Origin of the sequence: Streptomyces sp. NPDC053474 (assembly GCF_044544845.1) — a bacterium.
Lineage (GTDB): Bacteria > Actinomycetota > Actinomycetes > Streptomycetales > Streptomycetaceae > Streptomyces.
This window is the reverse complement of the sequence record NZ_JBITXV010000003.1, coordinates 115,225-172,478: the sequence shown is the minus strand read 5'-3', so window position 1 is coordinate 172,478 and position 57,254 is coordinate 115,225. Positions and strand designations below refer to the sequence as shown.

Genomic DNA, 57,254 nt, shown 5'->3' with positions numbered 1-57,254 from the left:
TAGCTGCGCATTCGACAGACGTTATGACATCGCGTGACATCCCGTCACGGGGACGTGCCCGCGCCGCTCACCGCACTCCGAACCGCGCCGCCAGCTCCTCGCGTTGGGCCCGTACGAAGGCCGCGTCGACGACCGCCCCGTGCCCGGGCACGTACCGCGCGTCCGGGCCGCCGAGGTCGAGCAGCCGGTCGAGCGCGGCGGGCCACCGCCCCGGGACCGCGTCGGGACCGGCCTGGGGCTCGCCCGACTCCTCCACGAGGTCGCCGCAGAAGACGACCTCGGGCTCTGTGGGCGCGCCGCCGGGCACCAGGACGGCCAGGTCGTGGCCGGTGTGGCCGGGGCCGACGTTCGCGAGGAGCACCTGGACGCCGCCCAGGTCGAGGGTCCACTCGCCGCTCACCAGGTGGCGCGGAAGGACCAGGAGGTCGGTGGCCTCGGCGGCGGCGCGGGCGTCCAGGCCGTGGGTGACGGCGTCCGTGCGCAGGCCCTCGCGGTCGGCGTCGAGCACCGCGTCGACGCCGACCGCGCCGAACACCTCGACCCCGGCGAACGCCGCGGCGCCGAGCACGTGGTCGAAGTGCGGGTGCGTCAGCGCGAGATGGGTCACACGGCGGCCGCCGCCGAGCAGCCGCTGGGCCTCGGCGCGCAGCAGCGCGCCCTCCCGCAGGCTGGATCCCGCCTCGATCAGCAGGGCGGCCTCGTCGCCCACGACCAGGCCGACCGTGCAGTCCCAGACGGGCAGCCGACGCCGCCCCACCCGGGAGGTGAGCCGCTCCCAGCCCGCGCCCCGCCAGTCGGGGGCCGGTGTCACGCTTACGTCCATACGGTGACGCTAACGCCGCCGCCCGCCGCGGGCAGCGGCGGGTGACCCCGGCGTACGGGCGCGAGCGGGCCGGTGGCACGGGCCACACGTGGGCATGACTAAAGGAGTCGGCCCTTGCCGGGGCTGTACCCGACGGCCGTACACTGACTCGATGAAGGTTGGCACTCGCGCGTGGTGAGTGCCAGGGTGGGGCCGCCGCGGGGGCTCAGGACCAGGGACGACAGGTGGAGGTGTGCGCGATGCTCAGTGAACGCAGGCTTGAGGTACTACGCGCCATCGTCCACGACTATGTGGGCACCCAGGAGCCGGTCGGCTCCAAGGCGCTCACCGAGCGTCATCACCTGGGCGTGTCTCCGGCCACGGTCCGTAACGACATGGCGGCGCTGGAGGAGGAGGGGTTCATCGCCCAGCCGCACACCAGTGCCGGGCGCATCCCCACCGACAAGGGCTACCGGCTGTTCGTGGACAAGCTGGCGGGCGTCAAGCCGCTGAGCTCCCCCGAGCGCCGCGCGATCCAGCACTTCCTGGACGGCGCCGTCGACCTGGACGACGTCGTGGGCCGTACGGTGCGGCTGCTCGCGCAGCTGACCCGGCAGGTCGCCGTGGTGCAGTACCCGTCCCTGACGCGGTCGACGGTGCGCCACGTGGAGCTGCTCTCGCTCGCCCCGGCCCGGCTCATGCTCGTGCTGATCACGGACACGGGGCGGGTCGAGCAGCGCCTGATCGACTGCCCGGCGCCGTTCGGTGAAACGTCACTCGCGGACCTGCGGGCGCGGCTCAACAGCCGGGTCGCGGGCCGCCGGTTCTCCGACGTGCCGCAGCTCGTCCAGGACCTGTCCGAGTCCTTCGACAAGGAGGACCAGGCCACGGTGGCGACGGTCCTGTCCACCCTCCTCGAAACCCTGGTCGAGGAGAACGAGGAGCGGATGATGATCGGCGGCACCGCCAATCTGACCCGCTTCGGACATGACTTCCCTCTCACGATCCGGCCGGTCCTCGAGGCCCTGGAGGAACAGGTCGTCCTCCTCAAGTTGCTTGGTGAGGCTACGGATTCGGGCATGACCGTGAAGATCGGTCACGAGAACGCCCACGAGGGACTCAGCTCCACGTCCGTGGTCTCCGTCGGCTACGGTTCGGGAGGCGAGGCAGTGGCCAAGCTAGGCGTGGTCGGACCGACCCGCATGGACTATCCGGGAACGATGGGAGCAGTACGCGCAGTGGCACGTTACGTCGGACAGATCCTGGCGGAGTCGTAAGTGGCCACGGACTACTACGCCGTGCTCGGCGTGCGCCGCGACGCGTCCCAGGACGAGATCAAGAAGGCCTTCCGGCGGCTCGCGCGCGAGCTGCACCCGGACGTCAATCCCGATCCCAAGACGCAAGAGCGCTTCAAAGAGATCAACGCCGCCTACGAGGTCCTCTCGGACCCGCAGAAGAAGCAGGTCTACGACCTCGGCGGCGACCCGCTGTCCCAGTCGGGCGGCGGCGGCGCGGGCGGTTTCGGAGCCGGTGGCTTCGGCAACTTCTCGGACATCATGGACGCGTTCTTCGGTACGGCGTCGCAGCGCGGGCCGCGCTCGCGCACCCGCCGCGGCCAGGACGCCATGATCCGCCTGGAGATCGACCTCGACGAGGCGGCCTTCGGCACGACCAAGGACATCCAGGTCGACACGGCCGTCGTCTGTACGACGTGCTCCGGCGAGGGCGCCGCGCCCGGCACCTCCGCGCAGACCTGTGACATGTGCCGCGGCCGCGGCGAGGTGTCCCAGGTCACGCGGTCCTTCCTCGGCCAGGTCATGACCTCGCGGCCCTGCCCCCAGTGCCAGGGCTTCGGCACCGTGGTGCCCACGCCGTGCCCCGAGTGCGCGGGCGACGGCCGGGTCCGCTCGCGGCGCACCCTCACGGTCAAGATCCCCGCGGGTGTCGACAACGGCACGCGGATCCAGCTCGCGGGCGAGGGCGAGGTCGGCCCCGGCGGTGGCCCGGCGGGCGACCTCTATGTGGAGATCCACGAGCTGCCCCACGCCGTCTTCCAGCGGCGCGGCGACGATCTGCACTGCACCGTCACCATTCCGATGACGGCGGCGGCGCTCGGTACGAAGGTGCCGCTGGAGACGCTCGACGGCGTCGAGGAGGTCGACATCCGCCCCGGCACGCAGTCCGGGCAGTCGATCCCGCTGCACGGGCGCGGTGTCACGCATCTGCGGGGCGGCGGCCGCGGCGACCTGATCGTGCACGTGGAGGTGCTGACCCCCACGAAGCTCGACGCCGAGCAGGAGCGGCTGCTGCGGGAGCTCGCGAAGCTGCGGGGCGAGGAGCGGCCCACGGGGCAGTTCCAGCCGGGGCAGCAGGGCCTCTTCTCCCGCCTGAAGGACGCGTTCAACGGGCGTTAGCGCTTGGACGGTGGGCCCCAGCCCCCGGTTGCTCGGCACCGGGGGCTGTGCCCACCCTTCCCCAAGCTCTCGGCTTCGCTCGAGCAGGGGATGCCCCACTCGCCCTGCGGGACGATTGCCCACAGCGGGAAGCACCCCGCACGAGGCGCCCCCGCCAGACGTGGCACGATGCCGGTATGGTCTCCCCTCTCCACGCTCTCTGTCGTCATCCGATCGTGCAGGCCCCGATGGCGGGCGGGGGCTCGACCCCGCAGCTCGCGGCGGCCGTGTCCGAGGCCGGGGGGCTCGGCTCGCTCGCGGCCGGGTACAAGACCGCCGACGGCATGTACCAGGAGATAAAGCAGGTCAGAGGCCTGACGGCGCGCCCGTTCGGGGTGAACCTCTTTATGCCGCAGCCCGCCTGCGCGGACCCCGCGGCCGTCGAGGTGTACCGCAACCAGCTGGCCGGAGAGGCCACCTGGTACGAGACGGAGCTCGGCGACACCGACGTCAAGCTCGACGACGGCTACGAGGCGAAGCTGGCGATCCTGCGCGACGACCCCGTGCCGCTGGTGTCGTTCACGTTCGGCTGCCCCTCCCGCAAGGACCTCCAGGCCCTGGAGCGGGTCGGCACCACCACCGTCGTCACCGTCACCACGCCCGAGGAGGCCCTGGCCGCGCAGGCCGCGGGCGCCGACGCCGTGTGCGTCCAGGGCGTGGAGGCGGGCGGCCACCAGGGCACGCACCGCGACAACCCGGAGACGGACGGCGCCGGGATCGGCCTGCTGAGCCTCATCACGCAGGTCAGGGAGGCCGTACAGCTGCCCGTCATCGCCGCGGGCGGGCTGATGCGCGGCGCGCAGATCGCCGCGGTGCTCGCGGCGGGCGCCGACCTCGCGCAGCTCGGCACCGCGTTCCTCGTCACCCCGGAGTCCGGTGCGCAGCCGCTGCACAAGCAGGCCATGACCGACCCGCGGTTCGTGCGGACCGAGCTGACCCGCGCGTTCTCGGGCCGCCCCGCGCGCGGGCTCGTCAACCGCTTCATGCGCGAGCACGGCCCGTACGCGCCCGCCGCCTATCCGCAGATCCACTATCTGACGTCCGAGCTGCGCAAGGCCGCGGCCAGGACCGGCGACCCGCAGGCCATGGCCCTGTGGGCGGGCCAGGGCCACCGGCTCGCCCGCCAGCTGCCCGCCGGGGAACTCGTGGAGGTGCTCGTGGCCGAACTCGACGAGGCGCGGGCCGTGTCCGCGGGCCGGGACGCGGGCGGTGCCGCGTGACCGCGCCGGTGTTCGTCGTCGACGACTTCGCGGGGGCCGCGCCCGGACGGACGTACGTACTCGAAGGCCCCGAGGGGCGGCACGCCGTGTCCGTGAAGCGGCTGCGCGCCGGTGAGGACGTGGTGCTCACCGACGGCGCGGGGCGCTGGGCGCACGGCACCGTGGCCGCCGCCGAGGGCAAGGACCGGCTCCTGGTCGCCCTCGACGACGACGGCGTACGCGAGGAGGAGGCGGAGAGCCCCCTGATCACCGTCGTACAGGCGCTGCCCAAGGGCGACCGCGGTGAACTCGCCGTGGAGACCATGACGGAGACCGGGGTGGACGCCGTCGTGCCCTGGGCCGCCTCCCGCTGCATCACGCAGTGGAAGGGCGAGCGCGGCCTGAAGGCGCTCGGCAAGTGGCGGGCGACGGCGCGCGAGGCGGGCAAGCAGTCCCGCCGCGTCCGCTTCCCCGAGGTCGCGGAGGCCGCCACGACCAAGCAGGTCGCGCGGCTCCTCGCGGACGCCGACTTCGCGGGCGTCCTGCACGAGGAGGGCAGCGAGCCGCTGGCCACCGCCCCGCTCCCGGCGTCCGGCCGGATCGTGCTCGTCGTCGGGCCCGAGGGCGGCGTCTCGCCGGAGGAGCTCGCGGCGTTCGCCGAGGCGGGCGCGAAGCCGTACCGGCTCGGGCGCAGCGTGCTGCGCACGTCGACCGCGGGCACCGCGGCGACGGCACTGCTCCTCGGCCGCACGGGCCGCTGGTCCTGACCGGACGGGCGACTGGACAGATGGCCGCAACCGGTCTACCGCCCGGGCCCGCGCGGTGGCACGCTGCCATCCATGGGGGCTGTGAGGCGACTACCGCGACCTGTCCGGCGTAGGCGGATCCCGGGCCCGGGCACGGCGAGAGGGCGGCGGATCCTCGTGGCCCTCGTGGCCGCGGGGGCCACCGGGTTCGCCCTGGCCGCCTGCGACCCCGTCGAGGGCGACATGAGCACCTCCGCCATCGCGCTGACCACCGACAAGATGGGCACCGCCGAGCTGGAGCGCCAGCACCTGGACGTGGCCTGGTTCAACTGCACGGCCTCGTTCGTGAAGAAGGACCGCGACGGCAAGCGGAAGGCCACCGACGAGCCGCGCGAGGCCGAGGTCGACTGCCAGGGCAAGTCCGAGGACGACAAGGACATCGTCCTCAAGGGCCGCGTCACCGACGTGCGCAACGGCAAGTGCGTCCGCGGCAATCTGACCGCGCGGGTCGAGGGCAAGGAGTGGTTCCGCGTCGACGTGCTCGGCAACTGCGAGGGCGGCAAGGGGAATGACGACGACGGCGACAACGACGACGGCGACAACGGCGGAGGCCGCCACACCCCGCCCGTGAACCACGACCCCGGCCGGGACGAGCCGGGGCCCACCGCCACCGTCACGGTGACCGAGCGGCCGGACCCCACCTGCGACTGCTATCCGGGCAAGTGATCCAAAACGGTGCCCCGCGCGGCGTCACCTGCTTAGGGTGACGGTGTGACACAGCCTGCCTACCTCCGGTTTCCGCATCCGCACGGCGAGTTGACCGCCTTCACCGCCGAGGACGACGTATGGATCGCGCCTCTCGACGGCGGCCGCGCCTGGCGGGTCAGCGCCGACAACACGCCCGTCAGCCACCCGCGGATCTCCCCGGACGGCACCACCGTCGCGTGGACGTCGACGCGTGACGGAGCGCCCGAGGTGCACGTCGCGCCCGTCGACGGCGGCCCGTCCAAGCGCCTCACGTACTGGGGGAACGCGAAGACGTGCGTGCGCGGCTGGACGCCCGACGGGCGGGTCCTCGCGGTCGGCGCGCACGGCCAGGCCTCCTTCCGCCGCACCTGGGCGCACGCCGTGCCGCTCGACGGCGGGCCCGCTGAGAAGCTGCCGTACGGACTCGTCGGCGACGCGGCGCACGGCCCCGACGGCGAAGTCCTGCTCCTGTCCGCGCCGATGGGCCGCGAGGCCGCCTGGTGGAAGCGGTACCGGGGCGGCACGGCGGGGAAGCTGTGGATCAGGACGCGGCGGCCCGAGACCTCCGCCGACACCTCCTCCGACGCCGCCGAAGCCCCCTCGGGCCCCGGCTTCGTGCGCGTTCACGAGGGCCTCGACGGCAACATCGAGTACCCCCTGTGGGTGGGCGGCCGCATCGCCTTCCTCTGTGACCACGAGGGCGTCGGCGCCCTGTACTCGTCCCTGCCCGACGGCACCGACCTGCGCCGCCACACGCCCGTCGACGGCTTCTACGCCCGGCACGCCGCCACCGACGGCACCCGCGTCGCCTACGCGAGCGCCGGTGAACTCTGGCTCCTGGACGACCTGTCGGACGCCGCGCCGCGCCGTCTGGACGTCCGGCTCGGCGGGCAGCGCGTCGACCTCCAGCCGCATCCGGTCAGCGCGGCCCGCTGGTTCGGGGCCGCCGCGCCCGACCACGGCGGGCGCGGCAGCGCCGTCTCGGTGCGCGGCGCCGTGCACTGGGTCACGCACCGCGAGGGCCCCGCCCGCGCGCTCGCCGCCACCCCCGGCGTCCGGGCCCGCCTCCCGCGCACCTTCCGCGTGGACGGCGAGGAGCACGTGGTGTGGGTGACGGACGCGGAGGGCGACGACGCCCTGGAGTTCGCGCCCGCCACCGGCCCGGCCCCCGGCGCGACCCCGCGCCGCCTGGCCGCCGGGCAGCTCGGCCGGGTGCTCGCGCTCGCCGTGGCGCCCGACGGCAGCCGCGCCGCCGTCGCCTCGCACGACGGCCGCATCCTGCTCGTGGAACGCGAGAGCGGCGAGGTGCGCGAGGTCGACCGCGCCGAACACGGCGAGGCCACCGGCCTCGTCTTCTCGCCGGACTGCGCCTGGCTCGCCTGGTCCCACCCCGGGCCGCGCCCGCTGCGCCAGCTCAAGCTCGCCAACACCGCGGACCTGTCGGTCTCGGAGGCCACCCAGCTGCGCTTCCGCGACTACAGCCCGGCGTTCACGCTCGACGGCAAGCACCTGGCGTTCCTCTCCGCGCGCGCCTTCGACCCGGTCTACGACGACCACGTCTTCGACCTCGCCTTCGTCGGCGGCTCCCGGCCGCACCTGCTCACCCTCGCGGCCACCACCCCCTCGCCGTTCGGGCCGCAGCGGCACGGCCGGGCCTTCGACTCCGCCGAGGGGCCGCACGCCGAGACCCCCGACAGCGAGGGCTCGCCGGTGACCCGGATAGACCTCGACGGCCTCGTCGACCGCGTGGTGCCCTTCCCCGTCGAGGCCGCCCGCTACAGCACGCTGCGCGCCGCCAAGGACGGGCTGCTGTGGCTGCGCCACCCGGTGCGCGGCGTGCTCGGCGCGTCCCGCGCCACCCCGTCCGACCCCGAGCCCTGCTCCGCCCTGGAGCGCTACGACTTCGCCCAGCGCCGCGTCGAGGAACTGGCGGGCGACGCCGACCACTTCGCCGTCACCGGCGACGGCAAGCGGATCCTGCTGTGGGCCGACGGCAAGCTCAAGGTGGTGCCGAGCGACCGGCGCGCCTCCGGCGACGAGGACAGCGACAGCAACATCACCGTCGACCTCGGCCGGGTCCGTCAGGAGGTCGACCCGGCCGCGGAGTGGCGGCAGATGTACGCCGAGGCGGGCCGCCTCATGCGCGACAACTTCTGGCGGGCCGACATGGGCGGCGTCGACTGGGACGGCGTCCTGGAGCGCTACCGCCCCGTCCTGGACCGCGTCGCCACGCACGACGACCTCGTCGACCTGCTGTGGGAGGTCCAGGGCGAACTGGGCACCTCCCACGCCTACGTGGTGCCCCGCGGCGGCTACGGCAGCCGCCAGGGCCTCCTCGGCGCGGACCTCTCGCGCGGCGAGGACGGCCTGTGGCGCGTCGACCGGGTCCTGCCGTCGGAGACCTCCGACCCGGCCGGGCTCTCCCCGCTGGCCGCGCCCGGCGTCGCCGTGCGCGCGGGCGACGCGATCCTCGCCGTCGGCGGGCGGCCCGTCGACCCCGTCACCGGCCCCGGGCCGCTGCTCGTCGGCACCGCGGGCAAGCCCGTCGAGCTGACCGTGTCCCCGGCCGGGGGCGGCGACCCGCGGCACGCCGTCGTGATCCCCGTGGACGACGAGGAGCCGCTGCGCTACCACGCGTGGGTCGCCGACCGCCGGGCCTACGTCCACGAGCTGTCCGGCGGCCGCCTCGGCTACCTCCACGTCCCCGACATGCAGGCCCCCGGCTGGGCGCAGATCCACCGCGACCTGCGCGTCGAGGTGGCCCGCGAGGGCCTGGTCGTGGACGTCCGCGAGAACCGCGGCGGGCACACCTCCCAGCTCGTCGTGGAGAAGCTGGCCCGGCGCATCGTCGGCTGGGACCTGCCGCGCGGCTCCGGGCCGCTCAGCTACCCCGGGGACGCCCCGCGCGGGCCCGTCGTCGCCGTGGCCAACGAGTTCTCCGGCTCCGACGGCGACATCGTGAACGCGGCGATCAAGGCCCTCGGCATCGGCCCCGTCGTGGGCACGCGCACCTGGGGCGGCGTCGTCGGCATCGACAGCCGCTACCACCTCGTCGACGGCACGCTCGTCACCCAGCCCAAGTACGCCTTCTGGATGGAGGGCCACGGCTGGGGCGTGGAGAACCACGGCGTCGACCCCGACGTCGAGGTCGTGGTGACCCCCGACGACCACGCGGCCGGACGCGACCCGCAGCTCGACGAGGCCGTCCGCATCGCCCTGGCCGCGCTGGCCGAGAACCCGGCCAAGACGCCGCCGCCGCTGCCCTGACCGGGGCCGCGGTCCGCCCGTGCGCTGCCCTGACCGGTCCCCGGCGGGCCCGCGCACACGGGCGGATAGCATGCCGACGTACGCAAACATGATCAGGAGGCTGGACCATGGCGGGCGAACCACAGGACGACTGCTTGTTCTGCAAGATCGTGGCGAAGGAGGTGCCCGCGACGGTCGTGCGCGAGACGGAGACCACCCTCGCCTTCCGCGACATCAACCCCCAGGCGCCGACGCACGTCCTGGTGATCCCCAAGGTGCACTACCCGGACGCCGCGTCCCTCGCCGCCGCCGAGCCCTCGGCCGCCGCCGACGTGCTGCGCGAGGCGGGCGAGGTGGCCGCCCAGGAGCAGGCGGACAGCTACCGCATCGTCTTCAACACCGGCTCCGGCGCCGGGCAGACCGTCTTCCACGCGCACGCCCACGTCCTTGGCGGCCGCGGCCTCCAGTGGCCCCCCGGATAGCACCTCGTGTCCGTACGCGAACTGGTGGTGCTCGGCACCGCGAGCCAGGTCCCGACCCGGCACCGCAACCACAACGGGTACGTGCTGCTGTGGGACGGCGAGGGCATCCTGTTCGACCCCGGCGAGGGCACGCAGCGGCAGATGCTGCGTGCCTCCGTGGCCGCGCACGACCTCAACCGCATCTGCGTCACGCACTTCCACGGGGACCACTCCCTGGGCCTCGCGGGCGTCATCCAGCGCATCAACCTGGACCGCGTGCCGCACCCCGTCACCGCCCACTACCCGGCCTCCGGGGAGCACTTCTTCGACCGCCTGCGGTACGCGACCGCCTACCGCGAGACGGTCCGCATCGCCCAGGAGCCCGTCGCCGCCGACGGCCTCCTCGCCAGCGCGCCGTCGTACCGCCTGGAGGCGGCGAAGCTCTCCCACCCCGTCGAGTCGTACGGCTACCGCGTCGTCGAGCCCGACGGGCGGCGCATGCTGCCGGGGCTCCTCGCCGAGCGCGGCATCACCGGGCCCGACGTCGGCGTCCTCCAGCGCGAGGGCAGCCTGCGCGGGATCAGCGTCGACGAGGTGAGCGAGGTCCGCCGCGGGCAGCGGTTCGCCTTCGTGATGGACACCCGCCTGTGCGACGGCGTGTACGCGCTCGCCGACGGCTGCGACATGCTCGTCATCGAGTCCACCTTCCTCGACGAGGACCATCAACTGGCCTCCGACCACGGCCATCTGACGGCAGGTCAGGCCGGAGCGGTGGCCCGGGACGCGGGGGTCAGGCACCTCGTCCTCACCCACTTCAGCCAGCGCTACCCGGACCCGTCCGTCTTCGAGCGGCAGGCGCGGGCCGCCGGTTTCGAGGGGGAGCTGACGGTGGCGCGGGACCTGCTGCGCGTCCCCCTGCCCAAGCGCAGCCCCTGAACCACCCCTCTGAACGATCTGAGAGAACAGCGCCACCATGCCCCTCCCCAAGGCCGAACTCCACCTGCACATCGAAGGCACCCTGGAGCCCGAGCTCGCCTTCGCCCTCGCCGAGCGCAACGGCGTCACCCTGCCGTACGCCGACACCGAGGCCCTCCGCGAGGCCTACCTCTTCCAGGACCTCCAGTCCTTCCTCGACCTCTACTACGGCCTCATGGCCGTGCTGCGCACGGAGGCCGACTTCGAGGAGCTCGCCGACGCCTACCTCGCCCGGGCCGCCGCCCAGGGCGTGCGCCACGCCGAGATCTTCTTCGACCCCCAGGCCCACACCGCGCGCGGCGTGGAGATCGGCACGGTCGTCGAGGGCCTGGGCCGCGCGCTCGACCGCAGCCGCGAGCGCCACGGCATCACCACCCGCCTCATCATGTGCTTCCTGCGCGACGAGTCCGCCGAGTCGGCCATGGAGACCCTGGAGGCCGCGAAGCCCCACCTCCACCGCATCACCGGGGTCGGCCTGGACTCGGCCGAGGTGGGCCACCCGCCGCGCAAGTTCGCCGCCGTGTACGAGGCGGCGGCCGCGCTCGGCCTGCGCCGGGTCGCCCACGCGGGCGAGGAGGGCCCCGCCGCCTACGTGACCGAGGCCCTGGACGTCCTCGGCGTCGAGCGCGTCGACCACGGCCTGCGCTGCGTCGAGGACCCGGAGCTGGTCCGCCGCCTGGTCCGCGACCGCGTCCCGCTGACCCTCTGCCCCCTCTCCAACGTCCGCCTGCGCGCCGTCGACGTCCTGGAGGACCACCCCCTGCCGCAGATGATGGCCGCGGGCCTGCTGTGCACGGTCAACTCCGACGACCCCGCGTACTTCGGCGGCTACGTCGGCGACACCTTCCACGCGGTCCACGAGGCCCTCGGCCTCGACGAGAACCAGCTCCGCGAACTGGCCCGCAACTCCTTCGAGGCGGCCTTCCTCGACGGCTCCCCGGAGGAGGAGGCGCTGCGCGCGGCGTACTTGGCGGAGGTCGAGGCGTACCAGTTCGACTAGAGGCCTCCTTTCGAGTGGTCAACCCGGCGCTGCCGCGCCGGAGTTGATCTCGTGCTCGATACGCTCGCCCCTCCTTGATGCCGACCGGGCCGGGAGGGGCGTCGGACGTGGGCGAGTACACGAAGGTCGACGATCTGCGCCTGATCCACGAGATGGGCGTGGGCCTCGGCCGCATCAAGCACGCCTTCGACGGACTCGACGAGCTGAGGGGCCAGTACGAGGACGACTTCGGCGACGGCGGTCTCGCCGATCGCTTCGGTGAGTTCGCGGGCGACTGGGAGAGCCACCGCGAGGAACTCGCCGACGAGGTCGCCCGCCTCTCCGCCCTCGCGAAGGCCGCCGCGAGGGCGTACGACGGCGTGGACGGCGAGCTGGCCCGCGCCCTGCGCGCCTCCGACAAGCCGAAGAGGCCCTGATGGGCGCCGCCCGGCCCCGGGACTGGCAGCCCCTCGCGGATCGCGACCCCGTCCCCGGCGACCCGGACCGGATCGAGGAGCTCGGCCGCAAGCTCCGGCGCACGGCCGACGAACTGGAACGGCAGCTCCGCCACCTCAAGGCCGCCGCCGATGTGACCTCCTGGGACAGCGCGGCCGGGAGCGAGTTCCGGGCCCGGGCCAAGCGGTGCCGGGGCCGTCTGGAAGCCGCCCGCCGGCGCTACGAGGCCGCCGCCGACGCCATCGGCGACCGGATCGTCGACCACGGCGGCGACTACGCCGCGAACGCCGCCGCGCCCGCCGGTACGTACGTCACCGAACTCCACCGGGCCCAGAAGATCGCCGACATCGCCCGGCGCGAGGCGCTGGCCGCGCGGCACGGCCACGACGGCGAGGTGGGCGAGCGCCGGAAGGTGGAGCTGGAGCGGCAGCAGTCGGACGCCGGGGTCGCCCTCGACGCGGCCCGCGCGAAGCTCCGCGAGGCGCTGCGGATCCGCGACGCCGCCGCGCGGCGGGCCCACGACGCCCTCGCCGACGCCGTCCCCGCCGACTCCCTCAAGGACGGCTTCCGGGACCGCTTCGCCGCCTTCGTGGAACGCGTCGCGTCCGTCACCGAGACCATCGCCAAGTGGGCAGGCATCGCCGCCCTCGCGGTCGGCTGGATCCCCGCCATCGGCCAGGGCCTGGCCACCCTCCTGGGCGCGGTCTCCATGACCGCCACCCTGACCGGCATCGCCTGCACAGCCACGCAGGTCGCCATGGGCGACACCCAGTGGACAGAACTCGCCTGGTCAGCGGTGGGCCTCCTGGCGATGGGAGCGGGAAAGGCCTTTTCGAAGGTGGCTGGGCGGTATGTGGCGGGGACGGTGCGGAGGATGCGGTTGGCCAAGGGTGGCCGGGATACACCGCGTCAGATGAAGCGGAACCGCAAGGCTCTGAATCGGCAATTGCAGGGTGGACGCCTGGAAGAAGGCGATATCTCCGCGTCCCTTCGGGAACCCATCACGGAAGTCTTCAGGGCTTCCACTTGGAAGAGTGGTTTCCACGGTGGATACCGCCAAGCTTGGCGTGAGCTCAAGGACCGTGGGGGCGGGAATGGTCTCAAAGGCGCGCTGAAGTCGGTCTCGCTGGCTGATGCCTCAGTGGCGTCCGGCCTGAAGGAAATCAAGCACCTGGGCAAGTCCCTGGGGCAGTACGACGCGGTGAACAAACTGTCCCGAACAGCTACGGCTATGACGTTGGCGGGATCAGGGATCACCGCTGGAGGCTTGTTCATGGACGAGGTTCACTGAGGAGAGGGTGGGCGAGTCATGGGGCCTGATGAGGACTACGTCATCGATTTCGACTTCGGCGACGACTGGCTGGGGCTGACGCTGTACGAGGGGTCGTGGGCGGAAGCGGAGCGGATCGCGGCCGAGCTCGTCGAACAGTTCAATCCGCTGGAACTGATGGTGGGGAAAGCTGCCTTGCAGCGCGAGCTCACGCAGTTGGCGCTCAACCTGAACGCCGAGGGCCCTGTACTGGCCTGCGCCATGTATACGGTGGGCGGCCAGCGCCTGGCGGAGCTGGTGGCCAGCAGTTATGGCGAGGACGGGGTGCCCAGGCCGACTCCCGACGAATGGCGCTCCCGACTGCTGGACTGGGGCGACGCCAAACCGAAGAGCACTCCCGTAATGTCTGATCTAGGGCTGCCAATTGGCCCTGCGCTGCGCATCCAAGCGGTACTGGAGGAAAAGCGCCGCTTCGGCTTTGGCCGTCGACTGTCGGAGACTCTGCGGTACGCGGTCTGGCCGACAGGACAGGAAGAGATCTTCGTCCTCAATGTGGACTGGCTCTCGCTCGACCGGTCCGACGAAGTCACACACCTCGCCGACAAACTCATGTCCACCATCCGCCTCGTGCCCGTTCCCTCGGACTTCGATGAGCGGAATGCCACGGCTCGGGGTGAGGCCTGACATGTCCTCGCAAGCCCATCGGGCCGCCCCGCCTGTCGAGTACGGCATTCTCGTGCCTGAGGGGTGGTTCCAGCTCCCCCTCAACCCTCCAAAAGCGCGCGACCGCGCCCTCGTCGCGCTCGTGGGGCGGCAGTTCGGCGGGGTCGATCATGTGCCGTTGGTCAAGGAGCGGCTGGTGCGGGAGTTGCGGGAGGAAGTCAAGAGGGCCGGGCGGGTGGGTGGGGTGGAGCTCTATCTGTCGCTGCTGGGGCTGGGCGGCGTGCCCCTGGCCTCCTCCCTCCTGGTGAGCCTCGCCCCCGAGGCCTGGCCCGGCTGCCGCACGGCGTACGACCTGGCCCGGCGGCTCCCGGGCGACGCCGAGGTCGTGGAGCTGGCGGGCGCGGGTGAGGCCGTGCGGGAGGGGCGTGCCGAGGCGGCGGACCCGGGGCGGCTGATGGGTAGCACCCTCGCCACCACCACCGTGGTCTACAACGTGCCGGTCCCGGCGAGCCAGACCTGGCTCACCCTCACCTTCTCCACGCCCATGGAGGCCCTCGCGCCGAAGATGGTCGAGCTGTTCGACACCGTGGCCGGGACCTTGCACTGGCATTGACGCCAGGGGAGCCCCTCCCTAGGGTGCGTTCTCATACATGGACAGCGTTCACCCCGCCGGAGGCGCCATGCTCACCGTCACCGATGTGCGGCTCACCCCCGTGCTCGTCGCCGACCCCCCGCTCCTGAACACCCAGGGCCTGCACCAGCCGTACACGCCACGCCTGATCATCGAGGTGGAGACGGAGGACGGCACGGTCGGCGCGGGGGAGACGTACGGCGACGGGAAGTATCTGGAGCTGGCCGGGCCGCTGGCCGCGGAGCTGGTGGGGCGGGGGGTGGGGGACCTCAACGGGCTGTTCACACTGGCGGACGGCATCGCCGTGGATGGGCGGCGGGTCGACGCCGCCCTGGACGTCGGCGGCCTGCGCGGCACGCAGACCGCGGACAAGCTGCGCCTCTCCGTGGTGTCGGGGTTCGAGGTGGCGTGCCTGGACGCCCTCGGCAAGGCGCTCGGCCTGCCCGTGCACGCGCTGCTCGGCGGCAAGGTGCGGGACTCCGTGGAGTACAGCGGCTATCTGTTCTACAAGTACGCCGCGCATCCAAAGGGCGTGGCCGCCGAAGCGGACGACTGGGGCCCCGCGCTCGACCCGGAGGGCATCGTCGCGCAGGCGCGGGCGTTCGCCGAGCGGTACGGGTTCCGGTCGTTCAAGCTCAAGGGCGGTGTGTTCCCGCCGGAGGAGGAGGCCGCCGCCATCAGGGCGCTCGCTGAGGCCTTCCCGGGCGCGCCGCTCAGGCTCGACCCCAACGGGGCGTGGTCCGTGGAGACTTCCCTCAAGGTCGCCGAGGAGCTCGCGGACGTCCTGGAGTACCTGGAGGACCCGGCCCTCGGCACCGCCGCCATGGCCGAGGTCGCCGCGCGGACCCCCGTGCCGCTCGCCACCAACATGTGCGTGACGACCTTCGAGGAGATACCCGAGGCCTTCGCGCGGCGGGCCGTGCGCGTGGTGCTCAGCGACCACCACTACTGGGGCGGGCTGCGGCGGACGCGGGAACTGGCCGCCGTGTGCCGGACGTTCGGCGTGGACGTCTCCATGCACTCCAACACGCACCTGGGGATCAGCCTCGCCGCCATGACGCACGTCGCGGCCACCGTGCCCGGCCTGCGGCACGCCTGCGACACGCACTACCCGTGGCAGAGCGAGGACGTGCTCACCGAGCGGCCGCGGTTCGAGCGGGGGCACGTCACCGTCAGCGACGCCCCGGGGCTCGGCGTGGAGATCGACCGCGACCGGCTCGACGCGCTGCACCGGCGGTGGCTTGACGAGGACTTCGCCGAGCTGCGGGACCGGGACGACGCGGCGGCCCTGCGGCGGGCAGAACCGGAGTGGGTGACTCCGTCCGTGCCGCGCTGGTAGCGGACCCTGCCTGTCGGACGCGTCGGTTACGTTGCCTCCATGGCCGTACCACCTGCCGTACCACCTGCCGTACCCACCGGAACGCCCGCGGCGCCGGACCGCCCGCGCGCCGCGCCCGACTCCACCGCCGTGGATCCGCTCAAGTCGGCCCGGCGCGCGGGCGATCCGCCCTGCGACGTGTATCTGACCGGCACCGTGTTCCTGGACATCATCTTCACGGGCCTCGACTCCGCGCCCGTGCGCGGCACGGAGTCCTGGGCCCGGGGCATGGGGTCGAGCCCCGGCGGCGTCGCCAACATGGCGACCGCGCTCGCCCGGCTCGGCCTGCGCACCTCGCTCGCCGCCGCCTTCGGCGACGACCACTACGGCGAGTACTGCTGGGACGCCCTGGAGCAGGGCGAGGGCATCGACCTGACCTCCTCACGGACCGTGCCGGACTGGCACTCGCCGGTGACGGTCTCCATGGCGTACGAGGGTGAGCGGACCATGGTCAGCCACGGCCACGAGCCGCCGCCCGACGCCCACGCGCCGGACGGCGGCGCCCCCGCCTGCCCGCCCCGCGCGCGAGCCGCCATCGCCTCCCTCACCCCGGGCACGCGCGCTCCCTGGATCGAGTCCGCCGCGCGGCGCGGGACGACGATCTTCGCCGACGTCGGCTGGGACGACACCGGCCGTTGGGACCTGGGACAACTGCCCGACCTGCGGCACTGCGAGGCCTTCCTGCCGAACGCGGAGGAGGCGATGCGGTACACCCGCACCACCTGCCCGCGCGCCGCCGCCCACGCCCTGACCGAGCACGTGCCGGTCGCCGTGGTCACCCTCGGCGCCGAGGGCGCGTACGCGGTGGACGGGCGCACCGGCGAGACCGCGTCCGTGCCCGCCATCGAGGTGGAGGCGCTCGACCCCACCGGCGCGGGCGACGTGTTCGTCGCGGGCTTCGTGACCGGCACCCTCGCCGACTGGCCGCTCGCCGACCGGCTCGCCTTCGCCGGACTGACGGCCGCGCTGTCCGTGCAGGAGTTCGGGGGCTCCCTGTCGGCGCCCGGCTGGGAGGAGATCGGCGCCTGGTGGCGGCGCGTGCGCGAGCTCGACCAGCAGGACCCCGTGGCCCTGGAGCGCTACGGCTTCCTGGAGGCGCTGCTCCCGGACGCCGCGCGCCCCTGGCCGCTGCGGCGCGCCGTGCCCACCATCGGCTTCCGGCGCTCCGCCTGAGGCGCCGGGGACCCAAGGGCCGTGGAAAAGCCCTACGGCGTTGTCCGTGGTGAGTCGTACTCTTGGCAGTACGAAGGACGCCGAGCGGGGGACGCCCCGCGACGAGGAGGACGTGCAGGCCTTAAGCGCCGGCCCATGACTCAGACACCGACAGCTCAGACCCCTGCGCAGGCACAGGCGCGAGCCCACTTCACGGTCCCGGCCAAGCACCCCATGGTGACCGTCCTTGGCTCCGGAGACGCACTGCTACGCGTGATCGAGCAGGCCTTCCCGGCGGCCGACATCCACGTCCGGGGCAATGAGATCAGCGCCGTGGGGGACGCCCGTGAAGTCGCCCTCGTGCAGCGCCTGTTCGACGAGATGATGCTGGTGCTCCGCACCGGACAGCCGATGACGGAGGACGCAGTGGAACGCTCGATCGCCATGCTCAGAGCGGGCGAGACCGGCGAAGGACCGGACGAGACCCCGGCCGAGGTGCTCACCCAGAACATCCTCTCCTCGCGCGGGCGCACCATCCGCCCCAAGACGCTCAACCAGAAGCGGTACGTCGACGCGATCGACAAGCACACGATCGTCTTCGGCATCGGCCCCGCGGGCACCGGCAAGACCTATCTGGCCATGGCCAAGGCCGTCCAGGCCCTCCAGTCCAAGCAGGTCAACCGCATCATCCTGACCCGCCCCGCCGTCGAGGCGGGCGAGCGCCTCGGCTTCCTGCCCGGCACGCTGTACGAGAAGATCGACCCCTACCTCCGCCCGCTGTACGACGCGCTGCACGACATGCTGGACCCGGACTCGATCCCGCGCCTGATGGCGGCCGGGACCATCGAGGTCGCCCCGCTGGCGTACATGCGCGGCCGGACGCTGAACGACGCGTTCATCATCCTGGACGAGGCGCAGAACACGAGCCCCGAGCAGATGAAGATGTTCCTCACCCGGCTCGGCTTCGAATCCAAGATCGTGATCACGGGCGACGTCACCCAGGTCGACCTGCCGAACGGCACGAAGTCCGGCCTGCGCCAGGTCCAGGACATCCTGGAGGGCGTCGACGACGTGCACTTCTCGCGGCTCACCTCGCACGATGTCGTCCGGCACAAGCTGGTCGGCCGTATCGTCGACGCGTACGAGAAGTACGACAGCGAGAACGGCACGGAGAACGGCTCCCACAAGGGCCGGTCCAGAGGAAAGTAGAAGACACAGCGCCATGTCGATCGACGTCAACAACGAATCCGGCACCGAGGTCGACGAGCAGGCGATCCTCGACATCGCCCGCTACGCGCTGGCGCGGATGCGGATCCACCCGCTCTCCGAACTCTCGGTGATCGTCGTGGACGCCGACGCCATGGAGCAGCTGCACATCCAGTGGATGGACCTGCCCGGCCCCACGGACGTGATGTCCTTCCCGATGGACGAGCTGCGCCCGCCGATGAAGGACGACGAGGAGCCCCCGCAGGGGCTCCTCGGCGACATCGTGCTGTGCCCCGAGGTCGCCCTCAAGCAGGGCGAGGAGGCCCCCACGGCCCACTCCATGGACGAGGAGCTCCAGCTCCTGACCGTCCACGGCGTCCTGCACCTGCTCGGGTACGACCACGAGGAGCCGGACGAGAAGGCCGAGATGTTCGGCCTCCAGGCCGCCATCGTCGACGGCTGGCGGGCCGAGCAGGGCCTCACCGGGCCCTCCCCGGCGCCGACCGTCTCGTAAGCGCATGTCCCTCCAGCTCATCGCGGGCGCCGTCGCCCTGGTCGTGGTGGCCTGGCTCGCCGCCTGCGCCGAGGCGGGCATCGCCCGCGTCTCCAGCTTCCGCGCCGAGGAGGCCGTCCGCTCCGGGCGGCGGGGCAGCGCGAAGCTCGCCCAGGTCGCCGCCGACCCGACCCGCTATCTGAACGTGGCGCTGCTCGTCCGCGTCGGCTGCGAGATGGCGGCGGCGGCCCTCGTGACGTACGCCTGCCTCCAGGAGTTCGACGCGACCTGGCAGGCCCTCGCCGTCGCCATCGGCGTCATGGTCCTCGTCTCGTACGTGGCCGTCGGCGTGTCCCCGCGCACCATCGGCCGCCAGCACCCGCTGAACACGGCCACGGCCGCCGCGTACGTGCTGCTCCCGCTGGCCCGCGTCATGGGGCCCGTGCCGCCCCTGCTCATCCTCATCGGCAACGCGCTCACGCCCGGCAAGGGCTTCAGGCGCGGCCCCTTCGCCTCCGAGGCCGAGCTGCGGGCCATGGTCGACCTGGCCGAGAAGGAGTCCCTGATCGAGGACGAGGAGCGCCGCATGGTGCACTCCGTCTTCGAGCTGGGTGACACGCTCGTGCGCGAAGTCATGGTCCCGCGCACCGACTTGATCTCCATCGAGCGCTACAAGACCGTCCGGCAGGCGCTGACGCTCGCGCTGCGCTCCGGCTTCTCGCGCATCCCGGTCACCGGCGAGAGCGAGGACGACGTGGTCGGCATCGTCTATCTGAAGGACCTGGCCCGCAAGACGCACATCAACCGCGACGCCGAGAACGACCTGGTGTCCACCGCCATGCGCCCCGCCACCTTCGTGCCCGACACCAAGAACGCGGGCGACCTGCTGCGCGAGATGCAGCAGGAGCGCAACCACGTCGCCGTCGTCATCGACGAGTACGGCGGCACCGCCGGGATCGTCACCATCGAGGACATCCTGGAGGAGATCGTCGGCGAGATCACCGACGAGTACGACCGGGAGCTGCCGCCCGTCGAGGACCTGGGCGGCGGCGCCTACCGCGTCACCGCCCGCCTCGACATCGGCGACCTCGGCGAGCTGTACGGCCTGGAGGCGTACGACGACGAGGACGTGGAGACCGTCGGCGGGCTGCTCGCCAAGCAGCTCGGGCGGGTGCCGATCGCCGGTGCCAAGGCCGTGGTGACGCTGCCGGACGAGCGGGCGCTGCGGCTGACCGCCGAGGCCGCGGCGGGGCGGCGCAACAAGATCGTGACGGTGCTTGTGGAGCCGGTGGGGACCGGCTCCGGGGAGGAGACCGGACGGTGACCCCACAGGAGCTGCGGACGTTCTGCCTGGCGTTCAACGACGCGGTCGAGGACTTTCCCTTCGGCCCCGAGACGTCGGTGTTCAAGGTGGCGGGCAAGCTGTTCGCCCTGAGCGCCCTGGACCGGGAGCCACTGACGGTCAACCTGAAGTGCGACCCCGAGATCGCCCCGCAACTGCGGGCCCAGTACCCCGACATCGTGCCCGGCTGGCACATGAACAAGCGGCACTGGAACACGGTCACGGCCGACGCCGACCTGCCCGACCAGCTGGTCCGCGAGCTGATCGAGGACTCCTACGACCTGGTGGTGGCGGGCCTGCCGCGCGCCGAGCGACTGCGGCTCGACCGCCCCTGACGCCGGAGCAGGGCCCTGGCCAGCACGGCCGCCGTGACGAGGACGATCGCGGCGTCGATGGCCAGGACCGTCCGCGTGCCCGACAGGAGGTCGTCGCCCGTCGTCGCGAGGACGCCGAGCAGCGGGATGCCCACGGTGAGGCCCACCTGCTGGGTGGAGGTGACCAGGCCGGTGGCGAGGCCCTGCTCCTCGTCGGGGACGCCCGAGGTGACCGTGACGCCGTAGCTGACGATCGCGCCGAGGTGGAACAGGCTGGCCACCGACACGGCCACGGTCGCGAGCCACACCGACCAGGCGCCCTCGCCGACCGCGAGGAGCGCCGCGACGAACACGCCCTGGCCGACCAGCGAGCCCACCAGCGTGCGGCGCGGCCCGAAGCGGCCGATGACCTTCGGCGCGCGCAGGCCCGCGAAGACCGACACGACGCCCTGGACACCGAAGACCAGGCCGGTCTCGAAGGCGGAGAGGTCAAGGACGTCCTGGAAGTAGAGGGTCAGGACGAAGACGACCGTCGACATCATCGAGAAGGTGACGAGACCGCCGACGTTGCCCCACGCCACCGTGCGGCGGCGCAGCATCGGCAGGGACACCAGCGGCGCCGCCGCGCGCGTCTCGACGTACCCGAAGGCGGCCAGCAGGGCGACGCCCGCGACCAGGCCGACCAGCACGTCGGCGCCGCCGAAGCCGCGCTCGGCGGCCGTGGACAGGGCGTAGATCAGGGCGAGCAGACCGCCGGTGACCGTCACCGCGCCGGGGACGTCCAGGCGCGGGCGCTCCGGCGTGCGGGACTCGGGCAGCAGACCGGGCGCCAGCGGCAGCACGATCAGCGCGAAGACGGTGAGCAGCCCCATCGTGGAGCGCCAGCCGAGGGTGTCGGTGAGGACGCCGCCGAGCACCATGCCGACGGTGAAGCCGAGGGACAGGAGCGTGCCGGAGATGCCGAGCGCCCGGTCGCGCTGCGGGCCCTCCGGGAACGTCGTGGTGAGCAGCGACATGCCGGTCGGCACGATCGCGGCGGCGCCCACGCCTTGCAGCGCCCGCCCGGCGAGGAACGACGCCGGGTCCCAGGCGAAGGTGGCGAGCAGCGAGGCCGCGCCGAACAGCGCGAGCCCGCCGAGGAACAGCCTGCGCCGCCCGAACAGGTCGCCGACGCGGCCGAAGAGCAGCAGGAAGCCGCCGGACGGCAGCGCGAAGGCGGTGACGGCCCACTGGAGCGCGGTGTGGCTCATGCCGAGGTCCGCGCCGAGCACGGGCAGCGCCACGTTCAGGACGGAGAAGTCCAGCGCCACCATGAACTGCGCGGCGCACAGCACGAACAGGATGAGCTTGTCGCGGCGGGAGAGCCTGGGGGGCGCCGCGTCCGCGACGGGCGCGGGCACGGCGGGGGAGGGAACGGAGGTGTCTGTCGCCATGGTCACGAGCCTGTGGCCGCCGGAATAGCCGTGGGGAGCCGGAACTTATGCTGGTGGTACGACCACCAGGCAGATCGGCGGGCGGATGACGGGGGGAACGGTGGCCAGGGGGACCGGGGAGCGGACCGACGGGGCGAAGGCCCGTCGCCGAGTGGAGCTGCGCGACTTCCTGATGAGCAGGCGCGCCCGGGTGAGCCCGGCCGAGGCCGGACTCCCCGAGGGCGGGCGGCGGCGCACGCCGGGACTCAGGCGCGAGGAGGTCGCCGTGCTCGCGGGCGTCGGCGCGTCCTGGTACCAGTGGCTGGAGCAGGGCCGCGACATCTCCGTGTCGCCGCAGGTCCTGGACTCCGTGGCGCGCGTCCTGAAGCTGTCCGGCACCGAGCGCCGCCATCTGTACGTGCTCGCGGGCCTCAATCCGCCCGCGCCGCGGGCCGAGCGGGACGCCGAGCACATGAGCGAGGGCCTGCGGCGGCTCATCGACACCTGGATGCCGTACCCGGCGCACATCATGGACCGCTACTACAACTGCGTCGTCTACAACGAGGCGGCCGCCATGGTCCTCGGCATGCGCCCCGAGACCACGCAGAACTGCATCCTCGACTTCTTCACGGACCCCATGTACCGCTCGCGCAGCGTCAGCTGGGAGGAGAACGCGGCGACGCTCGTCGCGCAGTTCCGCGCCGCCTGCTCCGAGAACCCGGGCGACGAGGGCTTCCAGGAACTCCTCGACCGGCTGCACGCCGTCAGCGAGGAGTTCACGACGCTGTGGGAGCGGCAGGACATCCGCCCCGCGGGCCTCGTCCACAAGGAGATCGACCACCCCCTCGCGGGCCTCCTGCACGTGGAGTCGACCGCCCTGAAGGTGCCCGCGCGGCCCGACCTGACGATCGTCATGCACACGCCGCTGCCGCTCGCGGACACGGCGGCGAAGCTGGAGTGGCTGGCCACGCCCCAGGCGCGGCGCGGGGCCATGTACCGGGTGGCCGGCTGAGCCGGGGGATCGCCTCCTTATGCTCGTGCCATGACTGAGCGCACCGACCTCGGCCCCGAGGACCAGAAGATCGTCACCCTCGCGCGTTCGGCGCGGGCCCGCAACGGCGTGCCGGAGGGGGCGGCCGTGCGGGACGAGACCGGGCGCACGTACGTCGCCGGGACGGTCGCTCTGGCGTCCCTGGAGCTGTCCGCGCTGCGTACGGCTGTGGCGATGGCCGTGGCGTCCGGGGCGGAGGCCCTGGAGGCGGCGGCCGTCGTCTCCGGCGCGGAGGGCCTCGCGGACGCCGACCTGGCCGCCGTGCGGGACCTGGGCGGGCCCGGTACGCCGGTGTTCCTGGCGGGGGTGGACGGGGTGCTGCGCCTGACCACGAAGGCCTGACCCTCGCGGTGCGCCCCAGACCCGCCCCTTCCCGATCCCGGGGGCTGCGCCCCCGCGCCCCCGCCTTTTCGGCGCTCCGCGCCTCGTCCTCAAACGCCGGACGGGCTGAAACTCTCCGGTGCGGACCGTGGGTATTCAGCCCGTCCGGCGTTTGAGGACGAGCGCGCAGCGCGATGGAAGGGCGGGTGGGTGGGGGACCGCGCCGCCCGAGGCGACCCGGGCGGAAAAGATCAGGGAGAATGGGCGGCATGAGCGTGCGAACCCAGACACCCCAGCCGACCCAGCGGAGCGACCACCGTGCGGGTTTCGCCTGCTTCGTCGGCCGCCCGAACGCGGGCAAGTCGACCCTGACGAACGCTCTGGTCGGCAAGAAGGTGGCCATCACCTCGAACCGGCCGCAGACCACCCGGCACACCGTGCGCGGCATCGTGCACCGCCCCGACGCGCAGCTGATCCTCGTCGACACCCCCGGCCTGCACAAGCCGCGCACGCTCCTCGGCGAGCGGCTCAACGACGTGGTCCGCACCACCTGGGCCGAGGTCGACGTGATCGGCTTCTGCCTGCCCGCGGACCAGAAGATCGGGCCCGGCGACCGGTTCATCGCCAAGGAGCTGGCGTCGATCAAGAAGGCGCCGAAGGTCGCCATCGTCACCAAGACCGACCTGGTCGACAGCAAGGCGCTCGCCGAGCAGCTCATCGCGATCGACCAGCTCGCCAAGGAGCTCGGCTTCCAGTGGCAGGAGATCGTGCCGGTCTCCGCCGTCGGCGAGAAGCAGGTGGACCTGCTCGCCGACCTCCTGGTGCCGCTGCTGCCGGAGGGCCCCGCGCTCTACCCCGAGGGCGACCTCACGGACGAGCCCGAGCAGGTCATGGTGGCCGAGCTGATCCGCGAGGCGGCCCTGGAGGGCGTGCGGGACGAGCTGCCGCACTCCATCGCCGTGGTGGTCGAGGAGATGCTCCCCCGCGAGGGGCGCCCCGCCGACAAGCCCCTGCTGGACATCCACGCCAACGTGTTCATCGAGCGGTCGAGCCAGAAGGGCATCATCATCGGCCCCAAGGGCAAGCGGCTCAAGGACGTGGGCATCAAGTCCCGCAAGCAGATCGAGGCGCTGCTCGGCACGCCGGTCTTCCTCGACCTGCACGTGAAGGTGGCCAAGGACTGGCAGCGCGACCCCAAGCAGCTCCGCCGCCTGGGCTTCTAGCCCGCCCGGTCCTCCGGCCCGGCGAGAGCCGACCTGAGCCAGTGGTAGGACGCCTTCGGGGTGCGCTGCTGCGTGGCGTAGTCGACGTGGACCAGGCCGAACCGCTGGCGGTGGCCCTCCGCCCACTCGAAGTTGTCCAGGAGCGACCAGACGAAGTAGCCCCGGACGTCGACCCCGGCCGTCATCGCCCGGTGCAGGGCCCGCAGGTGCCCGTCCAGGTACGTGATGCGGTCCTGGTCGTCCAGGCCGTCGTAGGAGCAGCCGTTCTCCGTGATGACCAGGGGCGGGAGCCGGTCGCCGTAGCGCTCGCGCAGGGTCAGGAGCAGCTCGGTGAGGGCCTCGGGGACCACCGGCCAGCCGAAGTCGGTCAAGGGGCGCCCGGTGATCTCGCGGGGCGCGAAGGGCAGCTGGGGCGGCAGCGTCACGCCGGAGAAGGCCGTGGCGTGCTCGGTGGGGGCGCCCACCTTCGTGGGCTGGTAGAAGTTCACGCCGTACCAGTCGAGCGGCTCGGCGATCACCTCCAGGTCCGCCGCGAGGTCCGGTACGTCGGCGGCGAGCAGCTCCATGACGACCTCGGGGTAGCGGCCCAGGAGCAGCGGGTCGGAGAAGAGCCGGTTGAGCAGGACGTCGTAGAAGTCGGCGGCCTCGCGGTCGGCGGGGCTCTCGGAGGCGGGCCAGGTCGGCCCGTGCGAGTTCGCGATGCCCACGTCCCGGGCGCCCGCCGCGCGCAGCGCCCGCACCGCGAGGCCGTGGCCGAGGAGCTGGTGGTGGGCCGCGGGCAGGGCGTCGAAGAGCAGCCGCTTGCCGGGCGCGTGCTGGCCGAGGGCGTGGCCGAGCAGGGTGTGCTCGGCGGGCTCGTTCAGGGTGATCCACTTGCGTACGCGGTCGCCGATGCGGGCCGCGACCACGGCCGCGTACTCCGCGAAGCGCTCGGCCGTCGCGCGGGCGAGCCAGCCGCCCGCCTCCTCCACGGCCAGCGGCGTGTCCCAGTGGAAGAGCGTCGGCACGGGCCGCACGCCCGCCGCGCACAGCTCGTCGACGAGCCGGTCGTAGAAGTCCAGGCCCCGCTCGCTGACGGCGCCCGTGCCCGTGGGCAGCACGCGCGGCCAGGACACCGAGAAGCGGTACGCGCCGACGCCCAGGTCGCGCACGAGGGCCACGTCCTCGCGGTAGCGGCGCACGTGGTCGCAGGCCACGGCGGCCGTGGTGCCGTCCTTCACGTTCCCTGGCAGGGCCGTGAAGGCGTCCCACACCGAGGGGCCGCGCTCGTCGGCGGCGCCCTCGATCTGGTGGGCCGACGTGGCCACGCCCCACAGGAAGTCGCGCGGGAACGGGGGCAGCGGGGCCCGGGGGCCCGAAGGGATGGTCGCCATGCGCGGGATCATCCGCACCGGCCGGAAGGGAAGTCAACGCCCGTGCGCGCACCGGGCGTTGCGGCGGCCCTTCGCCGCCTACGCGCCCTCCTTCAGGACCCGGGTGATCAACTGGCGCTGGTCCTCGGTCAGACGCGGGTCCGCGCAGTACACGGTGCGTCCGTCGACGGTGATCTGGTAGCTGAAGCCGTCGGGCACGCCGATCGGTGGCTCGCCCCGGCCGTCGGCCACGGCCCGCTCGGCCAGGGCGTGCCACTCCTGGGCGTCCACGCGCGCGGTGGTGTCCACCTCCGCGTGCCGCTCGATGCCCCCGAAACCTCCGGTGCGCCTCACCTGGATAAGCATGGGTCCTGTCTACTCCAGGCCCGGGCGCCCCGCCAGGCGGCCCCGGCGGGCCCGACGGCTTCCGGCCGGATCAGGTGGCGGGCACCTTCACCTGCGCCCAGGCGTCCAGGACGGCCTTGAGCTCCTCGCCGTCGCCGTACTTGGCGCGGGCGGCCGCGACCGTCAGCTTGGCGAAGTCCGCGAAGGACGCGTCCTGGGCCAGTTCGCCGCCGGTCAGGACGGCGTACCAGATCTGTCCGGCCCGCTCCCAGGCGTGCCCGCCGAGGGCCTGGGCGAGCAGGTAGAAGGCGTGGTTCGGGATGCCCGAGTTGATGTGCACGCCGCCGTTGTCGCGGCCGGTGCGCACGAAGCCGTCCATGGTGGCGGGCTGCGGGTCCTTGCCGAGGACGTCGTCGTCGTACGCGGTGCCCGGGGCCTTCATGGAGCGCAGCGCGGTGCCGGTGACGCGCTCGGCGAGCAGGCCCGCGCCGATCAGCCAGTCGGCCTCGGCGGCGGTCTGGCCGAGGGTGTACTGCTTGATCAGCGAGCCGAAGACGTCCGCCATGGACTCGTTGAGGGCGCCGGGCTGGCCGAAGTAGGTGAGGTTGGCGGTGTACTGGACCACGCCGTGGGTCAGCTCGTGGCCGATCACGTCCACGGGGATGGTGAAGTCGAGGAAGATCTCCCTGTCCCCGTCGCCGAACACCATCTGCTCGCCGTTCCAGAAGGCGTTCCCGTAGTCCTCGCCGTAGTGGACGGTGGCGTTCAGCGGCAGGCCGCCGCCGTCGATCGAGTCGCGCTCGAAGTGCTTGAAGAACACCTCGAAGGTCGCGCCGAGGCCGTCGTAGGCGCGGTTGACGGTCGCGTCCTTGCCGGGCTTGTCGCCCTCGCCGCGCACCTTGCGGCCGGGCAGCTCGGTGCGGTGCTTGGCGTCGTAGAGGGTGCGGTGCGGCTTGCCCTCCTCCGCGCCCTTGGGCGCGGCGACGGACGGGGCGCCGATCACGGTGGTCAGGCGGCGCTGGGTGCGCTCGAAGGCGTCCCGCTGGAGGGTGCGGCGGGCCGGTCCGGCGAGGGCGGGGTCCTGGCTCTGGGCGAGGGTGTCCAGGACGAACGGCGGCACGATGGTGCAGAAGACGGGCTCGAACCTCTCCGGGTTCCCCGTTGGGTTGTCGGTCATGCGTGGCAATGTGGCACTGGGTCATGCCGCTGTCACTAGCTGCCACCATGATTGGTGAAATACCCGGATACGGGGCCTGGGCGGCTGCCGGGACTGCTATGGCTTCGCTGGGGCTGTGGTGCTCTTTCCTCTGCGGGCCGTGTGTGGCTGGTCGCGCCCACGCGGCGGAGCCGCATATGAGCACAGCCCCGCGCCCCTTCGGGGCGCCCTCCCTGTGCGGCGCCCTCCTTTAACGCCTTGCCCCCTCGCCCCCAGCCCTCGGACCGGCTGGAATGGGCGCGGAGCACCGACGCAAGTCCCGCATAGTGATACGGGACGCCGTATCGGCGGAGGCTCGGTTAGGCTGCTGAGCATCATGCGTTACGGGCTGCTTCTTCTTAGCTGCCGCGGCGAGGGCCTGTAGTCGAGGCCGACCCCCTCCCCGCGGAGTTCGGTGCTGCGCAAGACCGTCGGCCGTCCAGAAGGACTCACCGAGGAGCCCCGCACACCATGCCGAACTTCCAACGTCCCTCCGCCCTGCCGATCCACAAGTACGGCCAGTACGAGCAGGTGGACCTGCCCGACCGCACCTGGCCCGACCAGCGCATCACCGTGGCGCCCCGGTGGCTGTCCACGGACCTGCGCGACGGCAACCAGGCGCTGATCGACCCGATGTCCCCGGCCCGCAAGCGCGCGATGTTCGACCTGCTGGTCAAGATGGGCTACAAGGAGATCGAGATCGGGTTCCCCTCCTCCGGGCAGACCGACTTCGAGTTCGTACGGTCGATCGTCGAGGACGAGGACGCCATCCCCGACGACGTGACGATCTCGGTGCTCACGCAGGCCCGCGAGGAGCTGATCGAGCGCACCGTCCAGTCCCTGAAGGGCGCCAAGCGCGCCACGGTGCACCTGTACAACGCGACCGCGCCGGTGTGGCGCGAGGTCGTCTTCCGCGGCTCGCGCGACCAGGTCAAGCAGATCGCCGTCGACGGCACGCGCCTGGTCATGGAGTACGCGGAGAAGATCCTGGGCCCGGAGACGGTCTTCGGCTACCAGTACAGCCCGGAGATCTTCACCGACACCGAGCTGGACTTCGCCCTGGAGGTCTGCGAGGGCGTCATGGACGTCTGGCAGCCCGACGCCGAGCGCGAGATCATCCTGAACCTGCCCGCGACCGTGGAGCGCTCGACGCCCTCCACGCACGCCGACCGCTTCGAGTGGATGAGCCGCAACCTGTCCCGCCGACAGTACGTGTGCCTGTCCATCCACCCGCACAACGACCGCGGCACCGCCATCGCCGCCGCCGAGCTGGCCGTGATGGCCGGTGGCGACCGCGTCGAGGGCTGCCTGTTCGGCCAGGGCGAGCGCACCGGCAACGTGGACCTGGTCGCCCTGGGCATGAACCTGTTCAGCCAGGGCATCGACCCGCAGATCGACTTCTCGAACATCGACGAGATCCGCCGGGTGTACGAGTACTGCACGCAGATGGAGGTCCACCCCCGCCACCCGTACGCGGGCGACCTCGTCTACACCGCCTTCTCCGGCTCCCACCAGGACGCCATCAAGAAGGGCTTCGACGCCATGGAGGCCCGCGCGGCCGCCGCGGGCAAGACGGTCGACGACATCGAGTGGGCCGTGCCGTACCTGCCCATCGACCCCAAGGACGTCGGCCGCTCGTACGAGGCCGTGATCCGCGTCAACTCGCAGTCCGGCAAGGGCGGCATCGCCTACGTCCTGAAGAACGACCACAAGCTGGACCTGCCGCGCCGGATGCAGATCGAGTTCTCGAAGATCATCCAGGCGAAGACCGACGCCGAGGGCGGCGAGGTCTCGCCCGACGCCATCTGGAGCGTCTTCCAGGACGAGTACCTGCCCAACGCGGAGAACCCCTGGGGCCGCATCCAGCTGCGCGCCAGCCAGACCACCATGGGCGAGGACGGCGCCGACACCCTGACCGTCGGGGCGATCGTGGACGGCGACTCCACGGTCCTCACCGGCACCGGCAACGGCCCGATCTCCGCGTTCTTCGCGGCCCTGCAGTCCATCGGCATCGACGCCCGGCTGCTGGACTACCAGGAGCACACGATGAGCGCCGAGGCCTCCGCGCAGGCGGCGTCGTACATCGAGTGCGTCGTCGGTGACAAGGTCCTGTGGGGCGTGGGCATCGACGCGAATACGACACGCGCCTCGCTGAAGGCGGTCGTCTCGGCCGTCAACCGCGCGGCCCGCTGAGGCTGTTCGACCCCCAGTTCGACCGGTGCTTTCGTGGCCCCGTCCGCCCCTTCGGCGGGCGGGGCCACCGCACGCGGGGCGCCTGGTCACGGGCCTGCTACCGGCCATCTCCCGTCCGGGGTACTGACGCGGCATCATCGATGTGGCTAACATCACGCCAACGCGGCAGGGCGGCCGCGGAGTCGTGGAGGTGCGTGGTGCTGCCAGACCGGGAACGAGACGGCCGGAACGACCCCGACTCCCGCGCCCCGGGCGCCCCGCCGGACCGCGGCCGACGCCACGGCCGCCTCGCGGGCCTGGCCCGGATGCGCCGCCTGATCGGCACCCGCACCGCCTGGACCACCGTCTGCGACGGCGAGTTCTTCTGCCCCGGCTGCGGCGGCGACCGCAACTACCAGCGGCGCAGCGGGCACCGCAGGTTCGTCCTGCTCGGCGTGCCGCTGCTGTCCCGCGGCCGGACCGGGCCCGTCGTCGAATGCGCCGCCTGCCAGGACCACTTCGGGCTCGACGCGCTCGACCACCCCACCACCATCCGGCTCGCCGCCATGCTCCGCGAGGCCGTGCACACCGTCGTCATCGCCGTGCTCACCACCGGCGGCGCGGCCTCCCGCACCACGCTCGACGCGGCCGTCGCCACCCTGCGCGGCGCCGGGTTCGACGACTGCACCGAGGAACGCGTCGTCGCCCTCGTCAACGCCCTCGCCGCCGACACCGGCCGCCCCGGCGCCCCCGACTGCGCCCCCGGCCTCGCCATCGAGCTCCACGAGGCGCTCGGCCCCCTCGCCCCGCACCTGGCCCCCGCGGGCCGCGAGGCCCTGCTGCTCAAGGGCGCCCGCATCGCGCTCGCCGACGGCCCGTACACGCCCGCCGAGCGCGACGTGCTCGCCACGGCGGGCTGCGCGCTCACCATCGGCACGGAGGACGTGGCCCGCCTGATGGCGGCCGCCCAGCGCACCCCGTCCTGAACCCGCCCCGGTCCGCACCCCCGTACTCCCCGCGGATACTCCCCGGGGAGTAGTCCCCGCCCCGTGCCACCCGTGGGCGTAACGCCCAACTCGCCCCCGCGTCCGACGCGTTGATCCTCCCGTGACGGAACTCTGGAAGCCGTCAGACACCGTCACGGGAGGGAGGCCCACCGATGGGGGCCGCGACAACCACCAAGCGCCGACGACCACGTGCGGTGCCCTGGGTGCTGCTGGGCATCTGGGTCGCCGTCATGGCGCTCGCGGGGCCGTTCGCCGGGAAGCTCGGAGACGTCCAGCACGACCGGGCCGTGGACTATCTGCCGTCGAGCGCCGACTCCACCCAGGTCGCCAAGATCCAGGAGCGGCTGCCCGGCGGCGAGAGCACCGAGCTGGTGCTCGTCTACCACCGCGACGGCGGCCTGGAGCCCGCCGACCGCACGCTCGCGGACCGCCAGGTCAAGGAGGTCGACCGGGAGCTCGACCTCGTCGCGACGCCCACGGGGGTGGCGTCGAAGGACGGGACGACCCTGATGTACCCGGTCGCGAGCACCGCGCCCGGCACGGACGAAGAGAAGCGGGACGCCTTCGTCAACGACGTACGGGACGTCGTCAAGGGCGGCGGCGGCCTGAGCGTCGACGTCGGCGGGCCCGGCGCGCTCGCCACCGACGCCAGCGAGGTCTACCAGTCGCTCGACGGGCCGCTGCTCTACACGACCGTCGCCGTGGTCGCGGTCCTGCTCGTCCTCATCTACCGCAGCCCGTTCCTGTGGCTCGTGCCGCTCGTCGTCGCGGGCGTCGCCAACGTCCTCTCCATGGGCGTCGCCTACGGCCTCAACCAGGCCTTCGGCACCAGCGTCAGCGGCCAGAGCTCCGGCATCATGACGATCCTCGTCTTCGGCGCGGGCACCGACTACGCCCTGCTCATCGTCTCCCGCTACCGCGAGGAGCTGCGCCGCGTCGAGCGGCCGTACGACGCCATGGTCACCGCCCTGCGCGGCTGCGGCCCCGCCGTGCTCGCCTCCTCCGGCACCGTCGCCGTCGGCCTGCTCTGCCTGCTCGCCGCCGACCTCAACTCCAGCCGGGGCATGGGCCCGCTCGGCGCGGTGGGCGTGCTGTGCGCGCTCGTGGCGATGCTGACGCTGCTGCCCGCGCTGCTCGTGGTGCTCGGGCGGCGGGTGTTCTGGCCGCTGGTGCCCGCCTTCGGCAGCGAGCCGAGCAAGCGCCGCTCGCTGTTCGCCTCCATGGGCTCCTCCGCCGGGCGCAGGCCGCTGGTCGTCCTCGCCTTGGGGGCCGTGCTGCTCGGCGCGCTCGCCCTCGGCGCGTTCAACCTGCCCGGCAACCTCAAGCAGGAGGACTCCTTCACCAGCAAGCCCGACTCCATCGCCGCCATGGAGACCCTCGCCGCCGCCTATCCGGAACGCGGCACCCAGCCCATCAACGTCATCGTGCCGACCGCCGAGGCCGGTGAACTCCTCGGCCGGGCCCGGTCCGTGGCCGGGGTCGACAGCGTCACGCGCGGCCGCGCCGCCGAGAAGTGGACCGAGCTGTCCGTGGTCGCCAAGGCCCCGCCGCAGACGGCCGCCGAGACCGCCACCATCGAGGCCCTGCGCGACGAGCTGGACCCGCGAGGGGCGTACGTCGGCGGGCCGAGCGCCGAACAGCTCGACCTGAAGGACACCAACGCCCGCGACCGCCTGGTCGTCGTGCCGATCGTCCTCGCCGCCGTGCTCCTCATCCTGGTCGCGCTGTTGCGCAGCCTGATCGCGCCGCTGCTGCTGCTCCTCGCCGTCGTCGCGGTGTGGGGCGCCTCGCTCGGCATCGCGGGCCTCGTCTTCGAACCGCTCTTCGGCTTCGAGGGCACCGACCCGGGGCTCGGCCTGCTCTCCTTCGTCTTCCTCGTCGCCCTCGGCGTCGACTACGGCATCTTCCTCATGCACCGCATGCGCGAGGAGTGCCTCGCGGGAGCAGAGACCGGCGCCGCCGCGCTCACCGCGCTGCGCACCACCGGCGGCGTGATCGCCTCCGCCGGTCTGGTGCTCGCCGCGACGTTCGCGGTGCTCGTCAACATGCCGCTCGTCCAACTCGTCGAGCTGGGCTTCGTCATCGCCGTCGGCGTGCTCCTCGACACCTTCCTGGTCCGCACCTACCTGGTGACGTCCGCGAGCCTCGCGCTCGGCCGGAAGGTGTGGTGGCCGGGGCCGCTGTCGCGGCGGCCCGCCGCCCCCGCCCCGCCGGAGCGGGAGGAGCCCGAACTGACCGCGGTCCGCTGACCCCGACGCACACACCGCGGCGCCCCTCCCTGCCGGAGGGGCGCCGCCTTCCTGGATGATGGGGCCACGCCATGGACACCGCCACCCAAGACCCGTGTCCGCGGGAAGGGGGACCCGACGACGTGCCGTACCCGCCGCCCGCCACCCGCCCCTGGTGGCCGTTCTCCGGAGCGGCGCCGGGCTCGCGCCGCGCCCTGCGGGAGGACGCGCTGTTCGCGGTGGTCCTCGCCGCCTTCGCCGCGCTGCTCGCCGTGGTGCTCAAGGACGGCCGGGAGCCGGACGCGCTCGGCTGGGCCCTCCTGCTGTGCGGCCACGTCCCGATCGTCTGGCGCCGCCGCAGGCCGATGACGGTGCTCCTGGCCACCATGGCCTTCGTCGGCCCGTACCACGCCCTCGACTACGACCACGCCGCCGCGACCCACGTGGGCATGGTCGCCCTCTACACCGTCGCCGTCTCCGGCCGCCCCCGCCGCACCCTCCTGACCGGCGTGCACATCATCGCGGTCATCCTCGTCGTCAATTCGGCCGTCGGCGGGGACCCGGTCTCGGAGGTCGTGCGCATCACCGGCTGGATCGTCGCCGTGCTGGTCTTCGGTACGTACGTCCGCGTGCACCGGCAGTACGTCGCCTCGGTCGTCGAGCGCGCCGAGCGGGCCGAGCGCACCCGTGAGGAGGAGGCGCGGCGCCGCGTCGCCGAGGAGCGGCTGCGGGTCGCCCGCGATCTGCACGACCTGCTCGCGCACAGCATCACGCTCGTCGGCGTGCAGACGTCGGTGGCCGCGCACGTGCTCTCCGCCGACCCCGAGCGCCTGGACCGGGCGGCCATCGCCGGTGCCCTCGACGACATCGCCGACACCTGCCGGGCCGCGCGCGGCGAACTCCGGGCGACCCTCGAAGTGCTGCGCTCCGGGCCCGAGTCGGGGCCGGGGGCCGACGAGTACCGCGGCCCGCTGCCCGGCATCGACGGCATCGGCGACCTCGCGGGGGCGGCCCGCACGGCCGGGGCGAAGGTCGAGCTCGCGATGGCGGAGGTGGCCTCGGTGCCGCCCGTGGTCGGGGCCGCGGCCTACCGCATCGTGCAGGAGGCCCTGACCAACGCCGTGCGGCACGGCGGGCCCGGCCTCGCGGTGCGCGTGGCGATAGGGGAGCGCGAGGGGACCCTGCGGCTGTCCGTGACCGACGACGGCACGGGGCCCACCCCACCCCCCGCCGCGCGGGCCGCGCCCGGGTTCGGCATCATCGGCATGCGGGAGCGGGCCCGCAGCGTCGGCGGGACGCTTCAGGCCGGGCCGCGCGAGGGACGGGGGTTCGAAGTGGTGGCGGAACTGCCGCTGGGGGCACGGGAGTCGGCGCGGGCCGGGGAGGTGGCGTGGTGAAGATCCGCGTGCTCCTCGCCGACGACCAGGCGCTGGTGCGGGCCGCGTTCGCGATGCTCGTGGAGTCCGCGCCCGACATGGACGTGGTGGCCCAGGCGGGCACCGGGCGCGAGGCGGTGGAGCTGGCCCGCGCCCGGCGCGCCGACCTCGTCGTCATGGACGTGCGCATGCCCGACCTCGACGGGATCGAGGCGACGCGCCTCATCGCCGCCGACGAGGACCTCGCCGGGGTGAAGGTCCTCATGCTCACCACGTACGACACCGACGAGCACGTCGTCGAGGCGCTGCGGGCCGGGGCGTCCGGGTTCCTGGTCAAGGACACCAGACCGGCGGAGCTCCTGGACGCGATCCGCACGGTGGCGGCGGGCGACTCCCTGCTGTCCCCCGGCCCGACGGCCCGCCTCATCGCCCGCGTCCTGCGCCAGCCGGAGGCCCCCGGCGCCGTGGACGGCGTCCCCCGCTCCCTGGCCGCCCTCTCCGACCGCGAACGCCAGGTGCTCACCCTGGTCGCCCGCGGCCTGAACAACACGGAGGTGGCGGAGGCCCTGGGCCTCAGCCCCCTCACGGCCAAGACCCACGTCAGCCGCATCATGGGCAAGCTGACCGTCCGCGACCGCGCCCAGCTGGTCATCACCGCGTACGAGGCGGGCCTGGTCCGGCCGGGCGGGTGAGGGCGCCTCCCGCCGCCGCTACAACAGCCCCGCCGCCGCCAGGTGTTTGCCCACGCGCTCCACGTCCTCCGGGGAGAGGGGGATCTGGGGGACGGCCGTGGTGGGGTGGTCGATGACGCCGCGCAGGTGGAGGGCGGCCTTGAAGGCGCCCAGGCTGGAGGAGCTGCGGCCCATCCGGGCGGGCGAGCCCGTCTCGGTCATGCGGAACAGCGCGCAGAGGCGTTCCTGCTCGGCGCGGGCGCCGTCGAGGTCTCCGGCGCGGGCCGCGCGGTAGAGGCGGACGTAGCCGTCGGGGTCGACGTTGCCGAGGCCGGGAACCACGCCGTGCGCGCCCATCGCGAGGGCCGAGTCGACCGTCAGCTCCGAGCCGGTGAGGACGCTGAAGGCCGGGGGCGCCCCGAGGAGCACGCGGCGCAGGCCGCCGTCGTCGCCGCTGGAGTCCTTGAGCCCGGCCAGGGTGCCCTCGGCCGCGAGCTCCAGGACGAGGTCGGCGTCGAGCTTGGTGTGCACCGAGACGGGCAGGTCGTACGCGAAGACGGGCAGGCCGCCGCGCTCGGCGACGAGCCGGTAGTGGCGGGCGATCTCGGCGGGGTGGGTGCGGGTGTAGAAGGGCGCGGTCACGACGGTGCCGTCGGCCCCGGCGGCGGCAGCGGCCCGCACGTGGTCCAGCACGCGCAGCGTCGTCATGTCGATGGCCCCGGCGAGGACGGGCAGCTGGCCGCCGACGTGGTGGACGACCGTGGACACGACGGTCCGGCGGTGGGCGTCCGGCAGGTACGCCGCCTCCGACGAGGACCCGAGGACGAACAGCGCGTCCACGCCCGCGCCGACCAGGTGGTCGACGAGGCGCTCCAGCGAGGCGACGTCCACCTCGTTGTCCGGCGTCAGGGGGGTGCAGACGGGCGGGACGACACCGGTCAACAGGGTGGGGAGTGCGGTCATGGAGCCTCCTTGGACGTGGCCGTGGCGGCGGCCGTCGCGGTGGATGCCGGCTGCGAAGCCTGTGCCGACTGGCTGACGAGGTCGCGCGTGGTCTCGCCCGCCGGTACGGGGTGGTGGCACCGGAAGCGGTGCGCGGACCCCTCCTCCGTAGTGTCCGGCATGGCCGCCGCGCACGCGTCGTCCGCCTTCCAGCAGCGTGTCCGGAAGGGGCACCCGCTGGGCGGCCGGGTGGCCGAGGGGACGGGGCCGACGAGCGGGATGGGGTCGATGGGGTCCAGGAGGCCGGGCGTGGCGGAGAACAGGGCGCGGGTGTAGGGGTGCCGGGCCTGGTCGAGGATGTCGGCGGCGGGCGCCTCCTCGACGATCCGGCCCAGATACATGGTGATCACCCGGTCGCTCATCCTGCGCACGGTCTGGATGTCGTGCGAGACGAACACCAGGGCGAGGCCGAGACGTTCCTTCAGGTCGAGGAGGAGGTTGAGGATCTGGGCGCGGACGGAGACGTCCAGGGCGCTGGTGGGCTCGTCGGCCACGACGAGTTCGGGCTCCAGGGCCAGCGCCCTGGCGATCGCGACGCGCTGGCGCTGGCCGCCCGAGAGCTGGCCCGGCAGCCCGTCCGCGAGCGCCGGGGGCAGGCCGACGAGGCTCATCAACTCCCGTACGCGCTCCTCCCGTTGGGCCGGTCTGCCGCGCCGGTGGACGTCGAGCGGGTCGCGCAGGATCTGGCGGACGGGGAGGCGCCGGTTCAGGGCGGTCGAGGGGTCCTGGAAGATCATGGCGGTGTCGCTGCCGATGGTGGTGCGCCGCTCCGGGGGCTTCATCCGCCACAGGTCGCGGCCGCGGTACGCGACCGTGCCCGCGGTGGGGCGCTGGATGCCCACGAGGACCTTGGCCAGGGTGGACTTGCCGCAGCCGGACTCGCCTACGACGCCGACGGTTTCGCCGGGGGCGATGGTCAGGTTGGCGCCGGTGAGTGCGTACACCTTGTCTCGGGAGAAGACGCCGCCGGTGCGGGCCCTGTGCACGACGTGCGCGTCCCGGAGCGCGATGAGCTCTTCAGCGGGCGTCATGGGCGATTCCTTCCCGTGATTCCGGCGGCTGCGGGTCGTTTGTGGCTGGTCGCGCAGTTCCCCGCGCCCCTTCGGGGCGCTCCCGTGCCGCGGGCTCGTGGGGGGCCAGGGCCGGGTGGTGGCAGGCCGTTCTGTGTTCGGGGTCGCCCAGGAGTTCCGGCGTCGTCGTGCGGCACAGCTCGCTCGCGAGTGGGCAGCGGTCGGCGAAGCGGCACCCGGCGGGGAAGTCGGCGGGCGAGGGCACGACGCCCTTGATCTGGGTGAGGCGCTGGGCGGCGGACTCCAGGGAGAGGACGGAGCCGAGCAGGCCGCGCGTGTAGTGGTGGGTGGGGTACTCCACGAGCTCGGCGGTGACCCCGGTCTCGACGATCTGGCCGCCGTACATCACCGCGACGCGGTCGGTGACGTCCGCGACGAGGGCCAGGTCGTGGGAGACCAGGATCAGCGCGAAGCCCAGCTCGGCACGGAGCCGTAGGAGCAGCTGGATGACCTGTGCCTGCACGGTGACGTCCAGGGCGGTGGTGGGCTCGTCCGCGACGATCAGCTTCGGGTCGCGGGACAGGGCCATCGCGATGAGCACGCGCTGGCGCTGGCCGCCGGACAGCTCGTGCGGATAGCTGCGCAGGGTGCGGTCCGGGTCGAGGCCCACGAGGGCGAGCAGCTCGGCGGGGCTGCGGTGGCCGCCGCGCCGGACGACCTGTTTGAGCTGGGCGCGCACGGTCATCGCCGGGTTCAGGGAGGACAGGGCGTCCTGGTAGATCATCGCCATGTCGTGGCCGAGCAGTCGGCGCCTGGCCCGCATGGGCAGGCCGATCAGCTCCTGCCCGGCGAAGGCGACGTGGCCGCGGACGCGGGCGCCCTTGGGCTGGAGCCCCATGACGGTCAGGGCGGTGAGGGACTTGCCGCAGCCGGACTCGCCGACCAGGCCGAGGACTTCGCCGGGCCGCACCTGGAAGCTGATGCCGTCGACGATGTCGACGCCGCCGTGCCGGGCGTCGAAGCCGATGGCCAGGTCCCGTACGTCCAGGACGGGCGCGCCCTCGGGCAGCGGCCGGGCGCGGGCGCGCAGGCGGGCGGCGGCGTCGGCGAGGCCCGGCAGTTCGAGGACCTCGCCGCTGCCGGGCTCGGGCGCCTCGACCTTGTCCTTGGCGTCGGCCGGGTCGACCTCGCGGCCCGAGGGAGCGGCCCAGGCGTCGGACACGCCTTCGGACAGGACGTTCAGGGAAAGGACGGTCAGGAGCATCAGGAGGCCGGGGAACACGGTCGCCCACCAGCCGCCGATGAGCACCATGTTCTTGCCGTCGGCGATGACGCTGCCCCAGGACGGGTCGGGGGGCCGGACGCCCGCGCCGATGAAGGACAGCGAGGCCTCGAAGACGATGGCCTCGGCGACCTGCACGGTGCAGAAGACGAGGACGGGCGCGGCGCAGTTGATGGCGACGTGCTTGATGAGGATGTGCGGGGTGCGGGCGCCGATGACGCGCTCGGCGGTGACGTAGTCCTCGCCGTACTGGTCCAGGACGTTGGCGCGTACGACACGGGCGATGGGCGGGGTGAACAGGAACGCGATCGCGCAGATGAGGACGGTGATGCCGCCGCCGAACACGGCGACGAGGACGGCGGCGAGCGCGATGCCGGGGAACGCCATGACGATGTCGAGGACCCGCATGAGCGTCTCGTCCACGGCCTTGCGCGAGGTCGCGGCGACCGCGCCGACGACCGCGCCGACGGTGAGGGCGAGCAGGGTCGCGCCGAGCCCGATGGCGAGCGACCAGCGGGCGCCGTACATCAGTCGGCTGAGGATGTCGCGGCCGAGGCTGTCCTGGCCCATCCAGTGGTCGGCGGAGGGGTGCCCGGTGCCGTCCACCAGGGACTGCTGGTCGAGTGGGTCGTGCGGGGCGAGCAGCGGCGCGAACAGGGCGACGAGGACGACGACGGCGAGCACGCCGACCGCGATCCGCGACAGGACGGGCAGCTTGCGCAGCGACCGCAGGCGCAGCCCGGGCCGGGCGAGCTTGTCGGTCAGCGCCTTGCGCGAGGCGAACGGCATCAGGAGGTTCCCCTCAGGCGCGGGTTGACCAGGAGGTAGAGGATGTCGATGACGAGGTTCACCACGACGAAGCCGACGGCGGTGGTGATGACGACGCCCTGTACGACGGCGGGGTCGCCGTTCTTCACCGCGTCGATCATCAGCTTGCCCATGCCGGGCAGGGAGAAGATCGTCTCGATGACGACGGCGCCGCCGAGCAGATAGCCGACGCGCAGGCCGAGCACGGTGAGCGGGTTGATGAGGGCGTTGCGCAGGACGTTGCGGCCCACGACCACGACGGGTGGCAGGCCGCTGCCCACGGCGGTGCGGACGTAGTCCTTGTCGAGCTCTTCGACGACGGCGGTGCGGATGATGCGGGTCATCTGCGCGGCCACCGGCAGGGACAGGGCGAGCGCGGGCAGCGTCATCGTCTTGAGCCAGCCGGTGACGGAGTCGTTGGGGTTGATGTAGCCGCCGGTCGGGAACCAGCCCAGGTCCACGGCCAGGTACTGGATCATGAGCAGGGCCAGCCAGAAGCCGGGCGCGGCGACGCCGGTCAGGGAGACGACGCGGACGATCTGGTCGGGCAGCCGGTCGCGGTAGATCGCGGCGGTCACGCCGAGCAGCAGCGAGACGACGACGGCGATGCCGAGCCCGAGGAAGGTGAGCTGCATCGTCAGGGGCAGCGCCGTGGTGACCTGGTCGACGACCGCGGAGCGGGTCAGGACGCTGATGCCCATGTCGCCGTGGAGCAGGTCGCCGACGAAGTCGGCGTAGCGCACGGGCAGCGGGTCGAGCAGGCCGTTCTCCTCGCGGAACCGGTGCAGTTGCTCGGGGGTCGGGTTGGCGCCCTGGAAGAACGCGGAGGCCGGGTCGACGTCCGAGAAGCGCATGACGAGGAAGACGAACAGGACGATGCCGAGCAGCAGTGGGACGAGCAGGGCGAGGCGGCGGAGCAGGATGCGCAGGATCGCGGTCACGTGGTACGGCTCCTCATTCCGGAGGGGTGCGGCTCCTCAGGTCTTCCTCAGGTCTTCCTCGGGTCTTCCTCGGGTCTTCCTCGGGCAGCCGCGCGGGGCGCGCCCGTCAGACCCACCGGGCCTGGAGGAGGTTGACGCCGGGGTAGGGCTGCGGCCTTATGCCGCTGAGCCGCTTGGCGTTCCACGCCGTCATCAGCTCGTTGTGGACGACGGGGTAGAGCACGGCCTCCTCGGCCACGAGGTCGATGTAGTCCTGGACCATCGCCTTCTTGCGGGTGGCGTCGGGCTCGCGGGTCGCCTTGTCCATGAGCCGGAACAGCTCCTTGGCGCGGGCGTTGTCCGCCCAGCGGGCGTAGCCCATCCAGATGTTCTCGGGGCCGTAGTTGTAGTGCATGATCAGGTCGGCCTCGATGCCGAACTGGTTGGGGTTCGAGGCGGCCGCGACGACCTGGAAGTCCTTCTTCTGGTCCAGCTTGGTGAAGACGGCCGTGGTCTCCTGCGGGTCCAGCGTGGTCTTGACGCCGATGGCGTCCCAGGAGGCCTTGATGGTGGGCAGGCAGTCGCTGATCCAGCTGACGTTGACGGCCATCAGGTTGATCCGCAGGCCCGAGACCCCGGCCTCCTTCAGCAGGGCCCTGGCCTTCTTGGGGTCGTGGCCGTAGACGGTCTTGGCCGGGCGGTAGCTGGGGTTGCCCTCGTTCAGGAACGACGTGGCGGCCTTGCCGTGGCCCTTCAGGGCGACGTCGATCATCTTCGCGCGGTCGATGGCGTAGTGCAGGGCCTGGCGCACCCGCACGTCGTCGAAGGGCTTGTGGGCGGTGTTGAACATCAGGAAGAGGTTGTTCATCCCGGCGCCGCCCTCGACGGTCATGCCGCCGCTCTTGAGCTGCTCGATGTTGGCGTACGGGATGTTGTCGGCGAGCTGCGCGTCCGCGCTGCCGCCGGAGATCTTGGCGACGCGCGGGGCGGCCTCCACGATCGTCAGCCAGTTCATCTTCTTGAAGGCGGCCTTGCGGGGCCCGTTGTAGTCGTCGTACGCCTCGAAGGTCGTGTTGGACTTCGGGTGGTGCGAGGCCTGCCGGTACGGGCCCGAGCCGATCGCCTTGCCCTTGGTGGCGTCGTCCCAGGCGCCCGGCGCGGAGTACACGTGCTTCGGCATGATCTTGGCGAGGGTGAGCCGCGCCGCGCCGTCGGGGAAGGGGAACTTGAGGACGAGCTCGACGTTGCGCGCGTCGACCTTGCGGACCTCCTTGAGCCAGCCCGCGAAGAAGCCCTTGGCCAGGGTCTGGGTGCCGGGGTCCAGGATGCGGTCGAAGACGAACACCACGTCGTCGGCGGTGACCGGCTTCCCGTCGTGCCACGTGGCCCCGGCCCGCAGCTCGAACTTCCAGGTCGTGGCCTTCAGGTCGCTCGGCACCGCGGTGGCGAGCTGCGGGTACGGCTCGCGGCTGATCGGGTCGGTGCCGAGCAGCGCTTCGTAGATGTGTTCGTTGCCCGCCATGGCGAACGCGGACGCCGTCTGGGTGGGGTCCCAACTGCCGTCGTTGCCGTAGCCGATGACGGCGGTGAGGGTCCCGCCCCCGCCGCCCCCGGTGTCGTTGGTGGACTCGGGCCCGCCGCAGGCCACGAGGGAGCCGCTGAGGCCCGCGGCCGCGCCCAGGGCGCCGGTGTACCGCAGGAAGGACCGCCGACCGGGTCCGTCGCCGTCACGTGTCACGGGGATGGGGTCGCTCACGAGTGCCTCCCTGAAGGAGTGGGGAGAGGGTGCTCCCCACGTACCGGTGCGGATCGGGTGGGGGGACGGTGGGGAGATGCGCGGTGCGGACGCGGGCCCGGGCGGGCCCCGCGGGAGTACGCTGCGGCTCAAAGGTCCGACGTCCTACGTCGTGCTGGCGCAGCGACCATAGGAGCGGGCCAGGGCCTGGTCAAGGTGTCGGACGGGGGTGTTTCGGGACGTGGGCGAGGAGAGCGGGCGGCTCCGGTGGTGGCGCGGACCGCTGGGATCCGTGGGCTTCGGCGGGGACTACAACCCCGAGCAGTGGGGCCCGGACGTGCACGCCGAGGACGTCGATCTGATGCGGGAGGCGGGGGTCGGCCTCGTCACGCTGGGGATCTTCGCATGGGCGCGCACCGAGCCGACGCCCGGCGGCCACGACTTCACCTGGCTGGACGACCACATGGACCGGCTCGCCGCCGCGGGCGTGCGGGTGTGCCTGGCGACGATGACGGCGTCACCGCCGCCGTGGCTGGCCCGGCTGCACCCCGAGACGCTGCCCGTCTTGGAGGACGGCACCCGGCTCTATCCGGGCTCGCGCCAGCACTGGTGCCCGTCGAGCCCTGTCTTCCGGCGGTACGCGGTGCGCCTGGTGGAGCGCCTCGCCGCCCGGTACGCGGACCACCCCGCGCTCGCCCTGTGGCACATCGGCAACGAGTACGGCTGCCACGTCTCGCGGCACTGCCACTGCGAGGTGTCCGCGGCCGCCTTCCGCGCCTGGCTGCGGGCCCGCTACGCGACCCTGGACGCCCTCAACGACGCCTGGTCCACACACTTCTGGTCGCAGCGCTACGCCGCCTGGGACGAGATCCACACCCCGCGCGCCGCGCCGTCCTTCCGCAACCCCGCCCAGCTCGCCGACTACTGGCGCTTCTCATCCGATGAATTGCTCGACTGCTATCGGGCGGAGAAGGCCGTGCTCGCCCGGCTGGCCCCCGGCGTGCCCGTCACCACCAACTTCGTGCCCGTCGCCAGGACCCTGGACCTCTTCCGCTGGGCGCCGCACCTCGACGTCGTCTCCTACGACTCCTATCCGGACCCGCACGACCCGGACGCCGCCCGGCGCGCGGCCTTCTCCTACGACGTGATGCGCGGCCTGAAGGGCGGGCGGCCCTGGCTGCTGCTCGAACAGGCGCCGTCGGCGGTCAACTGGCGGCCCCACAACGGCCGCAAGCCGCCCGGCAGGATGCGCCTGGACAGCTGGCAGGCGGTGGCGCACGGCGCCGACGCGGTCCTGTTCTTCCAGTGGCGCCAGTCGCGCGGCGGCGCCGAGAAGTTCCACTCGGCGATGGTGCCGCACGCGGGCCCCGACACGCGGATCTTCCGCGAGGTGAGCGCGCTCGGCGCGGAGCTCGCCGGGCACCCCGAGCTGCTCGGCGCGGTGCCCGAGCGGGCCGACGCGGCGCTCCTGTTCGACTGGGGAGCCTGGTGGGCCCTGGACACGGGCGCCCACCCGAGCGAGGTGGACTACCTGGAGGGCGCGCTCGCGTACCACCGGCCTCTCTACGACGCGTCTGTAGCGTGCGACGTGGTGCCGGTCGACGGGGATCTGACGGGCTATCGGCTGCTCCTCGTGCCGCATCTGTACTGCGTGTCGCGGGCGGCGGCCGCGCGTCTGGTGGCGTATGTGGAGGGCGGCGGCACCCTCGTGATGTCGTACTTCTCCGGGATCACCGACGAGCACGACCGGGTGTATGTGGGCGGCTATCCGGGGCCGTTCCGGGAGGTCCTCGGCCTGACGGTGGAGGAGTTCGCGCCGCGCGCGGACGGCGGCTGGGGGGAGGTGCTCCGGCTTGAGGGCGCCGAGGCCGTGCCGGGCTTCGGCGCGGACGGGCCCGCCGTGACCCGGCACGCGTACGGGCGGGGCACCGCCTGGTACGTGGCCTGCGACCTCGGCCCCGAGGAGCTGCGCGCCCTGCTCGACCGGGTGCGCGCGGAGTGCGGGGTGCGCCCGGTGGCGGCGGGCCTCGACGAGGGCGTGCAGGTGCGGGCCCGGGTCACGGCGGCGGGGGAGCGGCTGCGGGTGCGGCTCGACTACCGCGACGGGGCGGTGGCCGTCGAGCGGGACGACGCGTAGGCGTCCCGGTACATCCGCGCGAAGCTCCGGGGCCCCGCGCCCGTGACGCGCTCGACGGTGTCGGTGACGCGGTCCTCGGCGCCCCGGCTTATCCCGTCGTCGAGCGCGGCCAGGACCCGCGCGAACGCGGCGGGCATGCCGCGCCCGGCCAGCCGCGCCGCGAGCACGTCGGGCGGCACGGCCCTGTGGTGCACGGCGCGGCCGGTGACGCGGCTGACGACCGCCGCCACGTCGGCGTACGACAGCGCCTCGGGGCCGGTGACGACGAGGTCGGGCCCCGGTGGGAGCGGGTCGGTGAGGGCGCGGGTGGCCACGGCGGCGATGTCGTCGGCGTCGACGAAGCCGACGCGTCCGGTGCCGGTCGCGGTGGTGAGCACGCCGTCGCCCCGGATGCTTTCGGCGTGCGGGTGGTCCCCGGTGAAGTTCTGCATGAACCACGACGGGCGGAGCACGGACCACTCCTCGAACGGCCCGTCGTCGGCGAGGAGTTGGTGCACCCGCCCGACGCCGGGACCGCCCGCCTCGATGGCAGAGGAGCTGAGCAGCACCACGCGCGTCACGCCCGCCGCGCGGGCCCGCTCCAGGAAGGGCCCCATGACGGCGGCCGGTTCCGGCTCGGCGACGGGCGGGACCAGATAGGCGCGGTCGACGCCGCGCAGGGCCTCGGCGTGCGTGTCCGGGTCGTACCAGTCGAACCTGACGGGCCCGCGCCCCGCCCCGCCCCGGCGGCTCGCGGCACGCACGGTGTGACCGAGGGCGGCGAGCCGACCGGCGACGCGGCCACCGGTGGTACCGGTCGCACCCGTGACGAGCACGGTCAGCGGCTCAGTCATGCACGGCCGCCGTGAGGGACGCGGGGACGGCGAGCGGGTTCCAGTAGTCGCGGTAGCGCACGATCAGGCCGTCCCGGATCGTGACGACGGCGACGTAGGCCATCTCGAAGGGGCCGCCGGTGGCGAGCACGCGGCCCTCGGCGCGCATCTCCGCGACGATCGTGCCCGGGTCGCCGGTCTCGTGGACCTCCACGTGCGGGAACGCGTCGTACGCGAGGTGGGCGCTGAGGCCGCGCAGATAGGGGCCGAGGGCGGCGCGGCCGTCGAGCCGCCGGGGGTAGCCGTCGGGCGCGAAGGGGAACTCGGCGACGGCGTCCTCGGCGAAGAGGGCGATCCAGCCCTCCATGTCACCGCGGGTCAGGAGGTCGAGGCCGTGCCGGAAGAGGCCGACGGGGCCGGTGTCGGAGGGTGTGGTGGTGGGCATGGGGGAGTACCGTCCCTTACGATTCGGACTGCTGGTCCGCTTTGACGATACGGACTGGCGGTCCGCTTTGTAAAGGTGAGCTGATGCCCGAGAGCCCCGAGAGCCCCAAGAGCCCTGAGAGTCCTGAGGCGCCCGTGCGCAAGGCCCGTGCCGACGCGGCCCGCAACCGCGAGGCCGTCCTCGCCGCCGCCGACGCCCTCTTCGCCCGCAGCGAGAGCCCGCGCGGCGTGTCCATGGACCAGGTCGCGGCGGCGGCCGGGGTCGGCAAGGGCACGCTGTTCCGGCGGTTCGGGGACCGTGACGGGCTGATCCGCGCCGTCTTCGACGCGCGCAGCGGGGCGCTGCGCGCGGCGGTGGAGTCGGGGCCCGCGCCGCTCGGCCCGGACACCCCCGCGCGCGAGCGCGTCCCCGCGCTCCTGGACGCGCTCCTCGGCTTCAAGCTCGACAACCGCCCCCTCGCGCTCGCCCTGGAGGAGCCCGGCGGCACCAGCCCCTACCGCTCGGAGCACTACGCCTGGTGGCACGGCGTCCTGCGGGACGCCCTCGCGGCGGCGGGAGGCGTGCCCGACCCGGGGTTCGCGGCGCACGCGCTGCTCGCCGCCGTGCGGGCGGACCTCGTGGAACACCTGGCGGCGGTGGAGGGCCTGACGGCACGGCAGCTGCGGGAGCGGCTCGCCGCGTACGTGGCGAACGTGCTCGGCTGAGGGCGCCCTCGGGCCAAGGACATCCGGGGCGTACGCGGTGGAGAAGCGGAGCCGGAAGGCGCGGGAATTCCCTTCCGCCCGCTGTCTCGTCGACCAGACATCTCGCCCGGGCGTTCCAGAAACCCGGGTGTTCCAGGAACCCGGGCGCTCCAGAAACCCGGGCGCTCCAGAAATACGGACGGCTTCCATCCCCTTGAGCCGGGCCAAAGCCGTGCGGCAGCAATGCGCTGCGGTCTTTTCCTCGTACGAGAGATCGAGTTAAGGTCCGGCAAAGAGACCGGTCGGATTCCGGCACTTCGCTGAGCCGATGTCCGCCCCGGTCATGGCGCCGCACAGGTGTGGCGTCGCTTCTGTCTTCACCATCGATGACAGCTGTACGCGGCTGTCGGCACGCGCGCCCCCCGCCCGTGCCGACCGTCGCCGAGCGGCTGCCGACGTGCGCGTCCCCCCGCCCGCGTCGGCCGCCGTGCTCCTTGCACGCGGAAGAGCCGTGCGCGCGGAAAAGACCCGTGCGCACCGGTTCGCTCCTTCCGCGTGCCCCGGTTCTGGGTCCGGGTTGACCTCACGTTCGGCCTATTCCGGAATCAGTAGGAGTTTCTTGTGACCCATCTTCAGGGGACGGGCGCCGGGGCCGCGCAGGCCTCCGGCGCCACCATCGCCGCGGTCTTCGAGGGGCGGGCGGCCGCATCCCCGGACGCCGTCGCCGTGGTCGGCGCCGACGGCGCGTCGATGACGTACGGCCGACTCGACGAGCGGGCCGACCGGATCGCCCGCGTGCTGCGGGAGCGGGGGGTGGCCGAGGAGTCGCTGGTCGCGGTGGCGCTCGACCGTTCCGCGGAGTACCTGGTGACGGTCCTCGCGGTGCTCAAGGCGGGGGGCGCCTATCTGCCGCTTGACCCCGAGTACCCGGCGCGGCGGCTCGCGTTCATGCTGGAGGACGCGGCGCCCGTCGTCGTGGTGACCGACACGGCCACGGCCGCGAAGCTGCCGGACGACGACCGTCCGCGCCTGCTCCTGGACACCCCGGAGACGGCCGCCGCGCTGGCGTCCGCCCCGGCCGGGCCCCCGCCGCGGGCCGATGACAGGCCAGGCCAGCTCGCCCACGTCATCTACACCTCCGGCTCCACCGGCACCCCCAAGGGCGTGGCCGTCACCCACCGGAGCGTGCTCGCGCTGGCCGCCGACCCCCGGGTGGCGGGCGGCGCGCACACCACGACGCTCCAGCAGGCCCCGCTGGCCTTCGACGCCTCGACCTACGAGACGTGGCTGCCCCTGCTGAACGGCGGCACCGTCGTGGTGGCCCCGCCCGGCGTCCTGGACGGGGAGGGCATGGCCACGCTCATCGCCCGGCACGGCGTCGCGCGGACCTGGGTGTCCGCGGGCCTGTTCCGCGTGGTGGCGGACGAGCAGCCGGACGCCTTCGCCGGGCTCGACGAGGTGTGGACCGGAGGCGACGTGGTGTCCCCGGAGGCGGTGCGCCGGGTGCTGCGCGCCTGCCCCGGGGTGACGGTCTACAACGGCTACGGGCCCACCGAGACCACCGTCTTCGCCAGCTGCCGCCCCGTCACCTCGGCGGACGCCGTGAGCGAGACCGTGCCGATCGGCTCGCCGCTGGAGGGGACGCGCGCGTACGTCCTCGACGCCGGGCTGCGGCCGGTGGCGCCGGGCGTCCCCGGCGAGCTGTACCTCGCGGGCGAGGGCCTGACCCGCGGCTATCTGGGCCGCCCGGGCCTGACCTCCGAGCGGTTCGTGGCCTGCCCCTTCGACGGGTCGGGCGCGCGCATGTACCGCACCGGCGACCTCGTGGCCTGGACGGACGAGGGCGAGCTGGAGTTCCGCGAGCGCGCTGACGCCCAGGTGAAGATCCGCGGCTTCCGCATCGAGCCCGGCGAGATCGAGGCCGCCCTGGAGACCCACCGCCAGGTGGCCCACGCGGTGGTCGTCCCGCGCGAGCTGTCCGGCGGCCGGGGCAAGCACCTGGTGGCGTACACCGTCCGCGCGGGCGAGGAGACCTTCGAGGCCGGGCGCGGCGGCGGCACCGGCCACTTCGACCTCGACTCCGGCGCCGGGCCCGGGGAGCTGCGCGCGTACCTCGCGCAGCGGCTGCCCTCGTACATGATCCCGGCGGCGTTCGTGGTGCTCGACGAGCTGCCGCTGACGGCCAGCGGCAAGGTGGACCGGGCGGGCCTGCCCGACCCCGAGTTCCACGGCGCGGAGTACCGGGCCCCGGGCGACGCCCGCGAGGAGTGCCTGGCCGCGCTCTTCGCCGAGGTCCTCGGCGTGGAACGGGTGGGCGTCGACGACGACTTCTTCGCCATCGGCGGCGACAGCATCCAGTCCATCCAGGTCGCGACGCGCGCCCGGGGCCAGGGACTGGCCGTCAACGCCCGCGACCTCTTCGAGCACCGCACGGTGGCGGCCCTCGCCGAGGCCGTGACCACGGCCGACACCGCGGCGCTCGTCCTCGACGAGCTGGACGGCGGCGGCGTCGGCTTCCTGCCGCACCTGCCCGTCACCCGCTGGGTACAGGAGTGGGGTCCGGGCTTCGGCCGCTTCTCGCAGGCCATGGTCCTGGAGCTGCCCGAGGGCGTCGACCGCGCGGGTCTCGCGGCGACGCTCGGCGCGGTCTTCGACCGCCACGACCTGCTGCGCGCCCGCCTGACCGGGGAGGCTTCCGAGGAGGGCCCCGGCCTGGTGGTCGCGCCCGTCGGCGCGGTGGACGTGGACGCCCTGATCCGCCGCGTCCCCCACGAGGGCCCCTGGGACGCGGCACCCGAGGGCGGACCGGACGCGGCACCGGACGGCGGGCCCGCCGACGCCTGGCGCGGTCTGCTCCTGGCCGAACTGGACGCGGCGGCCGGGCGGTTGGACCCGGACGGCGGCGTGATGGCCCAGTTCGTGTGGTTCGACGCGGGCGCGGGCCGCGCCGGGCGGCTGCTCGCCGTGCTGCACCACGTCGTCGTGGACGGCGTCTCCTGGCGGATCCTGATGCCGGACCTGGCCAGGGCCTGGCAGGCGGTCGGCCGGGGCGAGGCCCCCGACCTCGCCCCGGTGGGCACCTCGGTGCGCCGCTGGGCCCACGCCCTGGTGACGGAGGCCCGGCGCCCGGAGCGCGCCGCCGAACTCGGCCTGTGGCGCTCCATCGTGACCGGCCCCGACCCGGACCTGGGCGCGCGGCGCCTCGACCCGGCGGTGGACACCGTCTCCACCCTGTCCAAGGTCCGCGTCCAGCTCCCGGCCCACGTCACCGAGACCCTCCTGACGACGCTGCCCGCCGCCTTCCGGGGCGGTGTCAACGACGGGCTCCTGACCGGCCTCGCGATGGCCGTGGCCCGCTGGCGCGCGGCGCGCGGCGTGGCCGAGCCGTCGTCGCTGATCCGCCTGGAGGGCCACGGGCGCGAGGAGGCGGCCGCTCCCGGCGCCGATCTGTCCCGCACCGTCGGCTGGTTCACCAGCTTCTTCCCCGTACGCCTGGACGTGTCGGGCGTCGATCTGGAGGAGGCCTTCGCGGGCGGCCCCGCCGCGGGGGCCCTCGTCAAGGCGGTCAAGGAGCAGCTCCTCGCCCTCCCCGACAAGGGCATCGGCTACGGCCTCCTTCGCTATCTCAACCCCGAGACGGCCGCGGTCCTGGCCCCGCACCCCGTGGGGCAGATCGGCTTCAACTACCTGGGCCGGTTCTCCGCGGACGCCGACATGCCCGCCGAGCTGCGCGGCCTCGGCTTCACCCAGGCGCCCGGCGTGGCCGAGCTGGCCGAGCTGGACGCCGGGCAGGACCCGGCGATGCGGGCCCCCGCCGAGCTGGACATCAACGCCCACGTGTCCGACACCGCCGAAGGCCCCTGCCTCGGCGCCCTGTTCACGGCGCCGGAGGGCGTCCTGTCCGAGGCCGACGTCCAAGAGCTCGCGGAGCTGTGGTGCCGCGCGCTCGAAGGCCTGGCCCGGCACGCCGAGCGGCCCGGCGCGGGCGGCCCCACCCCGTCCGACATGCCCCTGGTGCGGGTGAGCCAGGCCGACATCGACGGCTGGCGGGAGCGCTATCCCGGGCTCACCGACATCTGGCCCCTGTCGTCCCTCCAGAAGGGCCTCCTTTTCCACTCGACGATGGCGCGCGAGTCCGGGGCGGCCTTCGACGCCTATCTGTGCCAGTACACGCTGCACCTGTCGGGGCCGGTGGACGCCGAGCGGCTGCGCGGCGCCGCGCAGGCCCTCCTCGACCGCCACCCCGCCCTGCACACCGCGTTCGTGCCGGGCCCCAGCGGCGAACTCGTCCAGCTCCTCGTGGACGGCGTGGCCCTGCCCTGGACGACGCGGGACCTCGGCGCGCTCGACGAGGCGGCGCGGCGGGACGCCCTGGAGGAGTTCCTGGCGCACGACCTCACCGTCCTCTTCGACCCGGCCGCCCCGCCCATGCTGCGCATGGCCCTGCTCACGCTGGCCCCCGACCGGCACGAGCTGGTCCTGACGGCGCACCACGTGCTGCTCGACGGCTGGTCCCTGCCGCTGCTCACGCAGGACCTGCTCCGCCTGTACGCCGCCGACGGCGACGGGTCCGCGCTGCCCCGGGCCCGCGGCTACCGCGACTACCTGGCCTGGCTGGCCCGGCAGGACTCCGGGGATCCGGCCCGGGTGTGGCAGGAGGAGCTCGACGGCGTCGAGGAGCCCACGCTGCTGTTCCCCGAGGCCGAGTCCGACGCCGACAGCACCGGCATCGGCCTGTCCGACGTGCCCCTTCCGGCGGCGCGGGCGCGGGAGCTGACCCGGCGCGCCACCGAGCTGGGCATCACCCTCAACACGCTGGTGCAGGGCGCCTGGGGCGTCCTCATCGGCTGCCTGACGGGCCGCCAGGACGTGGTGTTCGCGGCGCCGTCGTCGGGACGGCCGCCCGCCCTCGCGGGGGTGGAGTCGATCGTCGGGATGTTCCTCAACGCGCCGCCGGTGCGCGTGCGGTACTCCCCGGGCGACACCGTCGCGCAGGTCCTCAGGAACCTCCAGCGGCGGCAGGCGGCCCTCCTGGACCACCATCACCACAGCCTCGCCGACATCCAGCGCGGCACCGGGCTGCCGAAGCTGTTCGACACGGCCATGGGCTTCGAGTCGTTCCCGCTGGACCGCGCGGCCGTGGCGGAGGCGAGCGCGGCGGCCGGGTTCACCGTGACCGGGCTGCGCTCGTTCACCGCCAGCCACTATCCGGTGACGGTGTTCGTCTACCCGGACGGCCCGCACCTGCGGCTCGTCGTGCACTACCAGCGGCACGTCCTGGACCAGGCCGCGGCCGACAAGCTCGCCGCCCGGTTCGCCTACGTCCTCGGCCGGTTCGCGGGGGACCCCCACATCCGGGTGAGCGAGGTCGGGGCGCTCGGCGCCACGGAACGCGCGCGGGTGCTCCAGACGTTCAACGACACCGCCCGCGAGCGCCCCGAGGAGACCGTCACCGAGGCCTTCGCGCGGCACGTCGCCGCCACCCCGGACGCGCCCGCGCTCACGGAGGCCGACGGCACCACCCTGACGTACCGGCAGCTCGACGGCCGGGCCAATCGTCTCGCCCGGCTGCTGCGCGAGCGCGGCGTGCGCCAGGACGCGGTCGTCGCCGTGGCCGTGCCCCGCTCCGCCGAGTACGTCGTCTCCGTCCTCGCGGCCCTCAAGGCGGGCGGCGCCTATCTGCCGCTCGACCCGGACTACCCGGCCGCGCGCCTGGAGTTCATGCTCCGCGACGCCGCGCCCGCCGCCCTGGTGACGGTCGGGCGGACGGCCGCCGCGCTGCCCGCGGCCGACTGCCCCCGCCTGGTCCTGGACGACCCCGGCACGGAGGCCGACCTCGCGGCCGTCGGTGCCGAGGCCCTGCCGCCGTCCTGGCACGGGCACCCGGACCGCCTCGCCTACGTGATGTACACCTCCGGCTCGACCGGCACGCCCAAGGGCGTCGGCGTCACGCACCGCGGTGTGACCGGGCTCGCCGCGGACCGCCGCTTCGAGGGCGGCGCGCACGAGCGGGTCCTGATGCACTCGGCGCAGGCCTTCGACGCCTCCACCTACGAACTGTGGGTGCCGCTGCTCAACGGCGGAGCCGTCGTGCTCGCCCCGCCCGGACGTCTCGACGTGGCCACCCTCGCCCGGATCGCCGAGGAGCGGCGGCCGACCGGGGCGCTCCTCGCGACGGGCCTGTTCCGGGTGGTCGCCGACGAGCAGCCCGAGGTCTTCGCGGGCTTCCGCGAGGTGTGGACGGGCGGCGACGTGCTGCCCCCGGCCACGGCGGAGCGCGTCCTCGCGGCCTGCCCCGGCACCGGGGTCGTCAACGCGTACGGTCCCACCGAGGCCACCATGGCCGTCTCGACCCACCGCATGGCGGGCCCCGACGACATCGGCGCGGCGGTGCCCATCGGCCGTCCCATGGACAACACCCGGCTCTACGTCCTCGACGGGGCGCTGCGGCCGGTGCCGCCCGGGACGCCCGGTGAGCTGTACATCGCGGGTGACCGCCTGGCCCGGGGCTACCGGGGCCGGTACGCCCTGACCGCCGAGCGGTTCCCCGCCGATCCGTTCGGCGTCGCCGGGGGGCGCATGTACCGCACCGGTGACGTGGTCGCCTGGACGCCCGACGGCCGTCTCGACTTCCGGGCCCGCGCCGACACCCAGGTCAAGATCCGCGGCTTCCGCATCGAGCCGGGCGAGGTGCAGGCCGCCCTTGAGCAGCACCAGGGCGTGGCCCAGGCGGTGGTCGTGCCCCGCGAGGACGCGACCGGGCAGGGCAAGCACCTCGTGGCGTACGTCGTCCCCGAGCAGGCCGACGGCGCCGCCCCCCTGTCGGTGGAGGAGCTGCGCACCTTCGCCTCGGAGTCCCTGCCCGAGCACATGGTCCCGGCCGTCGTCATGGTCCTCGACGCGCTGCCGCTGACCGCCAACGGCAAGGTCGACAAGGCGGCGCTGCCCGCGCCCGAGGCCACCGCGAGCACGTATGTCGCACCCTCCACCGACCAGGAGCGACAGCTCTGCGAGCTGGTCGAGCAGGTGCTCTCCGTCGAGCGGGTCGGCATGGGCGACGACTTCTTCCGCCTCGGCGGGGACTCCGTGTACGCGACGCAGCTCGCGAGCCGGATCAGCAAGGCGATGGGGGTGCGGGTGCCGATTCGGGCCGTTTTCGAGGCCAACAGCATCGCGGACCTCGCGCGGACGGTGGCCTCGGCCCCGGTCGACTCCGCGCCTCGGCTGCGCCGCTTCAGTGAGGCTGCGACGTCGTAGCCCGCGGGTTCGCTGTGGCTGGTCGCGCAGTTCCCCGCGCCCCTTTGGGGCGCCCCCTTAGCGGGCCACCTCGCGGATGAAGGCCTCCCAGGCGGCCCCGCCTATCACCAGGGCGGGACCGCCTGGGACCTTGCTGTCCCGAACGGGGACGACCCCGTCACGTCCGTCAGCGACCTCGACGCAGTTGCCGCCTTCGCCGTTGCTGTACGTGCTCTTCCGCCAGCGGGCGGCGCCCGTGAAGTCGTCAGCGACCTCGACGCAGCTACCGCCTTCGCCGTTGCTGTAACTGCTCTTGCGCCAGCGGGCGTTGCTCAGGTCGTACTCGCGCATCGTCTGAAGTCCTTAGCCGCCGATTCGATCCGGGCGAGGGACACCCCCGGCGACAGCGCGGCGCCCCTGATCAGATCGTATGCGTGCTGCGCACGCTTCACTACGGCCGGATCGTCCAGCAGTTCGCCCCAAAACGAGGTCTCTGTATAGACCGTGGGCGGTGCGTCGTCGAACTCCATAAGCCTGAGATCTCCAGTCATGGAGGCACAGGCTCCTTCGGCGCGCGGCAGAACCAGCACCAGAACCTTGCGCTCGCGCGCCAGCGCGGCGATGTGCTCCAGCTGCTCCGCCATCGCGGCGTAGCCGCCCACCGGCACGGACAGCAGGTTCTCGTGCAGGATCGCCCAATACACAGGCCGTGCCGCGTCCGCGAGGATGCGTTGCCGGTCCAGCCGGGCGGACACCATGTCGTCGACGTACTCGTCGGCGGCGAACGGATTGGCCGCCAGGGTGACCGCCTTCGCGTACGACGCTGTCTGCAGCAGACCCGGAACCACCGACGGAGCGAACTCGCAGATCTTGGTGGCGAGGGCCTCCAGGTCCGCGACGGCGGCGAAATAGTCCGCGTAGCGCTTGTCGTCGATCAACTTGCGCCAGGTGCGTTCGAAAAAACCCTCGGTTTGCAGGACGTCGTCGATCCGTTGGGCCACGTCCAACTGCGGCTTGCGGATGGCCTGTTCGAATTGGCCGATGTAGCCGCCGGACACAAAAACGCGGGCCCCCAACTCCACTTGGGTGAGGCCCGCGTTCTCGCGCCGTCGCTTTAACTCTGCCCCGAAGAACTCCCAGGCTGCCTGGCGTGACCCATGGGCACCTTTGGCCATGGATAACTCCCCTCCTCCGCACCGACGTTGTAGAGCACAGACTCCTGCCAACTCTAGACGCAGTGCGTCACCGTAGGGATACGAAGCGTGAAATTCGACGACTAAGGGGAGCCACGTGACGACGAATGGAGCCACCGGCGAGTCGCACTCGCGGGCGTGTGTGGAAGAGGCGGAGGACACGGTGAAAGAATTGCGCGCTGCGCTGGAGAGGGCGGGAATTTCTTTGCCGTCGCTGCGGGTGGACCCGGCAACAGTCGCGCGGCAGGCGCCGTGCCCACTGGTGGACCTGGGACGTTGCTCGGTGGCGGCGGCGGCACGTCTGGCCGCGTGTCTGCCAGGCGAGGGGGCGCACCCATGAGGCTCCCGATCGGGACGTACGCGGTGGACACCCGGACCGGTCGGGTCGGCAGGGTGATGGGCCACGAGGGGCCGTACGTACAGTTGCGCCCGTACGGAGGCGGGCGGGAGTGGGACTGCGCCCCGGAGAAGCTCCGGACGGCGACGACGGCGGAGCGCCTGCGCGCGGCAACGGCGTACGCCAACGCACGCAGCCGGGGGGAGGTGCCTTGACCCTGCGGGTCGGCCGTCAGCCGGTCCAGGTGATGTGGCAGACGTAGACGCACTCGTGGCGGGGGACGGCGAGAAACTGAATGAAGCCGCGCCCGCCTAGGAGGTCGAAACGCGCAGCCCACCCTCGCGATCGTCTGGGCTGCCAGCCCGCATGCTGTCCGGCCCAAGGGCGGCAAGTTCGGCCGCCAGGCGTTCGATCTCGGCCACGACGCCGGGCGGCAGCCCTTTGGTGAGGAACTCCTCGCTGGGATTCCAGTCCCAAGTCCAGTCGCTCACCGAAGTCCGGCCTCGACTTCCGCGGCTTCCCAGATCTGGCGGATCTCCGTCACGGCGTCCATGGGCTCGCCTTCGCCGGTACTGACGAAGCGCTCCAGCTCTCGCAATCGAGCGGCACGCAGCGGATGCCGTTCGATGGCCACAAAAACGGCCCAGTAGTGGATGAACGCGCGCAGAGGGGCGATGCTCTGGGTCTGTTGTGCGTTCGTCGTGGCTTCGAAAAGGTGCCGGGTCAGTTCGGGAACCCGACTGGGCGCGATCTTGGCCACGGCCGCGCGCAGCGCGTCGGGGGTCAGCTCGGGCATCGGGATCAGCGGGCCGTAGGGGCCGTCGTCGGTCTGTGCGCTCATGAGGCCTCCGGTCTGCGGGACTGGTTCTCGTACGCTACCGGTTCGTGGACGGGCGTACGCGGTGAACGGCGGGCCGACGGGCCCCGGCCCGCCGCCCCCGAGGCATACGGGAGAATGGGCCCATGAGCCTGTTCCGTGACGACGGTGTCGTGCTGCGCACCCAGAAGCTGGGGGAAGCGGACCGCATCATCACGCTGCTCACGCGCGGGCACGGACGGGTGCGGGCCGTGGCCCGGGGGGTGCGCAGGACGAAGTCGAAGTTCGGGGCGCGCCTGGAGCCGTTCTCGCACGTGGACGTGCAGTTCTTCGCGCGGGGCAGCGAGCTGGTCGGGCGCGGCCTCCCGCTGTGCACGCAGGGCGAGACGATCGCTCCGTACGGTAGCGGCATCGTGACCGACTACGCCCGGTACACGGCGGGCACGGCGATGCTGGAGACGGCGGAGCGGTTCACCGACCACGAGGGCGAGCCCGCGGTGCAGCAGTACCTGCTGCTCGTCGGCGGCCTTCGGACGCTCGCGCGCGGCGAGCACGAGCCGCACCTCGTGCTCGACGCGTTCCTGCTGCGCTCGCTCGCCGTGAACGGCTACGCGCCGAGCTTCACCGACTGTGCCAAATGCGGCATGCCGGGCCCCAACCGCTTCTTTTCGGTCGCCGCGGGCGGCTCGATTTGCGTGGACTGCCGGGTGCCGGGCAGCGTCGTACCGTCGGCGGAGACCCTCGCGCACCTCGCGGCGCTCCTGACGGGGGACTGGCAGACGGCGGACGCCTGCGAGTCCCGGCACGCGCGCGAGGGCAGCGGGCTCGTATCGGCCTATCTGCACTGGCACTTGGAGCGCGGGCTGCGCTCGCTTCGGTACGTGGAGAAGTAGCCGCGCGCCGGAGCGGCACGCGGCCCGCGAAGATCGCTAAGAACTGGAGTAGCTCCCCATGGCACGACGCGGAATCCTCGGACGGTCCCGCCGTGAGTACACCTCGCCCGAGCCCCACCCCTCGGGCGCGCGGCCGCCGAAGATCCCCGGCGAGCTCGTCCCGCAGCACGTCGCCGTCGTCATGGACGGCAACGGCCGGTGGGCCAAGGAGCGGGGGCTGCCGCGCACCGAAGGGCACAAGGTCGGCGCCGAGCGCGTCCTCGACGTCCTCCAGGGCGCGATCGAGATGGGCGTGGGAAGCATCTCCCTGTACGCCTTCTCCACCGAGAACTGGAAGCGCTCGCCCGACGAGGTCCGCTTCCTGATGAACTTCAACCGGGACTTCATCCGCAAGTCCCGCGACCAGCTCGACCAGCTCGGCGTGCGCGTGCGCTGGGTGGGCCGCATGCCCAAGCTGTGGAAGTCCGTGGCCAACGAACTCCTGGTCGCCCAGGAGCAGACCAAGGACAACGACAAGCTGACGCTGTACTTCTGCATGAACTACGGCGGCCGCGCCGAGATCGCCGACGCCGCGAAGGCCCTCGCGGAGGACGTGCGCGCCGGACGGCTCGACCCGTCCAAGGTCTCCGAGAAGACCCTCGCGAAGTACCTGTACTACCCGGACATGCCGGACGTGGACCTGTTCCTGCGCCCGAGCGGCGAGCAGCGCACCTCCAACTACCTGATCTGGCAGAGCGCGTACGCCGAGATGGTGTTCCAGGACGTGCTGTGGCCGGACTTCGACCGTCGCGACCTGTGGCGGGCGTGCCTGGAGTACGCCTCGCGCGACCGCCGCTTCGGCGGCGCGATCCCGAACGAGGACCAGCTCAAGAAGGGCTGAGAAAAGGGGTGTGGGGTACGGAGTACCCCACACCCCAAGGGTGGGTGGGCGGGCCACCGGCCCGCGGAGGGCGCGTCAGCCCTGCGCCGAGCAGTCGGCACACGTGCCGAAGATCTCGACCGTGTGCGCCACGTTCACATACCCGTGCTCCGCGGCGATGGCCTCCGCCCACTTCTCCACCGCCGGGCCCTCGACCTCC

General features: G+C 73.0%; 51 protein-coding genes (2 of these 51 only partly in view). 33 read left to right on the top strand and 18 right to left on the bottom strand.

Translation table 11 applies throughout. The annotated features are described in order from the left end of the window. Both ACIG3E_RS07615 and ACIG3E_RS07610 read right to left on the bottom strand, forming a co-directional pair. Positions 1-11: the 5' portion of a DUF3097 domain-containing protein gene (locus tag ACIG3E_RS07615; protein WP_399612517.1), read on the bottom strand. Its footprint begins 805 nt before the window's first position; only the first 11 of its 816 coding nucleotides appear in the window; it begins with the start codon at positions 9-11; its stop codon lies off the left edge, out of view. 56 nt (positions 12-67) lie between these two features. After that, on the bottom strand, positions 68-823 hold the full coding sequence (locus ACIG3E_RS07610) for an MBL fold metallo-hydrolase (RefSeq protein WP_399612515.1): 756 nt from the start codon (positions 821-823) through the stop codon (positions 68-70). 239 nt (positions 824-1,062) lie between these two features. Between ACIG3E_RS07610 and hrcA the strand changes: the two genes are divergently transcribed. The 19 genes from hrcA to ACIG3E_RS07515 all read left to right on the top strand — a co-directional run bounded on the left by hrcA (position 1,063) and on the right by ACIG3E_RS07515 (position 20,534). Continuing rightward, positions 1,063-2,079, top strand: a complete 1,017-nt coding sequence (hrcA, locus tag ACIG3E_RS07605; RefSeq protein WP_138959673.1) for a heat-inducible transcriptional repressor HrcA — start codon at positions 1,063-1,065, stop codon at positions 2,077-2,079. Continuing rightward, positions 2,080-3,216 carry a molecular chaperone DnaJ gene (dnaJ, locus tag ACIG3E_RS07600; protein ID WP_399612512.1) on the top strand — a complete coding sequence of 379 codons (1,137 nt, stop codon included), beginning with the start codon at positions 2,080-2,082 and terminating at the stop codon, positions 3,214-3,216. It abuts the gene before it with no gap. Between the two features lie 176 nt (positions 3,217-3,392). Further along, entirely contained in the window at positions 3,393-4,475 is a 1,083-nt protein-coding gene (locus ACIG3E_RS07595; RefSeq protein ID WP_399612511.1) for a nitronate monooxygenase, read from the top strand. Further along, complete coding sequence (locus ACIG3E_RS07590) at positions 4,472-5,221, top strand: 16S rRNA (uracil(1498)-N(3))-methyltransferase (protein WP_399612509.1); 750 nt, start codon at positions 4,472-4,474, stop codon at positions 5,219-5,221. Before ACIG3E_RS07595 ends, ACIG3E_RS07590 begins: the two co-directional genes overlap by 4 nt. Before the next feature lie 156 nt (positions 5,222-5,377). After that, positions 5,378-5,926, top strand: a complete 549-nt coding sequence (locus ACIG3E_RS07585; protein WP_399612507.1) for a hypothetical protein — start codon at positions 5,378-5,380, stop codon at positions 5,924-5,926. A gap of 45 nt (positions 5,927-5,971) precedes the next feature. Next, positions 5,972-9,214 carry a S41 family peptidase gene (locus tag ACIG3E_RS07580; RefSeq protein ID WP_399612504.1) on the top strand — a complete coding sequence of 1,081 codons (3,243 nt, stop codon included), beginning with the start codon at positions 5,972-5,974 and terminating at the stop codon, positions 9,212-9,214. 107 nt (positions 9,215-9,321) lie between these two features. Continuing rightward, the gene (locus ACIG3E_RS07575) at positions 9,322-9,675 is read left to right on the top strand and encodes a histidine triad nucleotide-binding protein (protein ID WP_399612503.1); all 354 of its coding nucleotides are present in this window, start codon (positions 9,322-9,324) and stop codon (positions 9,673-9,675) included. 6 nt (positions 9,676-9,681) lie between these two features. Then, entirely contained in the window at positions 9,682-10,590 is a 909-nt protein-coding gene (locus ACIG3E_RS07570; protein ID WP_399612500.1) for a ribonuclease Z, read from the top strand. Positions 10,591-10,627: 37 nt separating this feature from the next. Next, positions 10,628-11,629: an adenosine deaminase gene (locus ACIG3E_RS07565; RefSeq protein ID WP_399612497.1), complete on the top strand. Its 1,002-nt coding sequence runs from the start codon at positions 10,628-10,630 to the stop codon at positions 11,627-11,629. Positions 11,630-11,736: 107 nt separating this feature from the next. After that, the gene (locus tag ACIG3E_RS07560) at positions 11,737-12,045 is read left to right on the top strand and encodes a hypothetical protein (protein WP_399612495.1); all 309 of its coding nucleotides are present in this window, start codon (positions 11,737-11,739) and stop codon (positions 12,043-12,045) included. Next, positions 12,045-13,355: a hypothetical protein gene (locus ACIG3E_RS07555; protein WP_399612492.1), complete on the top strand. Its 1,311-nt coding sequence runs from the start codon at positions 12,045-12,047 to the stop codon at positions 13,353-13,355. Before ACIG3E_RS07560 ends, ACIG3E_RS07555 begins: the two co-directional genes overlap by 1 nt. A gap of 18 nt (positions 13,356-13,373) precedes the next feature. Continuing rightward, on the top strand, positions 13,374-14,018 hold the full coding sequence (locus ACIG3E_RS07550) for a hypothetical protein (protein ID WP_399612490.1): 645 nt from the start codon (positions 13,374-13,376) through the stop codon (positions 14,016-14,018). A 52-nt stretch (positions 14,019-14,070) separates the two neighbouring features. Further along, positions 14,071-14,610, top strand: coding sequence for a hypothetical protein (locus tag ACIG3E_RS07545; RefSeq protein ID WP_399612488.1), 540 nt, complete (start codon positions 14,071-14,073; stop codon positions 14,608-14,610). A 67-nt stretch (positions 14,611-14,677) separates the two neighbouring features. Beyond that, a complete protein-coding gene (locus ACIG3E_RS07540; RefSeq protein ID WP_399613497.1) occupies positions 14,678-15,967 on the top strand; it encodes a glucarate dehydratase family protein in 1,290 nt (429 codons plus the stop codon). Positions 15,968-16,006: 39 nt separating this feature from the next. Continuing rightward, positions 16,007-17,179, top strand: a complete 1,173-nt coding sequence (locus tag ACIG3E_RS07535) for a carbohydrate kinase family protein (RefSeq protein ID WP_399612486.1) — start codon at positions 16,007-16,009, stop codon at positions 17,177-17,179. A 135-nt stretch (positions 17,180-17,314) separates the two neighbouring features. Continuing rightward, the gene (locus ACIG3E_RS07530; protein WP_399612484.1) at positions 17,315-18,367 is read left to right on the top strand and encodes a PhoH family protein; all 1,053 of its coding nucleotides are present in this window, start codon (positions 17,315-17,317) and stop codon (positions 18,365-18,367) included. Positions 18,368-18,380: 13 nt separating this feature from the next. Continuing rightward, on the top strand, positions 18,381-18,878 hold the full coding sequence (ybeY, locus tag ACIG3E_RS07525; protein ID WP_138959660.1) for an rRNA maturation RNase YbeY: 498 nt from the start codon (positions 18,381-18,383) through the stop codon (positions 18,876-18,878). Positions 18,879-18,882: 4 nt separating this feature from the next. After that, on the top strand, positions 18,883-20,181 hold the full coding sequence (locus ACIG3E_RS07520) for a hemolysin family protein (RefSeq protein ID WP_399612481.1): 1,299 nt from the start codon (positions 18,883-18,885) through the stop codon (positions 20,179-20,181). Beyond that, on the top strand, positions 20,178-20,534 hold the full coding sequence (locus ACIG3E_RS07515; RefSeq protein WP_399612479.1) for an MmcQ/YjbR family DNA-binding protein: 357 nt from the start codon (positions 20,178-20,180) through the stop codon (positions 20,532-20,534). Before ACIG3E_RS07520 ends, ACIG3E_RS07515 begins: the two co-directional genes overlap by 4 nt. Here ACIG3E_RS07515 and ACIG3E_RS07510 read toward each other — a convergent pair. After that, the gene (locus ACIG3E_RS07510) at positions 20,474-21,946 is read right to left on the bottom strand and encodes an MFS transporter (protein WP_399612476.1); all 1,473 of its coding nucleotides are present in this window, start codon (positions 21,944-21,946) and stop codon (positions 20,474-20,476) included. The two genes, ACIG3E_RS07515 and ACIG3E_RS07510, sit on opposite strands and share 61 nt — an antisense overlap. A 172-nt stretch (positions 21,947-22,118) precedes the next feature. Here ACIG3E_RS07510 and ACIG3E_RS07505 point away from each other — a divergent pair, with 172 nt between their 5' ends. The 3 genes from ACIG3E_RS07505 (at position 22,119) to era (ending at position 24,520) form a co-directional block, all read left to right on the top strand. Further along, positions 22,119-22,937, top strand: a complete 819-nt coding sequence (locus tag ACIG3E_RS07505; protein ID WP_399613494.1) for a helix-turn-helix transcriptional regulator — start codon at positions 22,119-22,121, stop codon at positions 22,935-22,937. Between the two features lie 30 nt (positions 22,938-22,967). Next, on the top strand, positions 22,968-23,318 hold the full coding sequence (locus ACIG3E_RS07500) for a cytidine deaminase (RefSeq protein ID WP_399612473.1): 351 nt from the start codon (positions 22,968-22,970) through the stop codon (positions 23,316-23,318). 239 nt (positions 23,319-23,557) lie between these two features. Beyond that, complete coding sequence (gene era, locus ACIG3E_RS07495) at positions 23,558-24,520, top strand: GTPase Era (RefSeq protein WP_366793482.1); 963 nt, start codon at positions 23,558-23,560, stop codon at positions 24,518-24,520. Here the strand turns inward: era and ACIG3E_RS07490 are convergent. The 3 genes from ACIG3E_RS07490 to ACIG3E_RS07480 form a co-directional block, all read right to left on the bottom strand. Continuing rightward, positions 24,517-25,893, bottom strand: coding sequence for a GH1 family beta-glucosidase (locus tag ACIG3E_RS07490; RefSeq protein WP_399612471.1), 1,377 nt, complete (start codon positions 25,891-25,893; stop codon positions 24,517-24,519). The two genes, era and ACIG3E_RS07490, sit on opposite strands and share 4 nt — an antisense overlap. Before the next feature lie 78 nt (positions 25,894-25,971). Further along, complete coding sequence (locus ACIG3E_RS07485) at positions 25,972-26,238, bottom strand: protealysin inhibitor emfourin (RefSeq protein ID WP_399612468.1); 267 nt, start codon at positions 26,236-26,238, stop codon at positions 25,972-25,974. A 70-nt stretch (positions 26,239-26,308) separates the two neighbouring features. Beyond that, positions 26,309-27,394, bottom strand: a complete 1,086-nt coding sequence (locus ACIG3E_RS07480; RefSeq protein ID WP_399612465.1) for a M4 family metallopeptidase — start codon at positions 27,392-27,394, stop codon at positions 26,309-26,311. A 489-nt stretch (positions 27,395-27,883) separates the two neighbouring features. Here ACIG3E_RS07480 and leuA point away from each other — a divergent pair, with 489 nt between their 5' ends. From leuA to ACIG3E_RS07455, 5 genes are all read left to right on the top strand, one after another. Then, entirely contained in the window at positions 27,884-29,605 is a 1,722-nt protein-coding gene (leuA, locus tag ACIG3E_RS07475; RefSeq protein WP_399612462.1) for a 2-isopropylmalate synthase, read from the top strand. A gap of 305 nt (positions 29,606-29,910) precedes the next feature. Continuing rightward, a complete protein-coding gene (locus tag ACIG3E_RS07470; protein WP_399613492.1) occupies positions 29,911-30,570 on the top strand; it encodes a TerB family tellurite resistance protein in 660 nt (219 codons plus the stop codon). A 173-nt stretch (positions 30,571-30,743) separates the two neighbouring features. Continuing rightward, on the top strand, positions 30,744-32,840 hold the full coding sequence (locus ACIG3E_RS07465; protein WP_399612460.1) for an MMPL family transporter: 2,097 nt from the start codon (positions 30,744-30,746) through the stop codon (positions 32,838-32,840). A gap of 122 nt (positions 32,841-32,962) precedes the next feature. Beyond that, positions 32,963-34,216: a sensor histidine kinase gene (locus tag ACIG3E_RS07460; protein WP_399612457.1), complete on the top strand. Its 1,254-nt coding sequence runs from the start codon at positions 32,963-32,965 to the stop codon at positions 34,214-34,216. Continuing rightward, positions 34,213-34,887 carry a response regulator gene (locus ACIG3E_RS07455; RefSeq protein WP_399613490.1) on the top strand — a complete coding sequence of 225 codons (675 nt, stop codon included), beginning with the start codon at positions 34,213-34,215 and terminating at the stop codon, positions 34,885-34,887. Before ACIG3E_RS07460 ends, ACIG3E_RS07455 begins: the two co-directional genes overlap by 4 nt. Positions 34,888-34,905: 18 nt before the next feature. Here the strand turns inward: ACIG3E_RS07455 and ACIG3E_RS07450 are convergent, their stop codons facing one another. The 5 genes from ACIG3E_RS07450 to ACIG3E_RS07430 all read right to left on the bottom strand — a co-directional run bounded on the left by ACIG3E_RS07450 (position 34,906) and on the right by ACIG3E_RS07430 (position 41,643). Further along, the gene (locus ACIG3E_RS07450) at positions 34,906-35,829 is read right to left on the bottom strand and encodes a dihydrodipicolinate synthase family protein (protein ID WP_399612454.1); all 924 of its coding nucleotides are present in this window, start codon (positions 35,827-35,829) and stop codon (positions 34,906-34,908) included. Next, a complete protein-coding gene (locus ACIG3E_RS07445) occupies positions 35,826-36,899 on the bottom strand; it encodes an oligopeptide/dipeptide ABC transporter ATP-binding protein (protein WP_399612452.1) in 1,074 nt (357 codons plus the stop codon). The genes ACIG3E_RS07450 and ACIG3E_RS07445 overlap by 4 nt, the downstream gene beginning before the upstream one ends. After that, positions 36,886-38,949, bottom strand: coding sequence for a dipeptide/oligopeptide/nickel ABC transporter permease/ATP-binding protein (locus ACIG3E_RS07440; protein WP_399612450.1), 2,064 nt, complete (start codon positions 38,947-38,949; stop codon positions 36,886-36,888). The genes ACIG3E_RS07445 and ACIG3E_RS07440 overlap by 14 nt, the downstream gene beginning before the upstream one ends. Next, entirely contained in the window at positions 38,949-39,908 is a 960-nt protein-coding gene (locus ACIG3E_RS07435) for an ABC transporter permease (RefSeq protein ID WP_399612447.1), read from the bottom strand. The genes ACIG3E_RS07440 and ACIG3E_RS07435 overlap by 1 nt, the downstream gene beginning before the upstream one ends. 106 nt (positions 39,909-40,014) lie before the next feature. Then, positions 40,015-41,643 carry an ABC transporter substrate-binding protein gene (locus tag ACIG3E_RS07430; RefSeq protein WP_399612444.1) on the bottom strand — a complete coding sequence of 543 codons (1,629 nt, stop codon included), beginning with the start codon at positions 41,641-41,643 and terminating at the stop codon, positions 40,015-40,017. Between the two features lie 208 nt (positions 41,644-41,851). Here ACIG3E_RS07430 and ACIG3E_RS07425 point away from each other — a divergent pair, with 208 nt between their 5' ends. Next, positions 41,852-43,759, top strand: coding sequence for a beta-galactosidase (locus tag ACIG3E_RS07425; RefSeq protein WP_399612442.1), 1,908 nt, complete (start codon positions 41,852-41,854; stop codon positions 43,757-43,759). Here ACIG3E_RS07425 and ACIG3E_RS07420 read toward each other — a convergent pair. Next, positions 43,717-44,592 (bottom strand): ergot alkaloid biosynthesis protein, encoded by an 876-nt coding sequence (locus tag ACIG3E_RS07420; RefSeq protein WP_399612440.1) that lies wholly within the window; start codon positions 44,590-44,592, stop codon positions 43,717-43,719. The two genes, ACIG3E_RS07425 and ACIG3E_RS07420, sit on opposite strands and share 43 nt — an antisense overlap. Beyond that, entirely contained in the window at positions 44,585-45,016 is a 432-nt protein-coding gene (locus ACIG3E_RS07415) for a nuclear transport factor 2 family protein (protein ID WP_399612438.1), read from the bottom strand. Before ACIG3E_RS07415 ends, ACIG3E_RS07420 begins: the two co-directional genes overlap by 8 nt. 83 nt (positions 45,017-45,099) lie before the next feature. Between ACIG3E_RS07415 and ACIG3E_RS07410 the strand changes: the two genes are divergently transcribed. Further along, positions 45,100-45,720 (top strand): TetR/AcrR family transcriptional regulator, encoded by a 621-nt coding sequence (locus ACIG3E_RS07410; RefSeq protein ID WP_399612436.1) that lies wholly within the window; start codon positions 45,100-45,102, stop codon positions 45,718-45,720. A gap of 600 nt (positions 45,721-46,320) precedes the next feature. Next, a complete protein-coding gene (locus tag ACIG3E_RS07405; protein WP_399612433.1) occupies positions 46,321-52,956 on the top strand; it encodes an amino acid adenylation domain-containing protein in 6,636 nt (2,211 codons plus the stop codon). 57 nt (positions 52,957-53,013) lie between these two features. Here ACIG3E_RS07405 and ACIG3E_RS07400 read toward each other — a convergent pair whose 3' ends face one another. Both ACIG3E_RS07400 and ACIG3E_RS07395 read right to left on the bottom strand, forming a co-directional pair. After that, positions 53,014-53,286 carry a DUF397 domain-containing protein gene (locus ACIG3E_RS07400; protein WP_399612430.1) on the bottom strand — a complete coding sequence of 91 codons (273 nt, stop codon included), beginning with the start codon at positions 53,284-53,286 and terminating at the stop codon, positions 53,014-53,016. Further along, positions 53,268-54,110 (bottom strand): helix-turn-helix domain-containing protein, encoded by an 843-nt coding sequence (locus tag ACIG3E_RS07395; RefSeq protein WP_399612429.1) that lies wholly within the window; start codon positions 54,108-54,110, stop codon positions 53,268-53,270. The genes ACIG3E_RS07400 and ACIG3E_RS07395 overlap by 19 nt, the downstream gene beginning before the upstream one ends. Before the next feature lie 354 nt (positions 54,111-54,464). On the opposite strand from ACIG3E_RS07395, the gene ACIG3E_RS07390 reads away from it, so the two are divergent. Next, the gene (locus tag ACIG3E_RS07390) at positions 54,465-54,680 is read left to right on the top strand and encodes a hypothetical protein (RefSeq protein WP_399612426.1); all 216 of its coding nucleotides are present in this window, start codon (positions 54,465-54,467) and stop codon (positions 54,678-54,680) included. A 96-nt stretch (positions 54,681-54,776) separates the two neighbouring features. Here ACIG3E_RS07390 and ACIG3E_RS07385 read toward each other — a convergent pair whose 3' ends face one another. Further along, positions 54,777-54,956, bottom strand: coding sequence for a hypothetical protein (locus ACIG3E_RS07385; protein ID WP_399612423.1), 180 nt, complete (start codon positions 54,954-54,956; stop codon positions 54,777-54,779). After that, positions 54,953-55,306, bottom strand: coding sequence for a hypothetical protein (locus ACIG3E_RS07380; RefSeq protein WP_399612420.1), 354 nt, complete (start codon positions 55,304-55,306; stop codon positions 54,953-54,955). The genes ACIG3E_RS07385 and ACIG3E_RS07380 overlap by 4 nt, the downstream gene beginning before the upstream one ends. Before the next feature lie 122 nt (positions 55,307-55,428). On the opposite strand from ACIG3E_RS07380, the gene recO reads away from it, so the two are divergent. Beyond that, positions 55,429-56,175, top strand: coding sequence for a DNA repair protein RecO (recO, locus tag ACIG3E_RS07375; RefSeq protein WP_399612418.1), 747 nt, complete (start codon positions 55,429-55,431; stop codon positions 56,173-56,175). Positions 56,176-56,233: 58 nt separating this feature from the next. Then, a complete protein-coding gene (locus tag ACIG3E_RS07370) occupies positions 56,234-57,055 on the top strand; it encodes an isoprenyl transferase (protein WP_399612415.1) in 822 nt (273 codons plus the stop codon). Between the two features lie 75 nt (positions 57,056-57,130). On the opposite strand, the gene ACIG3E_RS07365 is transcribed toward ACIG3E_RS07370, so the two are convergent. Continuing rightward, positions 57,131-57,254: the 3' end of a transcriptional repressor gene (locus ACIG3E_RS07365; RefSeq protein WP_172386325.1), read on the bottom strand. 290 nt of this gene lie beyond the right edge of the window; 124 of the gene's 414 nt are visible here — the last part of the coding sequence; its start codon lies beyond the right edge, outside the window; it ends in the stop codon at positions 57,131-57,133.

Coding starts and splice junctions, on each gene's coding strand:
- ACIG3E_RS07485 (WP_399612468.1), bottom strand. CDS start 26,238: ATGCTTATCCAGGTGAGGCGCACCGGAGGTTTCGGGGGCATCGAGCGG.
- recO (WP_399612418.1), top strand. CDS start 55,429: ATGAGCCTGTTCCGTGACGACGGTGTCGTGCTGCGCACCCAGAAGCTG.
- ACIG3E_RS07470 (WP_399613492.1), top strand. CDS start 29,911: ATGCGCCGCCTGATCGGCACCCGCACCGCCTGGACCACCGTCTGCGAC.
- ACIG3E_RS07390 (WP_399612426.1), top strand. CDS start 54,465: ATGAGGCTCCCGATCGGGACGTACGCGGTGGACACCCGGACCGGTCGG.
- leuA (WP_399612462.1), top strand. CDS start 27,884: ATGCCGAACTTCCAACGTCCCTCCGCCCTGCCGATCCACAAGTACGGC.
- ACIG3E_RS07440 (WP_399612450.1), bottom strand. CDS start 38,949: ATGCCGTTCGCCTCGCGCAAGGCGCTGACCGACAAGCTCGCCCGGCCC.
- ACIG3E_RS07445 (WP_399612452.1), bottom strand. CDS start 36,899: ATGACGCCCGCTGAAGAGCTCATCGCGCTCCGGGACGCGCACGTCGTG.
- ACIG3E_RS07550 (WP_399612490.1), top strand. CDS start 13,374: ATGGGGCCTGATGAGGACTACGTCATCGATTTCGACTTCGGCGACGAC.
- ACIG3E_RS07450 (WP_399612454.1), bottom strand. CDS start 35,829: ATGACCGCACTCCCCACCCTGTTGACCGGTGTCGTCCCGCCCGTCTGC.
- ACIG3E_RS07565 (WP_399612497.1), top strand. CDS start 10,628: ATGCCCCTCCCCAAGGCCGAACTCCACCTGCACATCGAAGGCACCCTG.
- ACIG3E_RS07505 (WP_399613494.1), top strand. CDS start 22,119: ATGAGCAGGCGCGCCCGGGTGAGCCCGGCCGAGGCCGGACTCCCCGAG.
- ACIG3E_RS07535 (WP_399612486.1), top strand. CDS start 16,007: ATGGCCGTACCACCTGCCGTACCACCTGCCGTACCCACCGGAACGCCC.
- ACIG3E_RS07480 (WP_399612465.1), bottom strand. CDS start 27,394: ATGACCGACAACCCAACGGGGAACCCGGAGAGGTTCGAGCCCGTCTTC.
- ACIG3E_RS07575 (WP_399612503.1), top strand. CDS start 9,322: ATGGCGGGCGAACCACAGGACGACTGCTTGTTCTGCAAGATCGTGGCG.
- ACIG3E_RS07510 (WP_399612476.1), bottom strand. CDS start 21,946: ATGGCGACAGACACCTCCGTTCCCTCCCCCGCCGTGCCCGCGCCCGTC.
- hrcA (WP_138959673.1), top strand. CDS start 1,063: ATGCTCAGTGAACGCAGGCTTGAGGTACTACGCGCCATCGTCCACGAC.
- ACIG3E_RS07465 (WP_399612460.1), top strand. CDS start 30,744: ATGGGGGCCGCGACAACCACCAAGCGCCGACGACCACGTGCGGTGCCC.
- ACIG3E_RS07500 (WP_399612473.1), top strand. CDS start 22,968: ATGACTGAGCGCACCGACCTCGGCCCCGAGGACCAGAAGATCGTCACC.
- ACIG3E_RS07555 (WP_399612492.1), top strand. CDS start 12,045: ATGGGCGCCGCCCGGCCCCGGGACTGGCAGCCCCTCGCGGATCGCGAC.
- ACIG3E_RS07415 (WP_399612438.1), bottom strand. CDS start 45,016: ATGCCCACCACCACACCCTCCGACACCGGCCCCGTCGGCCTCTTCCGG.
- ACIG3E_RS07595 (WP_399612511.1), top strand. CDS start 3,393: ATGGTCTCCCCTCTCCACGCTCTCTGTCGTCATCCGATCGTGCAGGCC.
- ACIG3E_RS07420 (WP_399612440.1), bottom strand. CDS start 44,592: ATGACTGAGCCGCTGACCGTGCTCGTCACGGGTGCGACCGGTACCACC.
- ACIG3E_RS07520 (WP_399612481.1), top strand. CDS start 18,883: ATGTCCCTCCAGCTCATCGCGGGCGCCGTCGCCCTGGTCGTGGTGGCC.
- ACIG3E_RS07410 (WP_399612436.1), top strand. CDS start 45,100: ATGCCCGAGAGCCCCGAGAGCCCCAAGAGCCCTGAGAGTCCTGAGGCG.
- ACIG3E_RS07370 (WP_399612415.1), top strand. CDS start 56,234: ATGGCACGACGCGGAATCCTCGGACGGTCCCGCCGTGAGTACACCTCG.
- era (WP_366793482.1), top strand. CDS start 23,558: ATGGGCGGCATGAGCGTGCGAACCCAGACACCCCAGCCGACCCAGCGG.
- ACIG3E_RS07530 (WP_399612484.1), top strand. CDS start 17,315: ATGACTCAGACACCGACAGCTCAGACCCCTGCGCAGGCACAGGCGCGA.
- ACIG3E_RS07400 (WP_399612430.1), bottom strand. CDS start 53,286: ATGCGCGAGTACGACCTGAGCAACGCCCGCTGGCGCAAGAGCAGTTAC.
- ACIG3E_RS07395 (WP_399612429.1), bottom strand. CDS start 54,110: ATGGCCAAAGGTGCCCATGGGTCACGCCAGGCAGCCTGGGAGTTCTTC.
- ACIG3E_RS07380 (WP_399612420.1), bottom strand. CDS start 55,306: ATGAGCGCACAGACCGACGACGGCCCCTACGGCCCGCTGATCCCGATG.
- ACIG3E_RS07540 (WP_399613497.1), top strand. CDS start 14,678: ATGCTCACCGTCACCGATGTGCGGCTCACCCCCGTGCTCGTCGCCGAC.
- ACIG3E_RS07490 (WP_399612471.1), bottom strand. CDS start 25,893: ATGGCGACCATCCCTTCGGGCCCCCGGGCCCCGCTGCCCCCGTTCCCG.
- ybeY (WP_138959660.1), top strand. CDS start 18,381: ATGTCGATCGACGTCAACAACGAATCCGGCACCGAGGTCGACGAGCAG.
- ACIG3E_RS07610 (WP_399612515.1), bottom strand. CDS start 823: ATGGACGTAAGCGTGACACCGGCCCCCGACTGGCGGGGCGCGGGCTGG.